This window comes from Labrenzia sp. PO1 (assembly GCF_012273635.1).
Taxonomy (GTDB): domain Bacteria; phylum Pseudomonadota; class Alphaproteobacteria; order Rhizobiales; family Stappiaceae; genus Roseibium; species Roseibium algicola.
The window spans coordinates 1022981-1080651 of record NZ_JAAXCR010000001.1; the positions used below are offsets into that span (position 1 = coordinate 1022981).

Consider the following 57671-nt stretch of genomic DNA (forward strand, 5'->3'; position numbering starts at 1 on the left):
GCCCAGATCGGCGCGCCATGGGACTCGCCAAGCGCGAGAAGCAGAACGGCTGCCCGTTCCGCTCCCTTCAGCTCGCGCTCTTCTTCGTCCGCGCTGACCTGCAGCTGTTTCTGGAGTTGATCGCTCACCGTCAGGCCGCCTGTTCATCCAGCCAACCGCGAACGATGGTCACCGCTTCGGTCGGATGGTCCTTGATCATGTCGCCTACCTTGGCAATCGAGCTTGCCTGCATGGCTCCTTCCTGCTTGGCCTGTTCCAGCCATTCGATCACGAATTCGTCTTCAGCCGATTCTTCCTGTGGCACTTCCGTCTCCACTACCAGCGTCCCATCCGGACCGATCATCAGCTCCTGAGGTTGCTTTTCTTCCGGTGTCACGATGCGGCGCAGCAGCGGGCGAACCACGAAGAGCAGCAGCATGACGGCAATCAGGAACAGCACACCCAGCTCGGCAAAACGAATGATGTCGTTGCGGGTGAAATCGAACAGGCTGTCACTTTCAGCCAGCAGGTCGTCCTGCGGCGGCAGGGCGAACTGCAGGTTCACGACTTCCACAACGTCGCCCCGCTCGGCATCGAAACCGACTGCGGAGCGCACCAGAACAGCGATCCGGTCCAGGGTTTCCTGGGCGCGCGGTGTATAGGTGCTGCCGCCATTGCCGTCCGGCTGGTAGGTGCCGTCAACCAGCACCGCAACGGACAGACGCTTGATCTTGCCAGCTTCGACAACTTCGGTTCGGGTCGAGTGGGAAATCTCGTAGTTGACGATTTCCTCGGTAATGGACGACGTGTCGCGCTCTGCCTGCCCCTGACCAGCATCGGCGTTCGGAAGCTGGTTGGCAACAGTAACCTGCCCGTTCCGGGACACGGCGGAAGAAGCTTCTTCCTTGGACTGGGTCGAACGCACCACCTGCCCGTCCGGATCGAAGGTCTCGGTGGTCTCCGTCAGGCGATTATAGTCGACTTCCGCGTTGACGCGAACCCGTGCCCGCCCAGGGCCGACGACGGAGTTCAGAATTTCCTCGATCTGGTTGCGCAGCCGGCCTTCGACCTCGACAGTCCGCTCCTGCAGCGAATTCGTCATCAGGCCGTCTTCGTCGTTGCCCGCGCCGGAAGCCAGCAGACGGCCGCTTTCGTCGACAATCGAGACGCGGTCGGGCTCAAGTCCGTCAACCGCGGTGGCAACGAGATGCTGGACAGCGCGGATTTCGCCCGGGCCGAGAGCACCACGAACGTTCAGCACGATGGACGCGGACGGCGGACGGCGGTCTCTCTGGAACAGCTGGCGCTCCGGGATAACCAGGTGAACGCGGGCGGCGCGGATGCGGTCGAGGGAGCCGATCGTGCGTGACAGTTCGCCTTCCATGGCGCGCAGGTGATTGATGTTCTGAACGAAGCTGGTGGCGCCAAGAGTGTCTGAACGGTCGAAGATCTCGTAGCCGATAGAGCCGCCGGTCGGCAGGCCTTCAGCAGCAAGCTGCATCCGCAGGCGGGCGACCTGCTCGTTCGGAACCAGAATGGAGGCACCCTGACGAGCGATCTCGAATTGCACGCCCTGGCTTTCCAGCTGGGAAACGATCGATGCGGAATCCTCAAGGGTCAACTCATTGTAGAGCGTCGTCATCTGGGGTGCCGTCACCCGAAAGATGATGAAGGCAAAGACGCCGACGAGGATGGCGGCAACTGCCCCCATTGCAGCAATGCGTGCCGCCCCCAAGGTTCTGATGAATTCTACAAGTCCGTTCACGAATGCCCGCCCGCATTTGAAACATGCCCCTGCCGTTATTATTGGAGTCGGCTGGGCACGCCACACCTTCGATGGGCAAAATTTGCCGCCCAGGTGGTTAACAAGTGGTTAACAAAACCTTTCCAATAGGGGCAGATCGGCGGGTTTCCGCCATTTCGATTAATGCAAACTGCAACTGAGGTGGGGAAAAACTGCCTACCTCATTAATTTTTGGATAAGTTCCGTACGGACAGCAAGACAAATAAAAAGGCCGGCAGTGCCGACCTTTTGATTGCGCCCCACCGGCGCATTGCAGAAACTGTGTTCCGGGTCAATTTCGATATTGCTGGACCCGGGTCGCTCGAAGCCCGGCAAGACCGTGCTTTTCAATCGAGCTTTGCCAGGAGAGGAACTCCTCAACTGTCAGAGTGTATCTCTGGCACGCTTCTTCAAGGGACAACAAGCCACCGCGAACTGCGGCGACCACCTCTGCCTTGCGGCGGATGACCCACCGCTTTGTCGAAGTCGGAGGCAGGTCCGCAATGGTAAGCGGGCTCCCGTCCGGTCCGATGACATATTTTACACGCGAACGAATGTGTTCGGTCATTGTACTCTCACACTAACCATGACCAAGGCTGATTTGAGACTACAAGATGACGCTTAACAAACGCCTAAAGCAAAATTGTGTTTTTATTAACTATAAAATCTAAATTTAGTGAATGATATTTAGGATTTCGCAAAGATAAAGGGTCCAATTCTAAATAGTATTATATGAATTCGTTAACCATATTTACCTGACCGTGCAATTTGCAAGGCAATTCGATTAACCTGAAAATTGCATCCCTCCTCCGGCCACACTTCATTCTTGTTTTTTGTGCCGGCAAATGTCCCGCGTATTACCGTCAGCCCCTTGAAACATCGAGAAAGCGCGAAAAACCGCCCCGGAGGCATCCGGAGCGGTTTTCAAAAAATGAGAATGTGTGGCTGATCAGGACGGTCGGGCGACCGATACCACGGAACTGACCGGAAACTCCTGGCTGCCAACCTTCAGCACCGCTTCGCCGCTCGACCAGTCCACGCTGTCGACGATGCCCGATACGGTCGTCTTGACGGTTTCCGGCCGGCTGGAGGCGTCCTTCACATTAAAGGAGATGGTGTAGAGCCCGTTCACGGCCTGCTGGCCGGAATCAGTCTGCCCGTTCCAGTAGAAGGTGCCGTCGCCTGCTGCCAGCTCGATGTCACCGCTATAGACGATGGACCCGCTGGTATTGCGGATCTCGAAGGTGCCAGTCGCATCTTCCGCCACATTATAGCTCCAGCTGGCCTGACTGCCTGACAGGGTCGTCGTGGAAGCATCAGCAGTCACTTCATTGCCGATATAGCTGACGTAACTCATGCTCTGGTTGCTCGTCAGCGAGGCAATGATTTCTTCAAGGTTCTGGTTCTGCTTGATGGCCTGCTCGACGCTCGAATACTGAACCAGCTGATTGGTGTATTCGGCCGAGTCCAGCGGATCCAGCGGATCCTGGTTCTGGATCTGCGTCGTCAGAATGCTCAGGAACAGTTCGTAATCGGCGATGAGGCCGGCCTGGCTGGTTGCCGAGCCGGTTTGCGACGATGCAGAGGAAGTTGGAGAAACGGTTGTCATTTTTTCACTCCTGAGGCAGCAACTCGCCCCGTTACACTTTCATGTCCAGGCCGCCGCGCTGTTCCGCGATGGTCATTCTGACAATGTCTTCAAGCATCGGATCGGCTTCCGCGGAAACCGTGCCTCCGCCACCATTCGAGGCCGGCTGATGTCCATCCCCTCCCTGTTCGGAGCCGAACTGCTGGCCGCCGTCCTGTCTCAGGGAGAATTGCAGGTTGTCTGAATCCGGGTTGAGCCCCGCCGCTTCCAGCGCGCGCTCCAGGCCGCGCTGATCACGCAGGAACATGTCCAGCGTCTCCGGCCGGTCGACACGCAGATGGGCCTGGACCTTGCCGTCGTGAGAAACCTTCATCTCAACCTCGACCCGGCCGAGCTCCGGCGGGTCGAAACGCATCTGGAACCGGGTCTGACCATCCTTCAGATTGCGCGCAATCTCTGCGGCCACCTGGGTAGCCACCTGGCCGGACTGGCTCTGGCTGGGCGCCTGCAGGCTCTCGGTCCGCATAGCCCCTGCCAGATCGCCGCCGCGTACCGTTGCCGCACCGAACTCGCCGGAAATGCTGGTGTGCTGCAATTCAGCGGGCATATCGGCTTCGTCAGCCGCAATATTCGACAGCGCCGCAGCAGCGACAGGACCAGCCAGGGCCGCGCCACGCGGCTCAGGTCCCGTTTGCTCCGCGCCCTTGGCAGCAGGTCCGGCAGCAGCATCTTGCGTATTGCCTGCCCCCTGCGAACCGGTAGCCTCACCCGTGACCGGCTTGACGAGACCCGTACCTTCCTCGGCAACAGGCTCACCAGCCAGCAACTGTTCAGACGACACTGGCTGCGGCGTTGCCTGAACCGGCTGCTGAACAGGAACGGCACCCGCATTCACGGCGGCAGCAACCTGCGTGGTGGCCGCACTCATCGCGGTTCCTGCCTGTGCGCTCGCGTCACCCGTTTGCGTGTTCGCCGCTACTGGCTGGGCTGACGTCTCGCCATCCACCACGGGTGCGGCAGGCACTGCAGGAACCTGCGTGCCTTCAGATGCCGCAGCAGCCTTGGCGACTGCCGAGACAGACGCTGCAACAGTTCCGGCAGGCGTTGCCGCGGCAACCTGGAGACCAGGCGCTTCACCAGCCCCCTGCCCCGGCGCCTGACCGCCAACCACCGCGCCGGCCTGCACGCTTGCCTGGACAGGCAACGTCACGGCCGGCTGCTGGCCGGCTGGCTGAGCAGCGGGCGTTACCGACGCCCGGAATTCTTTCGGCAGTTCGCTCTGCCAACGGCGCTCTGTCGTGGCAGGCGCTGGCCGCGCAACTGCCGCCTGCGCCTCCGCCGCTGTAGCAGGTGCTGTCTGTCCGGCTGCTTCAGGCTGCGCAGCACCTGCCTCAACACCGTTCAACGCGCCGGCAAAGTTCGGTGCCGTAGCCGGCGCAGAACCTCCGGAACCGGCACCGGTTCCGGCATCTGCCGCGGGAACAGGCGCAGCCCCGTTTGCGGCACCAGCTGAAGGCACCGCTGGAACGTTGCCTGCAAGACCTGCGCCTCCCGAAAGAGCTGCACCGGGCGCGCCCGCATCGGCAGTGGCAGGCGTGGTAGCCGCGCCTTCGCCAGCAGGAGCCGGAACAACAGGTGCAACAGGAGCGACCGGCGCAAATTCCGCAGCCAGGGCAACGTCGGCGGTTTGCGCTGCTTCATCACCTTGAGAGGGAAGCAGACCCTGATCCGCATCACCGGGTTGCCCCGCGTTGAGCGGCGGAGTGCCGGCCACGATATCGCCGGAAAGAAGAGGATCGGTAACCGGGACCGTCGGATCCACCGCAACGGCGGGTGCAAGTTCGCCTGTCACCACGGAGGTCTGGATCTGCGCGGCAACCACCCCCGGCTTCACCGGATCGGCCGCCCGGCCGGTCTTGGTGGAAACCACGGCACTGACCTGACCCTTGTCTGGCCCTGCGCCCTTCGCGGCGCCCTGCCCCGAGATCGAGCTCAGCTCCTCGGCAAATCCGTTTGCCTTACCCCCAACAGAGGAAGCAGCCGCACCTGCAGAAGCCTGCCCGCCAGCAAGTGCGCTGCCCGCACCTGCTGCCAGCGCCCCGGCAGAAACATCCGTTGTCAGTCCAAATGGCAGCACGCTTGCCCCCAGATCCCGGCCCGCACCGGCGGGCATATTTCGTCACCGGAATAGAAAGCAAACATCGGGCCAAACGTTAAACTCCGCCAGACCCTTTGATTTTGCTAATCTTTTTCAAAGGTGGAGCGAAACTCTCCCGGGCTTCGGGCGGCAAGCTTTGCCGGTCCGGCAAAGCGTGCCTGCCATGCGGGGGAAGCAATTGGCAGCCGCTCTCCTTATCTGTATAGTGCCGCCAACTTTGAATAGGGCCCTTGATCGCCGCCCGCCCGGCAGGGCGTGGAAGGCTCGGGACGGACAACCGCCCCACCTGCGCGATCGGCCAAAAACTTCTGGAAGTACACTGGATGCGAAACAGTCTGGATCTGCCCGGCCGCCCGGAAGACACTCGCGTTGTCGTCGCCATGTCCGGCGGGGTCGACAGCTCGGTCGTGGCTGCCCTGATGAAGGCCGAAGGCTACGACGTCATCGGCGTCACCCTGCAGCTTTATGATCATGGCGCCGCCGTCAGCAAGGCCAAGTCCTGCTGCGCGGGCGTCGACATTCATGATGCCCGCCGTGCGGCCGAAACCATCGGCATTCCCCATTACGTGCTGGATTATGAAAGCCGGTTCAAGGAACAGGTCATGGACCGTTTCGCCGACAGCTACATCGCCGGCGAAACCCCGATCCCCTGCGTCTCCTGCAACCAGACGGTCAAGTTCACCGATCTCCTGAAGACCGCGAAGGATCTTGGCGCCGATGCACTGGCAACCGGCCACTATGTCCGCTCCGCCCAGCAGGGCAACAAGCGCGCGCTTTTCCGCCCGGCCGATCTTGACCGCGACCAGAGCTACTTCCTGTTCGCCACCACGCAGGACCAGCTCGATTTCATCCGCTTTCCGCTTGGCGGCATGCCCAAGTCGAAGGTGCGTGACCTTGCAGCCGAATTCGGCCTGACCGTCGCCAACAAGCCGGACAGCCAGGACATCTGCTTCGTGCCCAATGGCGATTATGCCGAAGTCATCCGCAAGCTGCGCCCCAATGCGGCCGAACCGGGCCAGATCGTCCATATGGACGGCCGCGTTCTGGGTGAGCACGACGGCATCATCCACTACACCATCGGCCAGCGCCGCGGCCTTGGCGTTGCCACGGGGGACCCGCTCTATGTGGTGCGCCTCGACCCGGACGAGCGCCGTGTCGTCGTCGGCCCGCGTGAGGCACTGGCGACCCGCACCATCCTGCTGCGCGAAATGAACTGGATCGGCGATCAGCCGCTGGACGAAGGCGACGAGATCGAGCTCTTCGCCAAGGTCCGCTCCACCCGCCCGCCGGCACCGGCAACCTTGCGCATCCTGAACGGCAAGGCGTTCGTGGATCTTGCCAACGGCGAAACCGGCGTCGCCCCGGGCCAGGCCTGCGTCTTCTTTGATACGGATGACGAAACAGCCCGTGTTCTGGGCGGTGGCTGGATCCACAAGACCGAACGCACGGGCGACTGGGCGATCGATTTTCCACAGGTCAAAGCCCCGGTTTCCGCGGCCTGAGGCCAGACAAAAAACTTTGCGGCCGGACGCCAATTCAACGCTTGACGCCCGCCCGCCGCCTCACTATAAGCACCCCACGTCGCGCGGGCCACCCAGGCCCGGATCGCACGGGATGGCGGAGTAGCTCAGCCGGTTAGAGCAGCGGAATCATAATCCGCGTGTCGGGGGTTCGAGTCCCTCCTCCGCTACCAACATCTTGCAACGAAATCCCCGTACCTAGTCGCAACATGATCGCAGGCTAACTCTGCTTGCGGCCCGCAAGAGCGCGAAAGCAATTTCTCAGCTACTTGTGGTCAGGCATCGTAAACAACTGTTTGGTTTCAACGCCCGCCGGATTGATCACAACCCATTTTTTCACAAGGGACCACAAACGTCCTGGTTGGGGCCGACTGAAGACGGTTTGTTCGAGACGGTTGATCCGAGCGAAGCAGTCATTCACCTGTAGCGACCACGTGCGCGATTTCTGCCCTACGAGGTCATTTACTCGCTGCTACGCTATTGCAGTGCAGCCCGCCGAAGCGGTATTTCATTGCATTTGCGAAATCAGGTGGCCGCCAGATGCTGGCAGAGCGGACAAAGCCAACGTTCGCCTCACCACCTGCAATGTCTGCTTTCGGATTCTGACGCTGCCTCACACACGATTGTGCCGCTCGCTGGGCAATGCCGATCGTCAAGGTAACACTACGCCTAGGATAATTTGCCCCGCCGAGTTTATAATCTCTAGTCATGTAAGGATTCCGCGAGCCACTAACCAGATGACGCATCGCTACGTGTAACTTATTCGCCAATGGTGTTAAATGCGGTGTTGCTTGTTTTTGCAGCAGCAGCCTTTGAATGACGATTTAGTTTCGATCGGTTTTTACGAAGCGCCGAAGCTTGTGCACTGATCGGACTTGCGAAGTAGCATTCGATCAGCGTCCGTGTTGAATTGCCAAAACAGCATAGAATGCAGTCACAAGTTGATTAACCAGGTCCTTGTCAGCTCCCAGGCACAGCGCCGCATATGCGCCTGCCAAAGCCAAGTACACAATACGGTGTGTCCAGAGCATTGCCATGGACTTGATAAGCACTTTCTTCATTGCCGATCTCCACTCGTAGGTTGAGTGGGCGCCCACCGGAGGTATACTCCGGCCTCACGTGATTTTTTACACTGAACCAGAATCGCGGAAGCTTCATGTGGGGAAAACTTGGGAAACTCCGATAGCTTTGGCAGTCGTTTTGGTGCCCTTGTGAAGCGCAAACGCACACAGCAGGGACTGGGCCTCGCCGCGCTTTCCTCGCGCCTCTACCCCAGAGAAGATCCTACCGGCGAGCGTCGCGCGCCAGACGTGTTGAAATTTGAGAACGGGCAGACAAAGAAACCTCGTGCCCGCACAATCCGCCTTTACCAAGATGCGCTTGGCATTGCACAGGAAGAAATCGACGCGCTGGTAGATCATACTGACCGTCCACAATGGCTGCTGACCATGCAATTGATCGAGCAAAAAGCAGACCTCGCAAAGAAGCTTCAGCTTTCCACCAACCTTGCTGTCGAAATCGCCGAGCGCTACGCTGAGGGCAATCCCGGAGATCTGGACGGCGCATTGCGAGGACTAGAATGTGCCTTGCAGGTGGCGGCTGAGGAGAGTGCCAAAGACACTCTATCAGCTAACACTGACGATGCAGTGACTGCTGTACTTCAACGTGTCGACGTTCTCAATCATGAAGGTCGGATCGATGACGCTGCGGTTCTGATTTCGGAAGAGGAGGTGCGCGTCGAGGCCGGATTGATACGCCTATACGATAAGGGTATTGCTCAGGCGATTCTGACCCGCAATGTTGATGCGGCTGTCTGCTATGAACTTAAGAAAAGCTGCTTAGACACGCCGGAGCCAGCACGTCAGTACGACAGCCTGCGCGGCGCCTTCATCCAGTGGTACAAGCGTGGCAACGAAAAAGGCCTAAACTTCGACGCCGAGGTCGCCATCGCTATCATGCGCCGAATGAGCGAACGATTTGCTCAAGACCGGGACAAGAAGCACGCTTGCCTCAACAATCTCGGCACCGCACTTATGACTCTCGGAGAACGCGAGAACGACACTGTGCGGCTGGAGGAGGCCCGCGTTGCCTACCTTGCTGCGCTAAAAGAAGTCACCCGCGACCGCGCTCCGCTCCAATGGGCCAAAACCCAGATGAATTTCGGCAACGCGCTTACTGCCTTCGGAAAACGCGAGAACGACACCGCAAGGCTGCAAGAGGCCGTTGCAGCATTTCGTGCCGCACTTGAGGAACGCACACGTGAACGCGAACCACTTGGATGGGCAACGATCCAGATGAACCTCGGCACCGCACTTTCGACCCTCGGAGAACGCGAGAACGACACTGTGCGGCTGGAGGAGGCGGGGGCTGCCTACGTTAACGCTCTAATGGAAGTCACTCGCGAACGCGCTCCGCTCCAATGGGCTGCAATCGAAATGAACCTTGGCGTTGTGTTTGCGAGAATTGCAAGGCGAGAAAACAACTCAGCACGGTTTGAAGAGGCCGTTTCTGCCTTTCGCTCGGCGCTTGAGGTACGCACCCGCGACCGCGTACCTCTCGATTGGGCAGAAGCTCAAACGAGCCTCGGCACCGCGCTCTCATCCCTCGGAAAACGCGAGAAGGACACCAACAGGCTGCAGGAGGCCGTTGCAGCATTTCGTGCCGCACTTGAGGAACATACCCGTGACCGTGTGCCGCTTCAATGGGCCAGGACTCAAATGAGCCTTGGCAATGCGCTCAAGGCCCTTGGAGAAATCGAAACCGACACTGCGCATCTGGAGGAAGCAGTCACCGCCATTCGATTGGCGCTTAAGGAAAATAGGCGCGACAGTGTTCCGCGCGAATGGGCTAGGAACCAAATGAACCTCGGCAATGCGCTCAAAGCCCTTGGAGAAATCGAAACCGACACTGCGCGGCTAGAGGAGGCCATAACCGTTATTGGCTTGGCTTTGAAAGAAATGACCCGCAACCGCACACCGAACGAATGGGCTCATTTGCGCTGCAATCAAGCGGAGGCAATGTTATCCGTCGCCGAGCGATGCGCTGACCTTACGCTGGCTCAAAATGCTCTTGACCAATTGATCAAGACCGAGGCAGCGATGTGCGAAGACGGTCATGCAGTGGTCCACGAACTTGCCTCGAGCATCGATAGAGCCGAAGCAATTGTCGCCTGCCTTAGCCGTTCCAGAGAATCCACTTCGCATACTTAGGCAATCCTCGGCGTGTAGAAATTACAGTCCCTGCTTGTTTGTCATCTCGCAAAAAGTCGTTAGCACGCTGAATGCAATAGTCACAATATTTCCTGCGCATCAATAAATTCCGAAACAAACGCAGTAATAATGACAGATTTTTTTTCGTCTTAGGGCGTAAAAATATTGCCTATTCTGTTACATCGATTTGGAGTTACACACTAGTTCTACGCTCCACGCCAGCTAAAATCTCACGATGGTTAAGTGAAACGACGCACCATTTATAAGATACGCACCTTTGATCAGACATTCGTTTCCTGCGCAGCATTAGCCGCCGTGGGCTCGAAACGGATTTGCCGCAGGACAGTATCCCGATCCTGACCTTAGCTCGTGCCTAGTCGACAAAAACGGCCCAAAGCCAACATTCGGAAACTGACTGCATTGGTGCAGTCGTGGCACGCATTGCGGACATTCGTTAAACAAACCTCGTTTCCTGGTAGTTCACCTCTTGCGGCAAAAGTAACAGATCGGGCAACTGGAGGACAGATTTAGCAATTGCGCGAAACTCATCCCATTGACTACAGCATCACTAAAACAAGGCCTGAGCAGAAAGGTTCTTAGATATGTATTCGTAGATCATTTTGCAGTTTGTCGGCCCCTTGAAAAGTACTGCTAGCGCCTTGTTAGGAAAATCATCTTGAAGATGCTGCAACATTGAAGGGTATACTTCGTCACAAGCCGCAAAAACCTTGGACTCGTAGTCATCTGGGAACTCTGAGATAGGCTGGTCAAGAAGAGCATTTCCAAGCCGCTCAAATACAGAAGCAGCAATAGCCCGGTTGCCGTGAACCAGTAGGCCCCACGAGTATCCACTTTTACGATCGGCTTGAGACTTGCGGACAGCAATCCACTTGTCGACAGATCTCAACACTCTGACAGCATTGAAGGCTCGCGCACCGGTTGTTTGCGGATTAAAAATGGCTTTGTATGGCGCTCGCGACAAGTCGTTGTAGAAGCGGCCAATCCCGGTTTTTGCCGCAACAGAGTGCGACGGCTCAGATGACGCACACGCTAGCGCAGTGGTTACTTCAATTAAGTCACAAGAATTGAAGGTAGGAACAAAATCCTCGCTACGATGAATCTGGTAGTCAATTTGCTCCAATGACATTTCTCCACGAATTCGATCTTGCTCCGGATCTCGCGATACGAAATCTCGACCCTCGACTCGATTTTGCAGATTGTTGGTTCTCGTAACATTGGACCCGAAGTCTTCAGGTGCTTCGCTCAACAGGATGACTCGCATTGATACTTTTACACTACCAAGAGCCTCATCGTCTGTGACTCTTGCCAAAGTACTGACTGTTTGCGCACCATTTACAATTGAAGCGCCTCGGAACTCAAAATTTCCAGATGCATGAGATGCTGAAGCGCTTGGCGCTCGAGACGCTTCATCCGCGATAAGAGTTATTCCATTGTGAAAGTACCAGAAGTCTTCAGGGCTATTCTCCGCGGTGGCCTTGATTTGGCTGTTTACGTCAGTATCGCCCAGTGCATAGCGTATGTTCTTTGCCACGATCCGTTTACCATGGTTCTGCCACCATGATTTGAGCTGGCTTCCATCAATTATGCCAACATATGCTTTGTGCGGATGTGTAACCCTAGACCAATCCAAAAGGGTCGCTGCGAGCTTGATCTGACCGACGTTCGCGTCGGAAGCTAGTCCTTTGAATACCTCAGACATGCCGAGAATCGAAGAAGTCGCAATACCGTCGTCCTCTCCATCATTCAGCTCGTCAACAAGCCGATCTAGTTTCCTTGTCCCGTGCAGAGCAAGGTCGCTTGAGCCTGTCGACACGACGATAAGCTGGATTGTTGTCCCCGGCTGCATAAGGGCGTCAGAGATTTCACCAACTTTACTGTGCAGCCTTTCTGCGAAACTATCGATTGCATTTTCTACTAGATCGCGCACACCATCGGCAAAGTTTGATATAGCGCTTGCCTCAGGCTCTCCAGAGCCTGATTGGATCCACTTTGATTGCACAACAACAACCTGTCGCTCTTCTGGATCGAAGAATGCGGCGTCGATACCATTGTCGTCACTGCCGTCCCAAACTGCATTGGCCGCTTCGTCGTTTGAACATCCAGTAGCATTGTAGACCGCAAACGCTGCGAGACATCGAGTTAAGATCTTCACATCACGCTGAGGATCAGTCTCGGAAATGCCCGTCAAATCGAGGCCACTCTCAAACTTGCTACGAATTTTTGATTGAATCTGACGGACTTTCAGGCTCGACAATACTCTTCCTCCGATTGCAACAACTGCCTCAAGCAGCTCTAGCAAGAACATCAATTCATTGAAAGGCGCAAAAGTCCCTGAGCAAATCAAAAGCGACCATTCGCCAATGTCCACTTCCGATATCGCAGCCCAGATGCATGCGCCCTCAGCGAACACCAGCTCCCCACCCGCAATAGACCCACACTCATCCGTAACTAACGGCAGCTCAGCAATTCAGGCTGAAACACTGCCTCTATAGAGACCGCCCCCGCCATCCAATTGGACTCTGAAAATTGTCAAATTGGATATGTTGGCCAGACCAATTCCTTTCTAGCGTTCACGCAACAGCCGACTGTTCTCCTGATGCTCCTGGATCCTTCAGGCAGCGCCCCCTTTTCAATGGACCGAACATGCAAGTGCTTGACCGCGTTGAACTCTACCTTGTGAAAACACCCCTGCCCGCGCCGCATGCGCCCTCGTGGATCCCTGGAACGATCCGGACCCATGTCTCCATGTGCATCGTCCGGTTCATCACCGATGACGGTGTTGAAGGATGGAGCGGGTTTCCGGCTGCGGGGCGCGAGCGCGCCGGGCTGGGCGACCTCTTGGCAGGTCTGTTCCTCGGCCAGGATGCAGGCGATATCGAAAGGCTTTCCGAGCGCATCCAGATCATGGCGGCGGGTGGCAATTTCAACTGGTGGCTTGAGCCTGCCTTCTGGGACATCAAGGCCAAGAGCGCGGGCCTGCCGCTTTACAAGCTGCTTGGCGGAACGGATGACCGCATCAGGCTTTATGCCTCTTCCGGCGAGCTTCGGGACCCGGGCGCGCGGCGCGAGGAAGCCGAAGCCCGGCTTGCCGAAGGGTTCGACACGATGAAAATTCGTGTCCATGACTTCGATGAGGCCGTTGATATCGACCATATCTCGGATATCGCCCGTCACATGCAGGGACGGATGAGGATCTCGGTCGACTGCAATCAGGCCTTCCGCCTGACCCAGAACGGCGATGCGCCGCTCTGGTCGCTGGACCGGGCCAAACGCTTTGTCGATGCTGCTGCGGATGTCGGCCTTGCCTGGGTGGAAGAACCGCTGTTTGGCGAATGGCACGAGGAAATCGCCAGACTGACAACCTATTCGCGCGTTCCTGTCGCCGGCGGCGAACTTCATGTCATGGGCTACAGGGAACTCGCCCGGATGATGAAGATGGGCTGCTACAATATCTTCCAGCCCGATGCCATGTGGGCCGGCGGGATTACCCAGTGCCTCAAGGTTGCCGCGCTCTGCAGGGAAGAAGGCATCAGGTTCACGCCGCATTGCTGGTCGAACGGCTTCGGCTTCATCGCAAATGCGCATGTCTTTGCCGCCAGCGGGTTTGCCGGTGAGGAGCTGTTTGAATATCCGCTCTCACCACCGGGCTGGACACCGGAAGGCCGCGACCAGATCTTCTCGCAGCCGTTCCTGCACGAAAATGGCTGGTTTGCCATGCCGCAGACACCTGGCCTCGGCTTCGAGATCAATCAGGAAACCCTTAAGAAATACGGGCAGTGTTTCTTCAAGGCCAGCCGCAACTCCACGCACTGGATGCCTGAAGCGCTGCCTGCTCCTTAAAGGTCTCACCCACGTCTGGTGTGCGCCGTTCCCTCGATCTTCGCCCCAAAGGCAAAGGACAGGTTTCTGCCAGCACGGTGAGGGAAACCTCCTGCGCAGAAGCATCAATCCGAACCGTGCGTCTTTGCATGTCATGTCCCGAGGCGCACAGGAAAAATAAACACCGCACGGCAGGTGCCGGAGCGCGCCTGTCAATCTGCACAATGGACCGGCGTGCAGGCATGAAGTAACAATTCTGGGTAGAGACTGCCGATAGCCCCGGTCCTTGCCTCAGTAACCAACGTCGATCCTTGACGCCGGGCGGGAACAGGGCCCCTGGCAACCTGTGTCTGTCATGCGGGGAACGATGCGAAGCTGGGCCTGCCTTCTCTGTCTTGCAACGCTGCTTCTGGCAGCCTGTTCGACGTTGAACACGGATTACCCGCGCGTCGAGACGAGTGCCTTTACGGCCTATCGCAGCACCTCTCTGGGTCGCCTGTTCCGGGCTGCGGAAAAAAGCCATCCGGGCAGATCGGGTGTCTCGCTCGTCACGACAGGGCGCAACGCCTTTGCCATCCGCGTGGCCATGACGGAGCTCGCCGAGCACAGCCTCGATCTGCAATACTACATCTGGGATGCGGACCAGAGCGGGCGCATCCTCGCGCAAGCCCTTTTGCGCAGCGCGGATCGCGGTGTGCGCGTGCGTCTTCTCATCGACGATATCAACGTCAACGGACGCGATGAAATCCTCGCCAGTCTGGACGCCCATCCGAATATCGAGATCCGGTTGTTCAACCCCTTCGTGAGCCGGTCCTCGCGGGTCTTCAACCTGATCGGTGACTTCGACCGCCTGAACCACCGCATGCACAACAAGCTGATGATCGCCGACAATGCGGTTGCGCTTCTCGGCGGGCGCAATATCGGCGACCACTATTTCGACGTTTCCGAGGAATCCAACTACCGCGACCTGGACATTGCAGCGGTCGGCCCGGTGGTGCGGGATGCCTCGAGCGTCTTTGATTATTTCTGGAACAGGGACTGGTCGGTGCCTGTCGCGGCCAGCGTCAACCGGACCTTTGGCGAAACCGACCTGGAAATGGCCCGGATGAAACTGGAAGAGACGATCGATACCGAAGGATATCCCTATCCTTTCCGCCAGAGGGTCACTGCCGTCCGCCAGTCGATGTCCTCGCTCACAAGGCAACTGGTCTGGGCACCGGCCTTTGTCGTTTGGGATGATCCGGCCGATTTCATCGCGGGAAAAAGCGGTGGCAAGATCCTCAAGGCACTTGTCGGCAAGGTGGAAGGGCTCAAACGCGAACTCCTGATGGAAAACGCCTATTTCGTTCCGACGCAGGCAGGCGCGGACAAGCTGAAGCAGCTTACGGCGCGCGGCGTGAAGGTCCGCGTTCTCACCAACTCGCTCAGTTCAAACGATGTGGTTGCGGTTCACGCCGGCTATTCGAAATACCGCGCGGAACTTCTGGAAGCCGGCATAGAGCTGCATGAGGTCAGGGCCGATTCCGCCAGGGTCCAGCAAACGCTCTTTTCGACAGACTCCAAGGCCGGGCTGCACACCAAGGCCGCAGTCTTCGACGGAGCCTCGATTTTCGTCGGCAGTTTCAATCTGGATCCACGATCAGCCAACCTCAATACGGAGATCGGCCTCTACGTGGAAAGCCCCGAACTTGCCCGCAGGCTGACAGTGTTCCTGAATGAAGGCGTTTCGCTGAAAAACAGCTACCGGCTCGAACTGGACGACAACGGCAGGATCCTCTGGAAGAGCGAAGAAGATGGCGAGATCGTCACCTTCACCTCGGACCCGGGATCGACACTGGGCCAGCGCTTCACCTCCGGCATCATCGCAACGCTTCCCGTCGAAGGTCAGTTGTAGGTGGGAGGAAAGGGGTAGCAGGCCTCTCTCCGCCAACCGTCCCCACCCCACCGTTCCGATACACTCTGGAAACGGCGCAGGCGTTTGGCACTTCAAGCGATCTCAAACCCGGCGCACAGCGCGGTGTTGGCGACATGGCTGCGCATTGCGGTTCGGGCGGCTTCCGCATCGCCCTTGCGCAGTTCGGCAACGATGACCCGGTGCTCAGCCAGCGAGGCCCGCATGCGCAGCGGATCCGTGATCGGGATCGGCTGGCGCTGGGTCTCCGTCAGAAGTTTCCGGACCTGATCGTAAAGGCCCGCAATCATGCGGTTCCTGCACCGCCGGGCAATCAGGTCGTGAAACTCCAGATCGGCATCCACGTTGCTGAGAAAATCGCGATTGGACCAGGCCTGTTCCATCAGGTCGGTCAGTTGCGAGAGCCGGTCGAGATCTTCCTCCGACAGTCGCCCCGCTGCATGAGCCGCAATCTCGCCTTCAAGAACAAGCCGGGTCTCGAACACTTCCTGAAGGGAATGCTCCTCGGCGAACTTCCAGTCCGACATGGTCTTGCCCGAACCGGTGCCGACGACAAACGTCCCCCTGCCCGCTTCGGTCTTGATCAGGCCGATGGTTTCAAGCGTCAGCAGGGCTTCGCGCAATGAGGCCCTGCTGACACCGAACTCTTCCGACATTTCCCGCTGCGAAGGGATCTTCTCCCCGCTCTTGAGCGCTCCGCTGAGGATCATCTCCTGAAGCTTGCGGGCGATGCTTTGCGGAACCGGCGTACGTGTAATCATTGTGTCTTTCATGGTTCGTACGGCGCGTGTGCCGTTCTGCCTTTCTTTTAGCCCGCCGAAACGCGATCAGCATCATTTTAACGCTTGCATCCCGTTTGATCGATCTGTTTACTGGTCTAACTGGTCAGACCAGTCATACCAGTTAGACCAAGAATAGTCACCAGGGGAATAAAATGTCTCTTCACTCCTTCATCAAAACGGCTGCAACCGTAGGCTTGCTCACGTTTTCCTCCATGACCACCGCCATGGCCGCAGACCTGACAGTCGGCGCCAACATCGGCAACGTTCCGTGGGAATTCCAGGATGAGTCGGGCAAGACCGTCGGTTTTGAAATCGATCTTGCAACCGAGGTCGCAAACAGGCTCGGCAAATCGATCGAGTTTGAAAACATCCCGTTCAACGGGCTGTTTTCCGCGGTCCAGTCGGGCCGGATCGACATGGCGGTGTCCTCGATCACCATCACCAAGAAGCGTCTGGAATCGGTCACATTCGCCCAGCCTTACTATGACAGCGACCAGTCCCTCACCGTTACCGCCGACAGTGGCCTGAAATCGGTTGCCGACATGAAAGGCAAGGTCATCGGCGTCGACACGGGCTCTACCGGCGACATCTGGGCCACCGAAAATCAGGAGAAATACGGCTTTGGTGAAATCCGCCGCTACGAAGGCCTGGCCCCGGCCATGCTCGATCTGACGGCGGGCCGCATCGACGGCTACATAAGCGACATCCCGGCGCTGCTTTATTACACCAAGGACAAGCCGAACCTTGCGGTCGTCGAACGCATCACCACCGGCGAACAGTACTCCATGATGTTTGCCAAGGACGCGGAACTGGCAAGCCAGGTGAACGACGTCCTGTCCGAACTGAAGAAGGAAGGCGTCGTGGCTGACCTGCACGAGAAATGGTTCGGTTCTCGCGCCGAAGAAACCACCTCGACGGTTACCATCCTCGACATGCCCAAGCTGTAAGCAAAGCACGCGCGGGCCGCCTTCGGGAGGGCCCGCGCCTTCCCTGATTCCAGCCATTCTTCCGGACTTTTCATGGACCTCTTCGAAACGTTCTTCAACGTTCCGGTCTTCATCCGAACGTTTCCGCTCCTCATGAGCGGCCTTGTCGTAACCTTGCAAATCGGGGCAACCAGTATCGTTGCCGGCCTTGTTCTCGGGCTTTGCCTTTCCCTTGTGCGCATGTACGGCTCATCCTGGATACGTGTACCGGCCGCCATCTATATCGACATCTTCCGGTCAATCCCGCTGCTCGTACTCCTGATCGTCGTCTACTACGCCCTTCCATTCGTCGGCATCAGGCTGTCACCATTCCTGTCCGCCACGCTCGCGCTGACGCTCGTGTCCGGCGCCTATACCGCAGAAATCTTTCGGGCGGGCATTCAGGCGATTCCCGTCGGACAGTTTGAAGCCTCGCGCGCACTTGGCCTGTCCTACAAGGACATGATGGTCGACGTCGTGCTGCCGCAGGCCATCAAGATCGTTATCCCGCCACTGACGAACAACTGCATCAACGTGATGAAGGACACCGCCTTGGCCTCCGTCGTTGCCATGCCGGACCTTCTCAAGCAGGCGACCCAGGCCCAGGCCCTTGCCGCCAACCCCACACCCCTGATCGGCGCCGCCATCATCTATCTCGCGTTCCTGTGGCCCTTGGTTGCCCTGGTCTCGCGCTTTGAAAACCGGCTCGGGCGGAGGAGTGCGTGATGCGAAACATCATCGAAATCGAGAACGTTACCAAGCACTACGGCGCCTTTGCCGCGCTCAGCGACATAGACCTGGCGATCGGCGAAGGCGAGGTTGTCTGTGTCATCGGCCCGTCCGGGTCCGGCAAATCCACGCTGATCCGGTGCATCAACCTTCTGGAGAGCTATTCCGACAAGGGCAGCATTCGGGTCGACGGCATTCCGGTGCAGCCCGGACCGACACTGGGCCAGGTCCGCGCCGAAGTCGGCATGGTGTTCCAGTCGTTCAATCTTTTCCCGCACATGAGTGTCCTGAAGAACGTGATGCTGGCCCCCATGCGTGTGCGCAGGACACCGGCTGCGGAAGCTGCCACGAAGGCCCGCGAACTCTTGGCCCGCGTCGGCATTGCCGAACAGGCAGACAAGTTTCCCGGCCAACTGTCCGGCGGTCAGCAGCAACGCGTTGCCATTGCCCGCGCACTGGCAATGGAACCCAAGGTGCTCCTGTTCGATGAACCGACCTCGGCGCTCGATCCGGAAATGGTGGGCGAAGTTCTCGACGTCATGCGCCAGCTTGCCGGAACCGGCGTGACCATGGTCGTGGTCACCCACGAAATGGGCTTTGCCCGCCAGGTGGCCGACAGGGTGATCTTCATGGATGGCGGCAGGATCGTGGAAACCGGAACGCCGGCGCAGATTTTCGACACCCCGAAAGAACAAAGAACCCGCAATTTTCTAAGCGCGGTCCTCAACCACTGAATTTTACTGCCTTTGCTGGAGCCAACCATGCCAAACAATGCACAACTGGACATCGCCTGGGTCCGGGATCAATTTCCGGGACTGAAATCGGACTGGGTCTTTTTCGACAATGCCGGCGGATCGCAGATCCTCAACCAGGCAGTCGAGCGGATCAAACAATTCCTGCTCGAAAAAAACGTTCAGATCGGCGGTAGCTACGAAGTTTCGAAGGCCGCGGCGGCAGCTCTCCTGGAAGCGCGCAAGGCCGGCCAGCTTCTGGTCAACGCCTCCCGTCCCGAAGAGATCGTCTTCGGCCATTCCACCACCGTGCTGATGCAGAACCTTGTCGAATCCATGCGCCGCCAGTTGGCGCCGGGGGACGAGGTGATCGTGACCAACGCGGACCATGAATCCAATATCGGCCCCTGGCTGCGGCTAGAGGAATTCGGCATCAAGGTGATCTTCTGGCAGCTCGACAAGGACAGCCTGACCCTGCACCTGGATGATCTCGGCAAACTGATGAACGAACGCACCAGGCTCGTTGCGGTCCACCACGTTTCCAACATCCTGGGTGAAGTTAATCCCGTTCGCGAAATCGCCGATTATGTGCATCACAGAGGTGCCAGACTGTGCGTCGACGCGGTTGCCTATGCGCCGCACCGGGCGATCGACGTGCAGGAACTGAACGTCGATTACTACATCTTCAGCCTGTACAAGACCTTCGGTCCGCACATCGCGATGATGTATGGCAAATACGACCACCTTCTGGAGCTGGACACCCTCTACCACTATTTTTACGGCAAGGACAAAGTCCCGGGAAAACTGGAAGCAGGCAATCCGAATTATGAACTTGCCTATTCGCTGACAGCCATCACAGCCTATCTGCAGGAACTCGGGAAACGATGCGGAGCCCCTGCCTCGTCCGATCCGCGCGCCCTGATCGAGACCGCCTTTTCTGCCATCGCGGCGCAAGAGATTGCCTTGACCCAGCGCTTTCTCGACTGGGCGAAGCAACACCCGGACATCACGATTGTCGGGCGTGACACGGTTGGAAACGGCAACAGGATTGCAACCATCAGCTTCACGGCAAAAGGCTGGGCGCCGGAGGCACTGTGCCGGAAGATCGACGAATACCATGTTGCGATCCGCCATGGTGATTTCCATTCCCGGCGCCTGATCGAAGACCTCGGGCTGGCCGAAGCCGGAGGCGTCGTGCGCCTGTCCATGGTCCATTACAACACGCTTGAAGAAGTCGATCGACTGACCAACGCCCTGGACGAAACCCTCGGTCAAGAAGCGTCCGGAACAGCACCTGTGAAAGCATCGGCATGACGGCACCCTCCTTCGACACAGTGGTGCGCGGTGGCACCATCGTCACCGCTGCCGATGTCTATCAGGCAGACATCGGCATTACGGATGGCAAGATCGTGGCAATCGGGCGTGATCTGCAGGAAGCAGACACGACCATCGACGCGACCGGCTTGCTCGTGATGCCGGGCGGCATCGACAGTCACGTCCATATCGCGCAGCCATCCGGCGAAGGCATTGTCATGGCGGACGATTTCGAAAGCGGAACAAGGTCGGCGCTTCTTGGTGGGAACACGACGGTAATGCCTTTCTGCCTTCAGCAGAAAGGCGACACCCTGCGCGAGGCGTTGAAGGGATATCATGCCCTCGCAGAGGGCAACTGCTTCACCGACATCAGTTTTCACATGATCGTCTCCGACCCGACGCCGCATGTGCTTGGCCAGGAAATGCCGGCACTTGCGGAAGAAGGCTATACGTCGATCAAGGTGTTCATGACCTACGAAGGCCTGCGCCTGCGCGACGACGAAATCCTGGCCACGCTGGACGCGGCCAAACGCTCCAGACAGGTCGTGCTGGTTCATTGCGAAAACGAAGATGCCATTCGCTACCTGATCGGACGGCGTGAAGCAGATGGCGACACCGCCCCGTACCACCACGCCACGTCTCGCCCGATCGCGGCAGAGCGAGAGGCAACACACCGGGCCCTGTCGCTGGCCGAAATCGTCGATACCCCGATCGTCATCGTCCATGTTTCGAACCGCGAAGCGATGGAGGAAATCTCGCGTGCAAGGCTGAGAGGCCAGAAGATCGCCGGTGAAACCTGCCCGCAATACCTCGTTCTGACGGCAGACGATCTGGATCTTGAGGATTTCGAGGGTGCGAAGTTCGTCTGCTCGCCTCCTCCCAGAGACAAGGAAAGCCAGGACGCCTGCTGGTCCGGTCTGGAAAACGGCGTGTTCGACCTTTACTCTTCCGACCACTGCCCGTTCCGGTTTGACGACCCCGTCGGCAAGAAGACCGAGAAGGGAATGCAGTCCTTCAGATGGATCCCGAACGGCATTCCGGGTGTTGCGACCAGACTGCCGATATTGTTCTCCAAAGGCGTCAAGACCGGCCGGATCGACCTCAACCGCTTCGTTGCGCTGACGTCCACCAATCACGCCAAGCTGTATGGTCTCTATCCGCAGAAAGGCACCATCGCGGTCGGTTCGGATGCCGATCTGACCCTGTGGGATCCGGAACTCAGGAAAACCATCACCAACGATGACCTCGGCCATGGCGCCGACTACACGCCTTACGAAGGCATGGAGGTGACCGGATGGCCCGTGAAGGTTCTTCTGCGCGGCGACCTGGTGATGGAAAAAGGTGTGCCCGTTCTTGGCAAGGGCCGGGGCAGATATCTTCCCCGTAAACGAAGCAATCTGATCAACGGCGAAACCAACCTGTAAGTCCTGCCCGGCATCATCCGGCGTGTCGCTGTTGGCGGCTGATGATGCCGGGCCACGAACCGGAAAAAGAAACGCAGACCATTTCACCCGGGCAGGGATCTGGATTGACACCGGCGGTCAGGTCGGCGAGGATTTTCAGATGATCCGAATGTCTGCTTTAGCCTCCCGGCTAAAAAGGCGGCTCCTGCCTGTCGACAGGCCGCCTGATCAGTTAGTGGGTGATCCGGACGCCCCGTATATTTTCCGCTGGCGCTTGTGGCCGAAGAACCCGCTCATCAACGCGTATTTACACAATGTCGTACGGGCTGACGACGAGGCAGCCCTGCACGACCACCCCTGGCCGAGCGTGTCGATCATGCTGGCCGGCACGATCGATGAGACTTTCGCTGCCCGTAAAGGCGAGAAGGTGCGCAAACTGCGTGCCGGAGATGTCGTACTCCGTAAATCCCGCTTCGCGCACCGTCTGTCTCCCGTCCTCACCGAACCGGCCTGGACCCTCTTCATCACGGGGCCGCGCGTGAGGGAATGGGGCTTTCATTGTGCCCAGGGCTGGCGTGACTGGAAGACATTCGTCGAGGCCAGAAAAGGTGGCAAATACAACGGCTGCGACGATCCATAGGATTATTCGGAACGCGTCTCGTCCAGAATGACATCGGTTCCGACGCAACCGGTTGCCCGCTGCAGGATCAGCTCATGAATGCATTGGGCAACATGTGCGGGTGGAAGCCCGGTGCCCCCGGGCTGAAGCTGCAATTGGCCCGGTATGACAGTGTGCAGGGAAATACCCAGCCCCTCCATCTCTGACCGCAGGGCCTGGCCGAACGCGATCATTCCCGCCTTGGCTGCGCTGTAGACAACGGCTTCCCTAACGGGCCGAAGACCGGCGGTAGACGCGATCTGCACGACGACGGCGTTGTTTGAAAGCTTCAACGCCGGAATGGCGGCGTGGGTAAGAAGGATGGCGGACTGAAGACTGGTTTCCAGCACGCGCAGCAGCAGGTCCCGGGAAGATGGTGCGAAGGGCTGGAACCCATATGCCGCCGCACCATGGATCAGGACGTCGAGCCCGCCCATTGCAGTTGCCGCCTGCTGGACAACAGTTTCGGGTGTGGTTTTTGAAGAGAGATTTGCTTCGATGATGTGGGCGGTTCCGCCCCGGGCGTGTATCTCATCCGACAATTGCCGAAGAGACTCCGCACTGCGCCCAACCAGGGCAAACTCGAATTCCGGGCTGGCAAGGCGTTCGATCAACGCTCGCCCAACCCGACCACTTGCGCCTGTCAGCAAAATCCGTGACATGCGTTTATCGGTACTGATTCAACCGGGAAGCCAAAACGGCAGACCCGGTATCAGCGACCTGTGGTTTTATCCTCGTCGCAGCCAAATCCGACCACACGACCTGCTTCTTGCCCCGTCAACTGGCGCGGCGTGGAGCCGGCAAGTGCAACGGTTTCCGACGGATCGACAAACTCGATGTCGGCTTCAACTTCGGTATTGCGCTCGATATTTGCTTTCGCTTCAGACATATCTAGTGCTCCTTGTTTGCAATTTGCAGTTTCAATCCTGCACTCATACCTACTAGATTGTCCAGAGCGAACTCGCGATGTGGTGAATTTTCTAAAAGCGACTTCAGCTGTCAGACGGCGATAGACTGATAAATTGCAACCGGAAACGATCAACAGGAAGACTGCGTGTCGAAGGCAACTGACGGGCTCGAATTTCAACGAAAGCGGCACGTTTTGGCGTGGATGCCGATATCGCGGGTCTGTGCATGACATCGAGACCAGTGCAATTGGCCGTGATCAGCATAGCCGGCTACGGGTTGGCTCTCGTGACGAACCTGCTTCTGTCCAACATGCTCGGGACAGAGCTCTTCGGAGACTATCAGGTTGCATTCGCCCTCTTGTCGCTGCTGGCCTCCCTGTCACTGTCCGGAACGGATATGGTGGCTTCGCGCTACCTGCCCACCATGCGCAAAACGGTGAACCTCGAGGGTATTCGGGCTTACTGTGCCTGGAACCGCAGCCGGATACGCTTCGGCTTTTCAATCATCCTGGCAGTCTATGCAGTGTTTCTGGCAATCGCACTTGCAACACACCTGGCCGATTACAAGCGCTTCGAAGAGTACCATCTGGCTTTTCACAGTATCTGGATTGCCCCGATTGCCGCACTTTCGCTTCTGACCGACCGATATCTCGTCGCCAGCGGGTACCCGCGAACCGGGAGCATCCTGGGCTCGCTGGCCCTTCATCTTGTGCTGCTTTTCTGTGTCGCCGCGGCAGTGTACGGGCTGCGGCTGTCGGTCTCGAGCAGCAGCGTCATGATCGGTATCCTCGTGGTATCGTTTGTGTTTCTGGGGCTCCTGCATGCCGTCATCTTTCGGACCGTTGAGCCCGAGATATACGGTGCATGGTGGACACGGGCGCGGGGCGCCTCCGCCGAACACCACAGGGCCTGGTCACGGACCAGCAATCGAATGCTGATCATGCGGGTCAATTCACTGATGTTGTGGCACCTCGACCTCTTCATCGTCGAAATCGCCTCGCCGAACGAAGCCGCCACAAGTTTGTATGCGGCAGTCCTGCTGGTGGTTCGCATCATGCAGCTTATCCCGACCACCATATCCTTCATGATCCGCCCGTTGTGCGGCGCTGCCGCCGACGACCGGTCGCAATGTCCCAAATTGCAAAAGGCAATCAACGAGTCGAATGCCGTCGTCCTGGGGGTCTGCTCATTGCTCCTGGCCGGGATGCTAATCAGCGGACATTTCATTCTGAATGCCTTTGGCCCCGGGTTCTCCGACGCAACGACTGCACTCGCGATGGTTGCTGTTGGAGCCTTCATTGAAGCCTTGACGCGGCAGTCCCTCGTGATCCTGCAGACCATGGGTCACGAACAGGTCGCGACCCGCATCTCGACAGTCAGTCTCGTTATCGTGCTCGGGGGCGGGTTCATCGCCACCTACCTCTTTTCATACAACGGCATGGCCGCCGTGACCGGTTTGGTCTTGGCGGGCAAGGGTTTGATATCCTATGCTTTTGCTCGAAGGCGGCTTCCGGAGATCCGTCCTCTGAGCGTCATTTGAAACAACGCGGAGGTGTGATGATGAAGACAGACAATCCATATCAACACTTGATCGAGGCCCTTACCCCACCTTCTGGCGAAATAGATTCATTCATCGAATTGGGCAGCATTCTGCGGTCACTCGATCCGCAACGCATAAACGGCCTGTTGCTGGATCTGCTGCACGTTGTGCGCGAACGCGGCAGCTTACCGGCACAGCGGGAAGGCAACGTCTACCTGTGCCGGACCGATCAGTTCAGCCTGATGCTGCGCTTCAGTGGACAAGGTGGCCGGCAACCGGTCTACACCGCCAACGAGTTTGATGCCTTCGTGTTGAACCTGTCACCAAATGACGTACGGATACCGCGGCTGGAGTGCGGGCTGGATCGCAACAACCTTCATCAGCGCCCTCCCAGCCTCAAGCGCCGGGAAAGCGACCTCGTGCTGAAGGCACATGACGTCTATGACGCCCCGGCGTTCGGCGACATCATCGACATTGCCGCCGCCACGCCGATCGCGCCGTTGTTGATCGTGCATTCCCCGCCACGGGCCCACAGCACCTGGACCTTCGACCGCGAGACACTGGAGCCACTGCAGCAGGTCAGCACCGATCTGCATGCCTCGCGCATGCAGATGGTTCTCCAACTGCTTCAGGCCATGCAACAGATCGATGGACTTGAAGAACCGCTGGCCAAAATGGTGCATTCGAACATGGCAGGTTTTGCACGCTGGGATGCCTTGAAGCTGCTTCATCGCTGTGCGCCACAGCAGGCTCTCACCGCTTTGCACCAAATGGCGCACAGTGACCGCGATGCGTCGCTTCGCGAAGCGGCGCGAGCAACCCTTGCAAGAACGATGGACGGGGATGCGGCATGACCGAGACATATTTTCCCGAAGGGAACGAGACCCTGACGCTTGATCAGTTCGTTGAAAGGCTGGAGGCATCCGGCATCGTTCCGGATCTTCGCGCCTCCCGCTACACTCCGGAAGCAATGTCGCGCGTTGCCGAATGGATGGCTGCATTGGCACGCGATCCAGATGTGCTGCGCGGTCTGCTTGTCGATGGTCTGGCGGATTTTCTGAACTACCAGGTCGACAACGATTTCAAACCGTCAACCTTGATGCTGCACAAGGGCGACGGCTATTCCCTGCGTGCCGTCCTGTGGATGCCGCCAAGCCCTCAACATCCCCCCGAAATCTTTTCCTATTACGAAACCCATGATCACAGCTTCGATTTCTTCACGGTCGGCGCTTTCGGTCCCGGGTACCGCACCCAGTTGTACGACTACGAATACGAGAACGTGCGCGGTGTCCCGGGAGAACTTGTTCCCTTGAGGTTTCAGGAGGAAACCGGGCTGCCACCAGGCAAGGTGATGTACTATTACGGCAGCCGCGATATTCACACGCAGCTCCCGGCGCCCTCGATTTCCGCGTCCATCAACCTGCTCCTGCCCAAGACATATCCGGCGCACCGCCGGCAATACGAGATGACCCTGGAAGAAACGCCGGAAGGTGTCTTCGGCAAGCTTATCGCCGGGAATGTCGATCGACAGGCGCAGGAGCGCGCGTTGTTCGAAACAGCAGCGGCTATGGGCGATACCGATCTTCATGAGGCCTTGCGCGACATTGCAAGACATCATGACACGCCGCAGGTGCGGGCACTGGCCTGGCAATCCCTGTTGCCCAACAGCAAACATCTCGCCGAGGATGTCGGCCTGGTCCGCGACGATGGAGATCCCCATGTTCGCGCCGCCCTTTCGCAGTGGGTGTAGAGCGCTGAGATTTACCAGCCTGGCAATGTGGTGCCTGCGCCGCCTTGCCAGCGACCATCTGAAGGCGTGAAGATTGGGAAGGATCAACTCCCTTTGGATCAGGTCGGAAAGTGTGGTAATCGCCAGCTAAACAACATCGGGAATGCACCATTGAGCGAACTGACCGTAGCGGAAGCAACGAACCGCGTTTATGAATCCCTGCAGGCCGACAACGAAGATATCGACCTGCATATCGCAGCTCTCAAGGAAGCTTTGAAACGCGAGGGCCAGAAGGAAGCCGTTTTTGATCCGGCAAAGCTCGTCCAGAACAACCGGTCGGGACGCAAGCTCATGCAGGCCTACTTTCGCCAGCGCGGCGTGAAGGTCACCTTCGCGGCTGCCTGACACGAAGCTGCCATTGGGCTGCCTGCCTCACTGAACCCTGTATCGATGTTCCGGACGTCCGACCGGGTAATCTCCACTGGAGCCGCCGCCTTGGTTTTGACCTGAAGGCGGCGGCACTGTGCAAAGTCCCCAGACAGGTTTCCACCTCACTCGAAAACAGTACTGCTCTGTTCCTGCTTTCTCAGGTGGGCTTTTTCTGCATGTCGAGCGCCGCTCGTAAACATGTACCGTTTCGCAACCAGGGAAATTGCGAACACAAAGATCAACAGCGGCACCACAATGACCATGAGGGAGCCGAGCCCGTTCGCAAGTTCGCCTTGCGAAAGAAGAAACCATACGAACACCCCGGCGATAGCTACCGAAATGGCCAGTTCAACAAGCGTCATCTGAAAAGCGGCCCGCCAGGCGAAACCGCTGTCGGGGATGATTTCGTACTTTTTGTAATAGTGTCGCCCTGCGTCGCTTGAAGCGCCCAATACGGCACCGATCTGGTTCACCGAACCGCTCACGCTGAAGCCTGTTAGAGTTTCCAGAATGACACTGAAGATAGCCAGGGCGATCAACAGCCCTGTGAACACCAACGCAAATCTCACCAATCCAACACTTTTCTGCACAATGGCCCCCAGGACTTGAAAACACTTTTTTGATAGCGCCGGGACAGGCAAGGCATGCCCCATGCGGTCCCGCCCCGGCATTCCATAGTGGAGAATTCCGGCGACGGCCGTCCGGCTTATAGAAGCTAAATCTTAAGTTGCAATTTCCAGAACCACTTGCATTGACGACAAATGCGTATCCGGCGCTGCATCTTGGGGAGTGTCTCCAACAGGGCACACGTACCTGCCTGAAGTCTGGACCACGTCATCAACCCGACACTTAACTTGGAAAGACGCAGTTTCTTGCTTCTTCGGCTATCGCGTGACGAACCTTTTGCTCGATCTGCTTGCGCTCCGGACCCTTGATACCTTGCTCATCCAGAAACATTGAAAGGATGCCAGTGGCCCTGTTTGCCAGGAAGTCAGCTCTTTCCTGGCTGCCATCAATCGTTGTATCGAAAACAGAAAGCGCTGCGTCCATTGCCGCAGCTTCACGGTCCACGGGCCTGGACACAGTCGTTGCCGGGGTGACATCTGCCGTTGTTGTAGAACCGTTTCCAAGTTCGCCAAAGCGCCTTTCTATCTCTGCATCGAATGCCGCCCAGGTTGCTTCCCGTTCGGCCGGTGTCATTCGATTTTCCGCTTCGGCCCGCGCAAGCAGGTCAACCATGTCCCGCCGCACCTGAACCAGCCCGAATGTTGGCCGGACTGCTTCATCGAAATCCGCAAGGCCCTTTTCCAGCCAAGCCGCTGCATCGAACGGATCACCGGTTTCGGGATCCCTGGCTTTGGCGGAATGCATTTTTTTCCAGAAGCCCAGCAGCCCAGTCATCAAGCAGCCCCATCCATCAACGCCTCAGGAGGTTCAAGTCCGATCTTTTGGTCCCGGATATTCCTGACTTTTCGAAGATATTTCAAAGTCCGGGGAACCTCTCCCAAACATCGAGCAGACCCATGCGTTTTCCTTCGTCGACAAGAGTGCCTGCAGCGGCGAGCTGGCCGTCAGGCATCCGCAGAAGATCATGATAGACGAGGTTGGCGCCCCCAAAGTGGGCAATAGGTTCGAGCTTGTGATTCAGGAATATGACGTAACCCGCGTCGACCCCGTCGCTTGTGTCGCGAAAGGCCACGGAGACCGCGATCGTGCATTTTACCGGATCGAGAGAGTTCGTCCGTTCCTTGCAACTTCCCTCCATGTCCATCAGGTAGCTCGAGCCGCCTTTGGCGCTCACGAACGCCCGGCTGGTAGTTGGACTGGTTACAACAGCATCGTTTCCAGCTTCCTTTGCACGCCGGACATGCACACCGTAAAAGTTCTTCAGTGGCCAGAGACCGTACACGTTGCTGACGGCATCTATCAGACGGGCACGACTGACCGGCCCGCTATCTCCCTCTCGCCTCCAACGCCCGTTCGGGTCTTCCAACTTGGGCGAAAAGATGCTTGCTTGACCGCGCTTGAGAATGTCCTCTCCCTCGACCATTGAGAAATGGGTGGCGGTGTGATCGCCCAGAACAGCGAAGAAGACCTCCCTTCCGCTGACTTGACCGATGGAGACGCTGTCCAGACGTGCGCCTAGTGTTGTTTGCAGCGTGGAAACCCGGCCGTTCTTGACCACGTGCAAGAGCACACCACCGTCATTGGGGGCTTTGGCAACAGTGACCGAAAAACCGCCGGCACTGTCTCCGGCAACTGGCTCCGGACTTGCCTTGGTTCTTTCGCTCGTCAGTAGTTTGCGCTTTTTGTCCAGGTCGAAAAAGTCAATCGGTCCGAATGCTCCGGTAAAGACAGAGTTTCCTTGTTCTGCAGGCCCGGTAATGCCGCGATACTCCCTGTCCTGAGGACGGCCGACTTCTACGATGTTCGTGGTGCGGTTGGTGCTGGGATTAACGATCGTGACGTAGCGGCTCGTGTCACTGTTGCCCAGCATCGATAAGGAGCTAGAGCCTACTGAATTGAGGCCATAGAGCGTATGAATACCCTGGCGGAGATCACCATTTATCCGTTTCGAAGGCAGGAGCCTTTGCGACTTCGCCCATTCGAGAGCAGTGGAAGGTGCTTGTTGCGCAAAGGCATTGGAACCAAACAAAATAAATGCGGCCGCGAAGGCGCCGGATATTCCAATCTTCATGTACTCTCCCACACTTGGTGCAGGCAGAGTCAAGATCGAACCTGACGCTTCGTCAAGTAGCTTTTCCTCAGGAATGGGAGTGGGACGGCAGGAACCTGCTTGCAGTATCGTTCACTGCTAATGACCAGGCTTACAACATAGATTTTGGGTGTGATGCCAAACGTGTATTCCTGGTGGCAGCGGTTCACGCAGGTCAACTAGCAGGGCACGGACACGAACGTCCGGCGACCGTTTCCGTCAACGACCAGGGCGGTCAAGGCACCGCCATGAACTGCTCCCGTATCGATACCTGTAGCAAACGGAAACATAGCCGGCCCTTGCATGAAGGGATTGTGGCCAAAAATGACGTGGCCGAAACGGCCATCATAACTGTCTGCCCAGAATGGATCACCAGCCGTTTCATGCCCTTGAACCAGGAAAGCACCGGTGTCGGCGCTGACAAACCGCGTGCGCAGTATCTTGCGAAAGCTGCGACGGTCCTTGCCTTTCAGGTCAAGCGCTTCGTCCAGGCTGGTTGGAAACGCAAGCATGTCTCCGGGAATACCGCCATGAACGGCAAGAATGTCATGCGCGTCCAACCGAAAAAACGGTACAGCGCTCTCAAGAAAGGCGACATCTTCCGGGGCGAGCTGAGCATTCAGGGACGCCAGTTCGCCGTTTCCAGCTTCCTGCTCCGCCGCAACCGTGGGGCGGACAGCCAGATTGACACGATAGCGCGCATGCAGATCTTCATGATTGCCCTCGATGAGAACGATTTCGAAGGCTGCCTCATTCTTCATTTGGCGGACCATGCGCACAACGCCGGCAGCATCGGGACCCTTGTCCACCAGATCACCCAGAAAGACGACCCTGTCGCCGGCATCGGGAGCAAGCTTTTCAATAAGCGCAGCCAAAGCTTTACTCATGCCATGAATATCGCCAATGAAGATGTGCCTGTTTGCCATGGTCTGACAGGTATAAAACGGCGCGTTTCATTTCAATACCTTGCCTGAACCACGCTCTTGCCGGACCACCGCGTTGTACACAGCCGGCAGCTCCAGGTGCCTCGATTGTCCGATCATACGGTCGGACGCACGCCTGGAACGCCATCTGTCCGAGCACGTTCAGATCAATTGGACGGAAACACTTCAAAACGCCACGAAAATATGTTCATTTTGCCTCGATCTTGAAGCCTTATTTCAGCCCAACAAATACTGATGAATGCATGACATCGAACAACAATAATCGTTTGATATTCTGGGCTGAATTTCCTTTCCGTTTTCTCCGTCGAAGCCAAAAGAGGTTTGGATGACTGTACTCATTACCGGCGGTGCCGGTTATATCGGCTCGCATTGCTGCGTGGCTTTTCTTCAGGCCGGGCACGACATCGTTGTGGTGGACAACATGTCCAACGCGAGCCAGGTCAGTCTCGAGCGGGTAGCGGCCATCACCGGTGCGAAGGTATCTCTGGAAACAGCCGATATCCGGGATCAGTCGCGGATGGAGGAAATCCTCAAGCAGTACCGCTGTACGGCGGTGGTGCATTTTGCCGGCCTGAAAGCGGTTGGTGAATCCACCAAGATCCCCCTCGCCTATTACGACAACAACGTCGTGGGAACTCATCGCCTGCTGTCGGCGATGGCCAATTGCGGCGTGAAGCAAATGATCTTCTCGTCCTCGGCGACCGTTTACGGCGACCCGCAATTCCTGCCCCTGACCGAAGATCACCCGACGAGCGCCGTCAATCCCTACGGCCGCACCAAGCTGATGATCGAGGAAATGCTGCGCGATGTCGCCGCCAGCGACCCCTCCTGGCGCTTCGGCATCCTGCGCTATTTCAACCCGGTCGGCGCGCATGAAAGCGGGCTGGTGGGCGAAGATCCGCAAGGCATCCCGAACAATCTCATGCCGTTCATCACCCAGGTCGCGGACGGTCGCCGGGAGGAGCTTTCGGTATTCGGCAACGACTACGACACGCCGGACGGAACCGGCATCCGTGACTACATCCATGTCATCGATCTGGTCGAAGGCCATCTGAGGGCACATGAAGTGCTCGGATCAGGCTCCGCCCCGTCCAATTGTTTTGCGGTCAATCTTGGCACCGGCAACGGCTACAGCGTGCTGGAGATGGTCAAGGCATTCGAGCGGGCCTCCAACAGACAGATCCGCTACTCAATCGCTCCCCGCCGGGAAGGCGATGTGGCACAGTGTTTCGCAAACACCGAATTTGCGGAAAAACTGCTCAACTGGAAGGCCGAGCGCGGCCTTGAGGACATGTGCCGCGACACCTGGAACTGGGTCTGCAAGAACCCGCGCGGCTACGAAACCGTCGCCTGACCAGGTCTGACGCCTGACATGTTTGAGCCGGCAAGCGAACTTGCCGGCTCAATTCATTGGCAGATGCCACTCGTTTCTAGGCTGAAGTGTTTTGAAACACTCTCACGGTGCGGATGCTGGTTGCAGCTCCGGCAACGTCGCCATCGTTCTTGCCGGCAAAGGGCGCGACCGCATTGCTGAGAAGCAGCAGCGCTGGCGTGTGAGCAAAATCGTTGGGTGCGTCAAAGACTTCCATGTCGTCGACATAGAAACGAAAGCCCTGCCGGGTCCAGAGCATCCCATAGCGGTGAAAGGTGTCGTCCAGCCGAATATGCGCCCGGTAACTTGCGGCAAGCACCTTCTTTTCCGGGCGCCACCGGCGGGCTGAAACCTGAACGATGTTCGGATATTTGACTTCGGCCACATCCAGTTCGAAATGTGTGTCGCCCTCCGTCTCGCGATCGGATATCAGCCAGAAGGCATTGTTGACACCGGCCTCGCGCGCGATGCGCATCTCGCACTCGAAATAGCCGTAAGTCTGGCGGAAGGTCCGGGTCCGAACGTAGCCTCCCGTGAAAGGCCGTTTCGGATCGGCCTGATGGCCGAGTTTGAGGTCAAGTTCGCCTTCCCGCATCACCACGTTTTTCGGGTAGCGCATGGTCGGATGACCGTCCCCTCCGATGCGCATGCGGTCCCAGGTTTGCTGAAACCGGTGGAGGTCGTCGAAATCATCCTGGAAGGTCAGCTGCCAGTCGCCGTCCATCCGCTGCAGAGGGGCAGGCAGGTCGTTCGAGGTCAGAGCCAGCAAGCTGCGGGGCGACGCAAGAAGCGCCGCCCCCGCCATGCCACCGGCTGCCGCGCCGGTCAGAAACCGACGACGGCTCAACACAGGTCCGGGTCGTGTCATGATCCCGCGAACCGGTCAGCTCGCCAGTTTCGCGCCGGCGTCCGGCGATGTCTTCTCGCGAAGCTTCAGTTCCAGGTTCCACGCGCGGCTGCGCAAGGTCTCGATCTCACCGGTCATGAAATCGACCTCGCCCCGGAACCAGTCGGTTACTTCCTCGGTCGTCTGGTCGATCTTCACAAGGTTCGGCTTGACCAGCGGCTGCTCAGGCGGCGAGGCCACCGGTTTTGCGAGCACATGGTTGAGGCCGTTCTCGGTGAGGAAGCGATGGTACTCGGCATAATTCAGCCGGTAGACATGCTGAACCTTGGAGAAGTCGGCGCTCTCGAAGATCTTTTCCAGGTTGATCGGCATGTAGTCTTCGATCTCGACGGAAGGGATCGCGAACAGCGTCGACAATTCGCGAATGCGGGAATCGTAGGTGAAGAACACGGCGGGAATGCCCTGGTGCAGGCCGATGACGTTGCCGTGGAGGCGGAAGCCGACCAGAACATCGACATTGTCCCGCGCATCTGCCGCCCATTCATCAACGTCGAAGAATGCCTGCATCCGCTCGCTCATCAACGCCTCGACATCCTTGTCGCCCTCCAGATTGTACTTTCCGAGGATCGAACGGATATGCTTCTGCTTGGCTTCGCCGGTCTCGAAGATTGCCAGCGTTTCCTCGCGCTCGCCCTGGGAATAGAGGCGATTGGCCGGCCGCTTGGCCACAGCCTCGATGAGCGCCCGTTGCATGCGGTTGGTCTTGGTGGCGTTGGACGCATAGTCGGCGGAAAGATACTTGTTCAGCGTCAGGCCGACACGAGCGTTGGCCGGATCCAGCGGCTTGATCTCGATGGACGGCCTCAGATTGCGGTAGAAGCTCGGGCAGCCGATGATCCGGATGTTCTTGATGCCGATGTCGTTGAAGACCTCGGCGCTGTAGACACCGCGTACGCCGATCGTTTCGCATTTGTCGGCGATGATCTTCCAGGCCTCGATGCTGCCTTTCGGCATTTCCAGCTTCTTGTATTTCGCCGCCTGGGCGCCGACACCCACCGGGACGATCGGTCCCTTGAGCTTCTTCAGGAGCGGAATGACATTGCCGATATCGACCGTCTCTGTGAGGTAGTTGGATCCGCGAATGACGGTGGCGTCATAATCGTCGGTCGGCCAGAGTTTCTCGTCGGCCGCATGGGCGAACTGCACGTTGGTGATCTGGTCGTAGGCAAGCGCCTTCAACATCGCGTCATAGACGAGAACGTCGCCCGTGTTGATCCCGCCGCGTGCAAAGGTCGACAGGGGATCATCGATTTTCAGAAATGCCGACTTGTTGCCCGGCTTGACGGCAGCGCCGCCGTTGAGAACGAAGAGCTTCTTCATGTGAACTGCACCTTTCAAAAATGTGGGCTCGGGCCCTTCGATTACCGGACGGACGTCTGACGTCCGCGTTGCTGCCAGAGCGTTGCTCCGTCAGCGGCACTCCCCCGGACGGTCGTTTCGGATGAACTGGAAATCTGCGCCACCGGCGCCTTGGTTCGGCGGATGCTTTGCAGGCGATCCGGGAACCAGTTGTGCAATTGCCGCAGGAACGGCTGCAGGCTCTTTTCCCAACTGCGCTCTGCACTGCGCTGCGACGCGTTGGTCGATAGGGTTCGAAGCAGCCTCTCCGACTTTGCCAATGTTTCGAGCGCGGTGATCAGATCATGGGTCACCACCCCATCGTCAGAGGAGCGCAGCAACAGGCCATCAACCTTGTTCTCGATCAGCTCGCTTACGGCCCCCACATCGGTGGCGACAGGCACACAGCCAAGACGTTGTGCCTCGATAATCGTGAGCGGCGCACCTTCCCATCTGGACGGCAACACGAAGGCATCGGCCCAGGCCAGCAATCGGCTGAGCCTTCGACTGTCATAGATCGGCGGATCGACGCGGATACCGAGTTCGGCAAACCGCTCCTTCCATGAACCGCCTGCCCCTGCGTCCATGACGTCGGAACCGACAATGCGCCAGTCGATGTCGACACCCTTGCGCTTAAGGGCACGAGCCGCAGCAAAGATCCGCTCGATGCCTTTCTGCCTGTCCAGCCGGCCCAGGAACACAGCTCGCAGACGGCCATCGCGGTCTTGCTGACGGTTGTCCGACAGCCGTTTGGCCTCTTCCGGCGCCATTGGGTAACCGGCGGCATTCGGAATATGAAGCAGCTTGGCAACAGGCACACCCATGCCGTGCAGCCACTCGGCCATGTCCCGCGAGCAGGTCAGCACACTGTCGTAGATGTGCTCATAGGCAAGCGTCAGATAGGGATGGCCCGCCGGACGGCCGAGTTCGGAACTGTCCAGCACATGTACGTAGTTGACGACCTTGACCCCACGCCGGCGAAGTTCGCCGAAAATGGCATTGGCCGGGGCAAGCTGGTTGTTGATCACCACATCAAGGCCGGACAGGAACCCGAGAACCTGTTCGGCCCGCGCGTTTTCGTCATGCCCCATCAGCAACTCGTGGCCGGAGAACATGTTGGGACCACCCCACAGAGGATAGTCGTCGGCCAGAAAGTTGATGGTGTCGAACACCCCGTCGTTGTCGGAGATGTGGTTGTAGACCGGCTTTCCGAACACATAGAGATGGACCTCGCACCCGGCTTTTTTCAGAACCCGGGCAGCCGCGTAGGCAACCTTCTCGACACCGCCGAACGTGGCGATCGGCAACAACAGACCGACCCTGAGGGGCGCGCCCTCACGGCCAAGACGCGGCATGATCGGGGCTGCTCCCGCACTGTGTCGCAGCAGCTCGAAATACTTGCTGCGGTTCGGGAAGTAGGCAGAACGCCAGATCCAGCGTTCACCGGGCCCGTGGCGATAGCCGGACTCGCGCAGGGCCCCCAGCGTGGCCAGAAGGCTGTTGGTGGCAGACAGGGCGGTGCCCTGAATGTCTTCCGCCGAGAACGGCCCACGCACGACGACTTCGGCTATCTTCGGTGCCGGATTGGCCCCTCTCAATGTCCGGATCCAGTCGTCGGACTTGTCCTCGACACATTGCTTCATGATGTCGAGCGAGCACATCCAGCCAAGCGGCTTCTTGGCAAGTTCCTTGCCTTCGCCCAGCTCGTTCACCTCGATCGTCAGCCGGTCCTTGTCGCTTTCGAACCGAAGCGCGACAAAATGATGGGACGCCGACAGGCGCTCGGTCAGCCACAAGACGTTGTGCAGCAGACCGCAGCTTTTCAGCGCGTCCCTGTGTGCCGGCGACATCCACAGCCAGAACGGAGGTACGCCGTAGGTTTCCGGTTCGGCCTGCGCTGCCCAGAAGGTCTTCACGAATTCCTCGATGCTGCGCTTCTTGTGCGCAACGACAGGATCGGTGAAGAGATCGACCAGGTAGGTATCTGCTCCGAATGCGACGAACCGTGGTGCTTCCTCGTGCTCCCAGCCAAGCAGCGTCTCGGTGGAGAACAGCTTCTTGTGCTTGTCCTTGATGTATCCAAGGATGCTGTCACGGGTACGGTTGGAATCGCGCAACATGCTTTCGGCGCGCTGGCGGTACTCGAAGCCGAAGAAGGGATAGTTCGCTCCCTTGAAGCCATGAGAAATTGCCTGCAGCCAGAAATCCCAATCCTCGAAGCCGGACTTCATGCTCTCGTCGAAACGAACCCCGGCGTCGAGGAGGGATCTGGAGACCAGGCTGCCGGCCTCGCAGATATTGTCGAAGGTAACGTGCAGAAGGCGCGAATATTCCGCCGTGTAGTTGCCGTTCCACTCGATCCCGAACTTGTCGATATTGGGATAGACCCAATCCACACCATCACTGGATTTCATGAAGTCGAGAAGAACGCGGATCGCCGACGGTGTGATCCGGTTGTCGGCATCCAGGAAATAGACCGCTTCCAGATCGGAGAAGCTGCGCAAGGCAAAGTCGATGCCGTAGTTACGTGCAGAACTCAGACCGCCGTTGGCCTTCCGCAGGTAATAGACATTGTCGTAGGCGAGCGCATAGGCCCGCCCCGTTTGCCCCGTTTCGGGAAAGGGACAGCCATCGTCAACGATCACGACCGCGATGTTGAACGGCGCCTGCTGGGCCAATGCCGCGTCGATGGCCTCGGTCAGAAGGACCGAGTGCTTGTAGACCGGAATGACGATGGCGACCGTGGCCGAAGCCGTGCCGGAACCGCCGAACTGTGCGTAACGCACATTCGGCAAGCCCGGTCTTGAACCAGTGTGCTGGAGCATGCCGGCCTACCCGCTCACGACAGCGCGGAAGTTGGCGAATTTCGCCCAGGCAAAATCGTTACCGGTCGTTTCGTTCATCCGGGTGGCAAAATAGACATTCTGCCAGACCCCGATCCGCTCGCCTGCAAAGGCGCTCAGATGTGCCGTCTCGCCGTAACTGACGGTTTTCCAGCCGGAAAACGCCTCGCCGACGGACTGTTCACGCTCTCCCTTGAAGAGCGCCTTGGCCGCGCCAAGGTCCTTGGCAACCACAATGGCGAAATCGATATCGGCGGCGCGGCTGTTGTCGATGAACGCCTTGGCAGACATGCGGATCACCTGCGGCGGACAAGCTGCCGGAAGTTGCCCGATGGTCATGCCTTCCGCAGGCGGGTGACAGCCGATGGCGCGTTCCGTCGGCAACGGCATGATCGCTTCGAAATCGAAGGACACCTCATCGGAATTGGCAAGGCTTGCGTGTTCCAGGATGCCCGGGGCGATCGGCATGTCGCGGAAGCCTTCGTCCAGGTTCACCTGTTGCGACTGCGCCGGAATGTAGTTGGCGTGCGGCGGCATGGAAACGCCCGGAATGCCACCCCACACCTGAAGGGCGAGGCTGTTCTTGAGGACCGACAAGCCGTTGGCGGCATCGCGCACATGGAACATTTCCACCGGCTGCAGACCACCGACGGACAGAAGCGGTACCTCGTCCTCGGTCTCTTCAACCTGCATGCGGAATTCCAGCGTTCTGCGCAGGCCCGCAGTCGAGCGCGACAGGCCGAAGATGTTCCAGCCCGTGGACAGATCGCCACTGGAGAAATGCCAGGTATCAACGATCCTCTGGTCCTCCAGCGTCATCAACTGGGCACGCAGCTTGATGTCGGGACGGCTGCCGGTCTGTTCGACATGCACCGCCACTCCGCTGACACCGGAACTGGGCACCGGCAGAATCTGGCTGACACCATCGACGGAGGCACTTGCCAGCACATTCGGATTGAGCGGGTTTTCGGCCGGTTCGTTGCTGAACAGGAGATCCAGCGGCTGCAGACCATGCCGGTTGAGGAACGCTTCAAGCGCGGCAAACCGGTTCTGCAGGTCGTCGTTCAGGCTGCGAAGTGTCTTCAGCTCCTTGCTGGACAGAACCAGGCGCCGTGCACCCGATTTCACATGATCGGCAACCAGCCCGACCATCGAGGAAACAGCCTCCACTTCACCGCCACGACCCCAACCGATAACCGGTGGCAACTGAACCACACCGCGTTGCTGCATCCATTTGTGCAGTTCGTCCTTTGCATCCATTGCAGCCGGATCCACGATCACGGCCAGTGGCAGAAGCGGCGCTTCCGACACCTGGTACCGGCCTGCGCTCTCGTCGGAAAACAGGGCGTAGTCGTCCTCGACACCCTCGAACCAGACCGTCTTGACCGCCTCGAGCAACGGCCCGGGAATGTCCTGCCTTGATACGCCCACGACGATCAAGGTCAGCTCCTTCAGCAGCAGCATCTCACGCGTAGCGTTGTGAACGGGAAACGTGTCTTGTGTAGCCACGACTGTCATGCAAGCCCCCATCTGAACTGTGAAGCGTCCCCCTGCCGGAGATCCGCTTGCTCAACTAATATACATGCACAAGATTTATGTTTGTTTGTGACAATAATGCGGCGCAGCATAGAATTATGTAAATATATTTATCTACTTATTGCTTTACACAAAATATAGATGCATTTCTATCGCAATATTACTCAAATAATACGAATAAAATACTTCAAAATTCGAAATGATATTCTTATCAAGTCACATGAGAGCCACCACCTTCCGCTGTTGCGCCGGCGCACGCTCCCGCATGACATGCGGCACATTGTTTTCGCTCAGGAAGTCACCCATGGCGTAATAGGTGGCCTCATAGGCCCGGTTGAACCGGTCAAAGAGGCCCTGATCCCAATAGTCGCTCAGGCGGAACACCTTCTCGCTGAAGACGTCGAAGCTCGGGATCCGGAACGTCTCCGCAAATTCGCGCGTGCGGCTGTCGTAGGTGAAATAAAGCGCCGGGACGCCATTGGCCAAAGCCATCAGGTTGCCATGGAGGCGATATCCGAGCACCAGGTCGCAGGCTTTGACGCAGGCATCATAGTCCGCAACAACGTCGGAATAGAACATGGAGTTGCGGTAGAGGCACTCGATGTCGTCGTCCAGATACCACTCGCCAACCCAGGCATTCTCCCGAAGCGAGGAGATCGCCTGGTCCTTTTGCGCAGGCGTTCCAAGTACCAGCTTCTTTTCCTCCAGCTCGCCCTGAGCCATCAGAACGGTATCGAAGCGGGCCGCAACCGACTTGATCAGGTCGCGATGGAACGTGAGATACTGCCGGATATCCCTGGCGTATGCCGGCGACACTTCGCGCCGCACGGTCAGGCCGACTTTCCGGATACGGTCGATCTCGGGCAGCGTGATCCTCAGACCGGGGTCGTTGTGGCGAAATGCCGTCGGGCAACCGATGATCCGCGTGTTGGAAATTCCGATGTCTTCCAGCACCTCGGCGGTGTAGGCACCGCGAACACCGACAGATGTCGTCGAACCTGCAATCAGGCGCAGGACATTCTTCGTGGCATCCGACAGCACAAGCTTGCCGTCCACCGGCGCCTGGGCGCCAATTCCGAAAGCCAGTACCGGAAGCCCGAGCCGGCGCAGCACCTGCTCCGCCATTTCCCAGTCCATCTCGCCGTGAATGTAGTTGGACCCGCGCAACACGACATAGTCGAATTCATCCCGCAACCGGTCGACTTCCGCCGGGTTGAATTCGCGGATCGTCAGGGTTTCGAGCCTGTCGTACTTCAGCAGTTTCAGCGAGGAATCGAAAACGAAGGCATCGCCGATATTGTGATAGTGGTTCAGGTTGCGCTGAATGTCCTGATGGCTGTACCAGCGGACATTGTTGTGATCGTAGACTTCGCCGGACGGTATCATCACCAGAACGCGTGTCATTCCATATTCCTTTGTCTTCTCAGGCGCTTTGCTTGAGGGCACCGGGACGAGACGCGAGGCCGCCATCTAGAACCTCGCGATAAAGGGTCACGTGCTCGCCGGCACTTTCGAGATGCGTTTTGGGTGGCCTGATGCCCGTCCGCAGACGCTGCCACAGACCCGGATCGCGCAAGGCCTCGGCCATGCGGTCCGCCAGGTCTTCCGGGCTTGCCGGCCGGGCATGCAGACCGTCGACCTTGTCGCGAACCTTTTCGGCCATGCCACCGATGCCGCTGCAGATAACCGGTCGCCCATGGAAGAACGCTTCCTGGATGATCACAGGTGAGTTCTCCCACCATACGGACGGCATCATCACCCAGTCCGTTTGCCGGATCAGCGACGGCATATCCTTGTTCTGGTAGCTGCCGGCGAAACGCACGCGCGATCCGGCCGCTTCCAGAAGCTCTGAAATTCGACTGCGAAACGCTTCGGGCTGACGTTCCAGATTGCCGCCATGAATGGTCAGCGTGGCATCTTCCCCCCAGATGCTTTCGGGAACTCGCTGGACTGCATCCAGAAGTACATCCACCCCCTTGTAGGGCGTCATCTGGCCGAAGAACGCAAAACGGTTCCGCCGGCCACCGGCTGCCACGGAACGCTGCGCCGCCTGTTCGCTCACGTTCAGGCCGTTTTCGATAACGGTCATCTTGTCCGCCGGCAGCCCCCAGGCGACATAGCGATCCGCCAGGAAACGGCTGGGCGAGATGTAGCCATCGGCAAGCCCGAGCATGGACTTAATGAACTGCCGCCGGCGCAGGAAACTGGCCGGCGAAATCTCCGGAAAGCAACCGTTGCAGGCAATCGGCGTGGCTGCCTCGCAGAGTTTGTGACCACCTGCTTTGACCATTTGCCCATGATGATGGCAGATGGACAGGAACTCGTGGAAAGTCACCAGAATGGTGGCGTCCGGCAAGGCGTCGCGCACCGTGTAGAGTGTCTCTAGCCCGAAGCCGATGAAATGATGGAAATGCACCACGTCCGGACGCAGAGTGCGCACAAACCGCCGCAGGTCCCTGTGCAGGTCTCCGGTGTTGCGGTTGGACACCAGGAACGGGTCGTAGTCGTCAGCGTGAAAAAGCAGCTCGTCATCGGCGTCATCGACCCCCATCAGCGCGGACTGGCCGTGCCGCGGATAGCCGTCACCAACCCGCGCCAGGAAGAACGATTGTGTTCCCGGCAGGGCCTTCAGGCCCTGGTGCAGATTGTAGGAAGCCACTTCCGCTCCGCCGAGCGACAGTGTCGGATGGCCGTGAGAAATGACGAGCACGCGCAGAGCCGCGGCCTTGGAAGGTGTTCTTTCCTCGTGAGCAGCCGTCATCGGATATCCTCTGCCAGGTCAGCAAGAAACGGAGACCAGGTTCGCTCGAAACTGCGGCGATCGAGTTCGGAAACCAGTTTTTTCCAGGACCGCTCTCCCGGGCGACCGTCCTCGGCGTGGATCATCTCCACCTGAGGCACCCAGAGCGAACCGATGCCTGACAGTTTCAGCCGCAGGGCGGCATCGATCCCTTTCTCGTCCGTGCCAAGATATTTCCTTGAAAAGCCCCCCGCATCCGCCAGGGCCGATCTCGGCAGCACACAGCAATCGAACGGTGCCGCGGCAACAGGGCTGACATCCGCGCCATGAAGTGTCCGGCGCGGGTAACCGAGATAATGTTGCTTCAACAGATAGCGGCCATCTTCCGGCTCGATCCAGGCACCGCCCCATCTGATGGTTTCGTCTTCATAGAGCAGCGTGGGCGCTGCAATACAGGTAGCATCCTGTGCCTGAAACGCCGCAAGCAGCGGCTCCAGCCAGCCCGGACCGCGCGGCAACACGCCGGAAGACAGACAAACAACCGTCTCCGCCGGTGAGGCCTCGACGCCCGCCTGAAGCGCATCGAGCGCGTCCTCGACGTGGTCCGCCAGCACCAGGCGGACGGCGAGACCGTAGAAACCGGCAAGTTGCCTGAAGTCTTCAACCTGCTCCAGCGCATCATCCTGCGAGGCAACCAGGACCACCGGCGCGCGCCGCAGCAGCGGATCAAGCGCACACAGCGACAGCAGGACTCGTGATTTCTCGAAATTTCCGTCGAGACCGATCACAACGGCAAAAGCGGCGTTTTCATCCACTGCCCCGAAGTCGATCGTCTCCACGATGACTGGTTCGGGCGCATCATTGGCCTGCAACACCGGCAGAAGATGGCGCTCCAGAAAGTCAGGACGGAATGCCGTTGCCGGATCCAGCCCGGAAAGAAGTCGCCTTAGCGCGGAACGCGGCGAAGCCCTGCCAAGCGCCAGCGGAGCAAAGGCGGACCTGCCATCTTTCAGCACGATCTCCAGATACGTACCCTCGGTGCCGGACATTTCCTCGGCAGGCACATGAACAAGGAACCCGTGCCGTTGCAGTGCATCCGGCCCGTTCAGAAAGGGTGACAACGTTTCGAAAGCGCTTGTTACGTCGGGCCGCAGCTGCGTCGTCCAGCGCGTGTCGAGGCGACAACTCATGCAGCCCGAACGCAGGAAGACCGTCTCGACACGGTCTTCCGGATTGAGCAGCCAGCCCGACAACAGGACGCCGGCCCGATCCAGTGAAGCGCTGAAATCGATACCGACACGAACCGGGACGTCGAGCTCGCTAACCGTTTCCCGGCCATCGAACCGCCGGCCCGCCAGCTCCAGCCGGGCCCTGCCGTCACCCGCGGGGGAGAGCTTCGGCAGAAGGGCCCGTATGTGGGAGGGAAGAGCCCGGGCCGGCGGCATCGTCCTGTGTTCATGAACCTCGACCACGCTCCATCCGGCGCGGCCACGGAAAAAAACCTTGCGAAGTTGCGCGGTATCAAGACCGCCCTCGACCTCGAGCAAACCGGCAAAACCATGTGCCTTGCCACCAGTGTCCTTGCGCTCGAAAAGACTTCCGGCCAGCTGACCGAGTTTCAATGCGCCGTCGAAAACAAACACCCGGTTGGTTCCCACCGGCATGCCCTTGGCCCACCCCTGGAGGTAGATGTCTCCGGCGTCGAAGACACCCAGCACCTCGATGAAACCGTCGCGTCCCGCGACAGCATCGACAAGTCTGGCGGCCGTCTGCATTGCCTGAGGTGTGGTTCCCGCGCCAAGCAATGCCTGGACCAGGCCGTCAACGATATCCGGCACCGATTGAGGTGACAGCTCACCGACACTGTTGAGGAAGCTCTTGAGATCTTCTGCCTGATGCCTGACGCCATAGGGGTAGGCATGCCCCTGGCTGCGGATCGTCACCCGGTCAGGCCGGGTGGCAGAACCTGGCACCGGAGACAGGATTGCGATGAACGGACGCTTTTTTCCCGAAAGGCCGTTTCCGGCTGGCAGGACCGTCACCGTGCAGGGTACGACCATCTTCGGGTCTTCGTTGAGGATAGCCGGCACCCCGCCGGCAAAGGCTTCCCCTACCCCGGCGATCAACAGAGTTTCGCGGTCGAGGTTGACGTAAAGAACCGAATGACCGTCGAGTGGAACCTGCGCCCCTGCGCTCCCCTGCGCCTTCAGCGCGGGTGCCTGCCGCTCCGCTCTCGCGGGCAGCTTCTTCACGCCTTCCAGGGTGACGACAGGCTCCATCGTTGCTTACCTCCAGAGACCGCCTGCGGCGGCAAACAGCATGCCCCCGACAAACCCGAGAAGGATCGCCAGCAGCAGGATATGAACCTTGAGGTTGTTGCGGCTCTTTTCTCCAAGGACCTTCAACCGGTCATCGAACCCCTTCAGCGTCGTATCGAAACGCAGCAGGAAAACTTCCAGTTCCTTGACCTTCTGGGAGAGGTCGCCCTGGCCGTTTTTCAGAAGGGACATGGCTTCGCCAAGTTCGCCCTCGTTCGATGCCAGCGCATCGATCCGCTGTACCGTCTCGCGCAAGACCGCCGTTGCATCACGCTGGCCAACAGCGCTTTGGCGCTGCGCCACGATCAGCCGGTCGACTTTCTCCATCACCACTGCCAGAGGCATGGCGACGGCAGCTTCCGCGGCGCGTTCTTCTGCGCTCGGGCGCGGCAGCTTCAGTTGCGCTTCCCCCTTGGGGGTTTCCGCCACAACAGTCAGACCGCCAGGTGCTGCGGCAACGGCCTGGGGCAACTCGATGTCGAATGCATAATGGCCGTCGCCAATGCCGTTGCGCTTCAAGTCGATGCGCTGGGTTTCGGCAACCTTGCTGAGAACTCGCTCACCGTCGTGGAAGACGTGGATGGTCATGCGGTCGCTCGGGCTCGACGCATCCCAGGCCCAGCCAAGCAGCCGGCCGTTTTCGAATGCATCGACACGCCCCTGAAGCCGCGCGGAAACGGCTTGTTCCTTGGCCTCCGCAACAGCTTGCGGCGGCTTCGCGTCCGATCCGGGTTTTACCTGTTCAAGAGGGGTTACACTCATTCCGTTTTCCTCAGGCAGCAGGTTCACGCGCCGCGGTTTGCCGGTCGGCAAACAGGCGCAGATATTGTTCGGCAACAGCGCTGACGGACAGCGGCTTGCGGATGTTGGCTGCAAGTTTCCGGTACTGCGCGGCATCTCCGGCAGCTGTCGCCATCGCGATTGCCAGGCCGACCGGATCGTTCTTGCGCACATGCAGGCCATCGACGCCGTCCCTGACGGCCTCGGCCATGCCGCCGACACCGCTGGTGATCACCGGCCGTCCGTGCTGCTGTGCTTCGGCAATGACCAGCGGCGCGTTTTCCCACCACAGAGAAGGCACGACGACCCAGTCGACGGGTTCCATGAGACCGGCGACATCATCAGGTTTGTAAGCCCCCAGGCGCTGCACTCTGGGTGCGGTTTCCTCGAACAGCTTCTCGATGCGTTTGACGAATTCCTGGTTCTGGAAGGGAGCACCGCCATGGACCCGCAGCTCGAATTCCATGTCCTTTTCCACCAACAGCTTTGCCGCCTGCAGCAGAACCTCGACACCCTTCCAGGGGGTCAGGTTTCCGAAATAGCCGAACACGGTTTTGGGCGTGTCGTCAGCCGACCGGCTCTTGGCCGGTACCGCGTCCGGCCTGCCATTTCGAATGATCCTGATTTTCTCCGGCGGCAGGCCCCAGCGCACATAGACGTCACGCAGAAACGCGCTTGGAGATACGAACTCGTCGACGGCTTCCAGATGCGTCTTGATGAACCGCTCGCGCAGACGCATGTCGTTCGGCTTTGCTTCGGGCAGGCACTTGCACAGTCCTCCCGACCCAAGCGCGGCACAAGCTTCGTCCGGGCTTTTCATCAGGACGCCGTCGTTGGCGCAGATCGCGTAATAGTCGTGCAGCGTCATAACGATGCGCACGTCGGGCAGCACCCGGCGGATAAGAACCGGCAGTTCGACACCGAACAGCAGCAGATGGTGGATATGGACCACATCCGGCCGAAAGCTTTCCAGCAGTGTCCGCATGTCCGGTACAAAGGCTTGCAGATCGATCTGGCTCATGTTGAACCGGTCGAAATGACCAGCCCACATCAGCAACTCGTCACCACTGTCGCTGATCGCCTGAAAGCTGGTACCCGGATGCGGCTCGCGGTGCAGGTGGTTGGTCGCACCCACAAACAGCGACTGGTGCCCGGCCTTGCGATAGGCCCTTGCCAGGTCAAGCGCGACCGTCTCCGTCCCGCCGGGGTGAAGATCCGGATGATTATGCGCGAAGACAAGGATCCGCATCAGGACACCCCCCGCGACGTTTTCACGGCAACGAAAAAGTCCTGGTAATGCGGAGCCCCGTTGCCGCCGCGCCAGTGCCCGAACCGCTTCAGGGCGATTTCGAATCCGGCCGTCTCCAACGCCCTGTCGAGGAAACCATCATCGAAGGCGACCGCTGCGAGCGGCGCTTGCGGGTTGCCGTACCAGGCAGGCCCCTCGCCGTCGCGTCGGAACACGACACGCGGGATCAAGCCTTCGCCGCGGTCCGGCGCAATCACGAAAGCCGACAGAAACAACCTGCCTCCCAGCTCCATGAGGCGCGAGATTTCGCGAAAATAGGGCAGGATCTCTTCCGACGGCAGATGGGTGACCACCGATGTCATGATGGCAAAATCGAACGAACCGTTGGCGAACGGCAGGGCAATCTCCGTGCCGCGGATATAGCCGTCGGGATTGTAGAGAGCGTTGGCGATATCGAGATGCATGAACCGGAAATTGGGATAGACCGACCCGATGTTGCGCGTGCACCATTGAATGCCCGCCGATGCCGGATCGATACCCACATATCGGGCGGTGTCCGGATCCAGATACTGGGTCAGGGGCACTGCCATCCGGCCAATGCCGCAACCGACATCAAGCACCCGCTCATGCGCGCGCAAGCCCCCAAGGTCGATAAAGTGGCCCAGAAACTCCGTGCCGATGGCAAGATAGTCACCATCTCCGACGAAGTTGTCCTCGCTCGGGGGAACCGGCAGGAACCTGTTACGGCCGATGTAACCTTGCAGGTCTGCAATCCGCTCACTGCCGAGTGGGGATGTGACCAGACTGGTGGCATCCTTGATGAGAACCGGCGAATTCATGCACTCAGCCCTTTTTCACGCCGCTCCGCAGCTTCCATCAGGGCAACGATGTCGTCCTGCCAGCGGGACTGGTGGAGCCAGCGATTGTATTGAGAGGCGACACCGCGCGTGTAATCTTCGTTCTTGCGAATGGAAACACGCTCGAAGTGATAGAGTTCGACGTCGCCCAGATAGTAGATCTTGCGATTCAACTTGCGGAGTTTCAGGCACAGGTCGCTGTCTTCGTAGTCACCGACGATGAAGTCCGTCGTGAACCCTCCCACCGTCTCGAAATCGGCTTTCGACAGAACGAGGCAAGCACCGGTTACCCCCGGCACCTCGCGGGAGGTGCTGGCTTCCGGAAACTGACGCGGGAAACCCTTGTAGTAGTGATGGTTGAACCAGCGGCCCTTGTCGTCCTGGATAAACTTCAACCCGGCATGCTGAATGGCGTTGTCTGCATAGAGCAGCTTGCCGCCTACTGCCGCGACCTGCTCGTCCATCATCAGGCTGGCACACAGCTGTTCGAGCCAGCCGGCCTCGACCGGCACGACATCGGAATTGATCATCGCCAGATAGCGCCCGCGCGCCGCTTCCGCACCTGCATTGCAGGCAAGCGCATAGCCGCCGTTACGTTCCATCACGACGAGCCGAACGGGAAGGCCATAAAGAAGATGGAACCCGGCGAGCAGGTCCTCCACATGGGTTACCTGTTCGGGAGAGTCGAGCACGAAAATCACCTCGGCGTTCTCCGCCAGCCAGCTGTCGGCGGAAAACGCCGCAAGCTGCGCCTTGATGAACTCGAACACCTTGTAAAGCGGGATCACGATCGACACGGTCGGATCGGCAAGCGGTTTGCCGAACAGAACTTCGGACGGTTCACCGACTGATTGCCGGAAACGCGACTGGATATCGGACAAGACATTCGACAGGCAGGTCGCCAGAACCTCGTCGCTCGCATGGCGCGGTGTCACGACGGAAAGCGCCTTCGCTCTCGTGTCGGGGATGTCACCCGGCTGCGGTGGCGGCACCAGCAGTTCCCGCTCACCCGAAGCCAAACGGACTTCGAACCGGGGCTGCAGATTGTGTTGAAGCGCCCTGCCGACCGGCGCAAACGCGACAAAGCGCTTTATCGCATAACCGCCTTGGGTTTCCGGCAGAACGCCATCGAACGTGTGTAGCTCAAGCGCAACCGGACCGGCGTCACCGGCAAGAATATCGAGCCCCTGATAGACACGGGCGGGATCGCGCAGCCAGCCACCGACCAGGACACCGGCTTCGCAGGCGACAGCGGTTTCCACTGCACAGAAGGAGCCGGTTTCTGACAGCAAGCCATGCCGGCGCGCCGGCAAGGGATCGCTCACCTGCAGGTCCCGTATGGCCGCACGCGCCTCATCGGATTTGGCGCCGACGTCCGACACCAGGTAGTCCCGCACTTCCGGCAGCTTGCGCGCATTGGTGGCCCACCATGCACCGACAGTGCGCTTCACGTTGTCGGTAGCCAGTTTCCGGATCGCCAGACCCCAGCTTCCGGACAGCACCAGAAAGCCGTTGGCAGGCGGCTGCGGCATGTCGACGGCACCGAGGAACAATCTGCTCTTGCCGCCATTGTACGGCGTGTTGCACGTTCCGCTATCCAGCCGCAGAACACCCGTATCACCGATCACGACCGCTGTTTTGATGTCGGTGCTGTCGCTGTTGATGAGAGTTTCCAGCAACCGGACGGAACCGATGCTCGCGACAGCATCCACAACCGGCGGCGCATCGTTGACGGAGCGCAGCAGCTCTCTTGCAAAATTGACGAAACTGCGGGAACGCCCCAGCCGGAACATGCCGGACCAGGCGCTCAGGAAAGTCGTGACGAAAACGGCGCAGGCGGCCTGACTGAGCCCGTTGGTCATGGCAAAGGCATCGGCGGCAGGACCAGGCTTTGCGGCGTCGACAGAAAGCGTCGCCTCGGACCCGACCGCGCCGGCGCTCAACTTCAGACTGAGCCTGGTTTTTTCCTTCAGCGAAACAGCCCATACGACTCGCGACCGGCCATCAAGCCGGTTCAGCCGGACACTCGCAATGGAGCCGAAGGACTGACCGCCCTGCTCCACAAGCCGGGGCGCAGCATTTACCTGATGCGCTGGATCCCAGACAAGAAGAAGAACCTCCGGCGTAAGTTGGAAGTAATGCGGGGACTCAAAGTCCGCCTCGGCGTATTTGCCCAGGGTCTCGAGCATCTTTGTCCATCACTGTTCTAAGGCCTGAGTTGCGGACGGCCACAGGCCAAAGGCCGGTACCCGGGCACACGGACGACCGCGTGCCCGGGTGCGGGATCATCAGGAAACGACGATGTAGCCGTCAGGATTGTCCTGAAGATCGTCGGCATCGACGTTGTTGAGCGTGACGGTATCGCCGTTGCCGAGATCGATGACCGTGTTGTTGCCGACCTGGGTCGCCCGTGCGGCGACATCGGCAGCAGAGGAAACGCCGGTATCGTTGATGTTGCTCGAGATCTGCACCAGATCGCCGACCTGGAAATCCATGACGATGTCGTTGCCGCCACCGCCGGAGAACACGAAGACATCGTGGTCGCCACCACCGAACATCAGATCGTTGCCGGCACCGCCGTCAATGATGTCGGTTCCTTCGCCACCGAAAATGATGTCGCCGCCGGCACCGCCTTCGATGTAGTCGGAGCCCGCTCCGCCGAAGATGGTATCGCTGCCTTCACCACCAAGAATGACGTCTTCGCCACCTTGCCCGAAAATCTTGTCGGCACCCTCTCCGCCGACGATCAGATCTCCACCTCGGCCTCCGAAGAGGAAGTCGTCCCCTTCATTGCCGAGCAGAACATCCGATGAGCCCAATCCGAATATGAAATCCTGAGCATTTGTACCTTGCAGGAAATCCTGAAAAGCACTGCCTTCAATCGTGGCCATGTAGCTAACTCCTGAAGTTCGCCTCGTTACATTTGACGCCCCGCGAACCGCGGCACACCGCACTGCACAAACCCCGTATTTTTGCAGCGCGAGAAGTACAATACACAATTACTAATCTCTTCAAAGGGACGAATAGTGAAAAAAATAAGGCAATATTTTGAAGGAGATAAACTAATTCTACTTTTCATTTAATAGTAGTTCGAAAATACAATTCCTTTACGTTTATTTTATTTCGAAATTCAAAATAAAATCAATGAAACCACATGATCCCCCATAGATTGAAATCCAATTTCTGCGATTTTTCAGATGCTTGAAACCGCCCGCACTTCATGCCGAAACAGCACTCAACCGCCTCGCCGGGAAAATGAACGACATGGTAGTTTTGCAACGCACTAATCGCGTTAAAGGTGCAATTTTCGCACTGCACCAGGAAAATGCCCCCACGCTCGGAATGGACCGGGGCTTCGAAAAAGCAACGGGCGGTCAATGCCGCCCGTCGTTAAAAAAATTTGTTGGAGCACAAAAAAATGCGCGTCAGTCTTCCCGGAAAGCTCGATCAAGGCTTTGCGTGATCGGCTCGAGCAGGTAGTCCATTGCCTTGCGAGCACGCCGGATAATCAGGACTTCCGCCGGCATTCCCGGGTAAAGCGTCAAGGCGGGCTTGCCGTCCAGCTCTTCGGAAAGAACCTGTGCGCGCACGACATAAAAGGCCGCCTGCGTCTGGGGATCGACGGTCTGGTCGGCAGCGACATAGGTCACCTCCCCTCCCAGGGGGCTGGTGTTCTGCCGGTCATAGGCAGTCAGCCGGATGCGTGCCTCCGAGCCGACGCGAACGGTATCGATGTCGTTCAGGTTCATCCGAACCTCGACAAGCATCTTCTCGTCTCGCGGAACGATATCCATGATCGCCTTGCCAGGCTCGACCACCCCTCCCGGTGTCCGCATCTCGATGCTGGAGACAATACCGGCCTGAGGGGAATGGACCACCAGCCGGTCGAGGACATCCTGCGACGAGATGATCTGTTCGTTGGTGAGGTTCAGTTCAAGCTGAGCCTCGAGGATCTTTCCGGCAATGTCGCTTTGCCATTCCTGTTCGGCCTGCAACAGGGCAACTTCCGCACCCTGGCGCGCCTTTTCCGCACGCGCCTTCTGGGCCTCCAGCTCACCGCCGTCGCCAATCATCTCGCTCAGTTCCAGCTGAACTTCGCTAAGCATGGCTTTTGACGTGAACCCTTTCTTCTCCAGGCCACTGAGGGCGTCGACACGCTCCTCAAGCAGCTTTCGCCGGTGCCCGGTGGCTTCGATCTGGGCCTGATTGGCCTCGATCTGCGCCACATACTGCTCCATCTCCTTCTGCTGAAAGGCGATCTTGCCCTCGTAGACCTGACGGCGTTTTTCGAACACCCCCTGTTCGGCCGCCACCACTTCGGCGATCAGGGGCTCGCTGCTGTTCTTGAGCTCTTCCGGAAATACGATTTCTTCCGACAGATCCCGCTCGGCCCTGAGCCGGGCCAGCCTTGCCAGCAAACTGGTCCGTTTGCCATGGAGCTGCGCCAGCTCGGCACGTGCGCGCGTGTCGTCCAGCTCCACCAACGGCTGGCCGGCATCCACGAAATCCCCTTCCTGCACGAGCAACCGGCGCAGGATCCCGCCTTCCAGATGACTGATGGTCTTGCGCTTGCTGTCGACAATCACCTTGCCGGTGGCAACCGCCGCACTATCGAGATCGGCGGTAAATCCCCAAAGCAGAAATCCGCCAAAGCCGATCGAAACGGCCAGAGCTGCCGCCAGAAGCGGTTTGCGCAAGCTTGGCGGGCGCGCATCGTCCGCCTTGAGGGCGGCCATCCAATAGGCCTGGCCTGCTTCGGTCGCGGCCTCTGACGAGGGAGTGGCGACCGGTGGCCTTGCCTGCTCGGAACGCTCGCTCATGCCACTTCTCCACTCGTCGGCAGGGCACGGGGTGCGGCAGGTGCCGGCAGGCGCCTGGAAATACTGCTGACGACATCCGTCCGGTCACCGAACTGGCCGATCCGGCCATCTTCCAGCACCAGGATCTTGTCGGCCGCCTCCATGATCGCCGGTCTGTGCGCGATGACGATGACGATGGCGTTGTCTTCCTTTGCCTGCGAAATAGCACGCAGCAGGGCAACCTCCCCTTCCGTATCCAGGTTGGCATTGGGTTCGTCGAGCACGAGCAGGCGCGGCCGTCCGAACAGCGCACGCGCAAGGGCGACACGCTGCTTTTGTCCGCCTGACAAGGTGTAACGGTTGTCACCGACGGGCGTATCGTAGCCGAGTGGCATCCGGCCGATCATCTCGTGAACGCCGGCGGCACGTGCCGCATCGATCACCATCTGAGGATCGGCATCATACATGCGCGAGATGTTGTCCCGAACCGTTCCATCCAGAAGAGACACCGACTGCGGCAGATACCCGACCATCGCGCCAAAGGACGCCCGCTCCCACAGATAGGCGTTGTGTCCATCAAGAAAGACGCCGCCCGTCGTGGGCTGAAGAACACCTACAAGCAGACGGGCCAGGGTCGACTTTCCGGCTGCCGACGGGCCGACAATGCCAAGAACGTCACCGGGTTCGAGCGTGAACGAAATGCCCTTGATAACAGGCACCGGTGCGTTGGGCGGCGCGTAGACCAGCTTGTCGATCTTGAGCGATCCCTGGCTGGGCGGGGTCGGCACGGTCTGGCGAAGCGAGGAGTGGTTCTCCAGAACCTCGCGCACCCGGCCCCAGGCGGTTGAAGCGAACACCCACTGGCGCCAGTTTTCCGTGAGATTGTCGAAAGGGGTCAGCAGGCGCCCCATCAGGATGCTTGCGGCGATCATCGTGCCGGCAGTCACCTCTCCCTTGATGACGAGATCTGCGCCAAGCGCCAGAACCGCGATCTGCATGCCAAACCGGAGGCTTCGCGTCAGCGCGTGGATTGCCTTGCCGCGCCGGCTTCCCATTGCCATCAGTTCCGTGGCATGGAGCTGCCCCTTGCGCCAACGGCGCGTCAGGGCAGGCATCAACCCCATTGCCTCGATCGTCTCTGCGTGGCGAAGCGTGGAGGCGATCGTCGCGACATTCTGCAAGTTGGCGGTGTTCGCTTCCTTCAACAGCGAGCGTGTCGTCATGTCGGACAGGAGGTTGAGCCCGATCAGCGTAATCGCTGAAACAACAGCCAGTAGCCCGTAAAGCGGATGCAGGGCAAACAGCACAATCAGGAACAGCGGCACCCACATGGCTTCCAGCGGCGCGCTGATGGCGTTGCTGGTTATGAAGGTGCGGAGATCGTTCAGGTCCCGCAGCACTTCGGAGGCCATACCGCCCCCCTTCTCCAGCGAGGATTTCACGCCCGCCTCGATTGCCGTCAGGTTGAGACGCCGAACCAGTTCGCTCCCCATCACCTGGAAAATCTGGCTGCGGATAAATTCCAGAATCGCAAAAAGCATCAGCCCGCCACAGGCGATGATCAGCAACATTGTCAGGGTATCGAGGCTCTGACTGTTCAGAACCCGGTCATGAACCTGCAGCATGAACAGCGGAACGATCATCTGCAGCAGCGTGATGAACCCACTCAGAAGCGCCGCTGCGGCGAGACCGGTTGCAAAGGTGACTCGAGCCTCTCTTATGAGACGGAACGGATCGATTGCGTCCGGTGTTGTCTTTTCAACCATTCAAGATTCTCCGAAGCCTCAACCGATAGGTGTGTTCGCACGTGCGAAAAAAAGAGCGATTGCCCAGAAAACGACACATCTTTTCCATAGGAATGACGAAAGCATATAGACTAACTTGGGGTATCTAGTGCCTTTAATTATGGCAATCGATTGGCAAAGAGAAGAAATGCAAAAACAAAACTAATAAATGCATCAATGTGCATAGACAGGGAGCAGAATAGCGATGAAATTATTTCGAATTTAGTTCGAATGTAGGTGGGAGTTTGGGGCAAATGCACAAAGTCTTAGAAGACGCAACAAGGGACATGAATGGGCACGTTTCGCGGACTGAACCTATGGTTGAAGAATCCATCAATCATTCAGCATACGGGGAAAGGGAAAGGATCGCGGCTCCGGCGTCGCAAGCGAACCATTTCGAACTCGTAAGAGTCATCGAACGAATGTATCGGCGCTACCTTGACCGCCTCCGCGTCGATCTGATCCGAATAGGCGCGGACGACATCTCTCCCGCCCATGCCATGTTGCTTTTCACCATCGGTGACGACGACCTGTCCGTGCGGGATCTGATGGACCGCGGTCACTATCTCGGATCGAATGCGTCCTACAGCCTCAAGCAACTTGTCCAGTCCGGCTACGTCGACCGAACGGCTTCGGCACGGGACCGGCGCTCAGCCCGTATCCGTCTGACCGACAAGGGAAAGATGCTTTGCAGAGCCGTGAAGGCAGCCGACGAGGTCAATCAGGACCAGATCGTGCGATCCGAACAGGACCTGAAGGCTCTTGAGGAAACATTCGCACTGCTGCGCAAGCTTGAAGTCCTTTGGGCCACGGACCTTCAACAATCCCCCTTGCGTCTGGACGGCACCCGTTTCTGATCGAAGGTTTGGCACATGCATATCGTGTTCGTGCACCGGCATGGGCCCGGGCAGTTCGTTCATCTTGCCCGACGTCTGATCGCCGATGGCTGGACTGCCACGCTCATATGCGAATCCCTGGACCGGCCGGTGCCGGGCCTGCGTGTGCTGCGCTATGCCGGTGACACCCGGCAGGCGGCCAGCGCAGGTGGACGGCCATCCGTTCCCTACATCGAGGCGGGCCGCAAGGTTGCCGATATCCTGCACAAGCTGGACCTGAACGGCCACAAGCCCGACATTGTTATGGGACATATCGGTTGGGGCGGCATGATGTTCGTCAAGGATGCCCTGCCGGATGTACCTGCCATCGGTTTCTGCGAATATTACTTCCAGCCGCAGGGCGGAGACGTCGGGTTTGCACCTTCCGACGAGATGTCGCTGCAGCAGCGCCAGACCATGAGGCTCCGCAACGCCATCCAGCTGTCCACTCTGGACCAGCTCGATGCCGGCATCAGCCCGACGGCCTGGCAGAAGAGCCGCTATCCCGCAGAATACCGGTCAAAGATCCTCGTGCAGCATGAAGGTATCGACACGACCCGGGCTCGCCCCGACGCGATGGCCGGATTTCGCCTGCCGGACGGTAGGCACCTGACCGCGGGCGATCCGGTGGTCACCTTCGCGGCACGTGACCTGGAACCCTACCGCGGCTTTCCGCAATTCATGCAGGCGGCTGTACTGGTCGCCCGCGAAAATCCGGAAGCCAGGTTCGTTGTTGCCGGTGGCGACGGCGTCAGCTACGGACGCGCACCGTCTCGTGGCGACACATGGCGCAACCGGCTTCTTCAGGAAACCGGCCTTCCACCCGATCGGATCCACTTTCTGGGCCAGATCCCGCACAAGGATCTCCTGAGCCTGTTTCAGGTCTCTGCAGCCCATGTATACCTGACCTACCCGTTCGTGCTGTCCTGGTCATTTCTCGAAGCCATGGCCTGCGAGGCACCTGTCATCGCGTCCAAAACCGCTCCGGTTCAGGAAGTCGTTCGAGACGGGGTCAACGGCAGGCTCGTCGATTTCTGGGACACGAAGGCAATCGCTACCGAAGTTTGTTCGGCGTTGCAGTCTCCGGCAGACCGGCAAGCCATGCGCCGGGCGGCACGCCGGACCGTTGTAGCCAGATACGAGTTGTCAGCCTGCGTCCTGCGCCTGCAGGCGCTCTTGAGCAAGCTGCCGAACCGTTCGGCGCAACGGCAGCCCCGCCTTGGACCAGTCGCCGGAAGGCGCAACGTGGTGACGGAGTGGAACCGGGTATGAAGGGAATTGTTCTTGCCGGCGGCGCCGGGTCCCGCCTGTTTCCCATGACGCTGGCAAGCTCGAAGCAGCTTCTGCCCGTCTACGACAAACCGATGATCTACTACCCGCTGACCACGCTTATGCTCGCCGGCATTCGAGACATTCTGATCATCTGCACACCGCGGGACCTGAGCGCGTTCCAGCGCGTCCTCGGCAAGGGAAACCGCTGGGGTCTGAACCTGTCCTACGCTGTCCAGAAGCACCCTGCAGGCATCGCCCAGGCATTCCTGATCGCGGAAGACTTTCTGGGCGGGGAACCGTCGGCCCTCATTCTGGGTGACAACATCTTCCATGGCACCGGCCTGTCGGAAAAAATGCTGGCGGCCCGGCAAAACGAGACCGGCGCAACCATATTCGCCTATCAGGTTCATGATCCAGAACGATACGGCGTTGTCGGCTTCGACAGCGCTGGCAAGGCTGCCTCAATCGTTGAAAAACCGGTTGCCCCGCAATCGGACTGGGCAGTGACCGGCCTCTATTTCTACGATGCCAGGGTTGTCGAGATCGCCCGGACCCTCACCCCATCCGCCCGCGGCGAACTTGAAATCACCGACATCAACAGGGCCTATCTCGAAAGCGGTGACCTCAGCGTCCAGATGCTGGGCCGGGGCTATGCCTGGCTGGATGCGGGAACGCCGGAATCGCTCCTGGAAGCAGCCTGCTTCATCCAGACTCTGGAATCCCGCCAACGCCTGAAGATTGCCTGTCCTGAAGAGGTCGCATTCTACCAGGGCTGGATCTCAAGAGGTGATCTCGAAGCCCTGGCGAGCGAGATTTCAGGCACGACCTACGGCCGTTACCTGAATTGGATCGCCAGGGAAGCGGCAAAAGCGCAATATGAACCGGCAAGCGCCCTGGCCTCGTGAGAAGCGTCAGAAGCGCGCCGTGATCGAGGCCTGCAGATTGAGGTCCCCGGCTTCCGTTTCTCCTGCGTCCTGCAGGGCAACGCCCGCGATCAGGTTTGCCGTCAGATTGTCTCCAAGAGCATAGTCGAAGCCGGCGCCGACACCGGACAGTGTCGCATTGTCGTCTGTGGCGTGATCGATCCCGAAGCCGATATCGGCAAACAGATAGGCAGACAGACTGTCGTTTGTCAGTGATTGCGGCCAGCTTTCAGGCAGATTGCCGGCAAGCGGCGAGACGGAAGGCAGACGCAATTCGTTCCGCCAGATGACACCGCTGTCCACGCTGGCATCATCGTAGTTATAGCCACGCACAGCATACCGCCCACCAAGCGAGATCCGCTCCGTATCCGGCAGCACCTGCCCGGCGAGCGTACCCGAGAGGGCGCTTACCCAGAAGAACCTGTTCGGAAGAGACGTTGTCCGGCTGATGTCTGCCGCAAGATACGCATAGTCGACCGACTGGACACGCCCGTTGGTAAAGGTCTGCCAGGTGGTTGCCGCATTTCCCTGAAGAACACCTCCCGGATTGGCTTTCACCCTGACATCAAGCGCTGTGCGGCCAAGACGGTCATCGAACGAATTGCTCCAGCCAAGCACCATCTGGAACAGATCCGCGGCACCGTCGGCAACCGCGACGCCATTGAAGAAGGTTGTCCGCTCCAGACGTTTCAGCTCGACGCCCGTGTAGATATCCCCCCAATAGCGCCCCGGCAGGAGATTAGAGACGGCAGACCTGTAGATGATCGGCAATTCGTAGGTGGTGTTTTCAAAGTCGAAAAAACGGTTCGGCGTCTCGCGCGACGCAACCAATGCCGGTGCGATTTCAAGACTTTGCCGGGCCCACGTCGGAATGGTGAGCCTGCCTGCGTGGGACACATAGGAGGGGTAGTCGCCTTCACGCGGAATGACAATTCCCGGATCGCTCCAGATGTCGTCGCTGGCCGTCATCTGGTAGGAAAGCCAAGAGCCGCCCGAAAAGGGAAGACGCACATTGCCACCCAGAAAATACCGGTCGCGTCCTGTGTCCTGCGACCCGGAATTGGACCACCCCGCAAACACCTGCCAGGGCCTGCCTTCATCGATCGTGACTTCGAGGTCGCTGAGCGCAGCATCCTCGCCCGGGCGAAAGACCCCACCCGCCCGCCGGTAGGGGGAGCGGTTCAACCAGCCGAGATCCTCTTCCAGTGCGCGCGCATCAATGCGTCCACCGGGGTTGATCC

47 protein-coding genes and 1 tRNA gene (2 of these 48 running past the window's edge) are annotated in these 57671 nt (G+C 58.8%); 19 read left to right on the forward strand and 29 right to left on the reverse strand.

The annotated features are described in order from the left end of the window. The 5 genes from fliG to HCG46_RS04900 form a co-directional block, all read right to left on the reverse strand. Window positions 1-128 carry the start of a flagellar motor switch protein FliG gene (gene fliG / locus HCG46_RS04880; protein ID WP_022998155.1) on the reverse strand. 919 nt of this gene lie to the left of the window's left edge, so only the first 128 of its 1047 coding nucleotides appear in the window; its start codon is at window positions 126-128; its stop codon lies off the left edge, out of view. Window positions 129-130: 2 nt separating this feature from the next. Further along, window positions 131-1744: a flagellar basal-body MS-ring/collar protein FliF gene (gene fliF / locus HCG46_RS04885; protein WP_031268276.1), complete on the reverse strand. Its 1614-nt coding sequence runs from the start codon at window positions 1742-1744 to the stop codon at window positions 131-133. Between the two features lie 310 nt (window positions 1745-2054). Continuing rightward, complete coding sequence (locus HCG46_RS04890) at window positions 2055-2330, reverse strand: DUF1153 domain-containing protein (protein WP_022998157.1); 276 nt, start codon at window positions 2328-2330, stop codon at window positions 2055-2057. Window positions 2331-2711: 381 nt separating this feature from the next. Then, a complete protein-coding gene (locus HCG46_RS04895) occupies window positions 2712-3371 on the reverse strand; it encodes a flagellar hook capping FlgD N-terminal domain-containing protein (RefSeq protein ID WP_022998158.1) in 660 nt (219 codons plus the stop codon). Between the two features lie 31 nt (window positions 3372-3402). Beyond that, on the reverse strand, window positions 3403-5523 hold the full coding sequence (locus HCG46_RS04900) for a flagellar hook-length control protein FliK (protein WP_168684902.1): 2121 nt from the start codon (window positions 5521-5523) through the stop codon (window positions 3403-3405). Between the two features lie 308 nt (window positions 5524-5831). On the opposite strand from HCG46_RS04900, the gene mnmA reads away from it, so the two are divergent. Both mnmA and HCG46_RS04910 read left to right on the forward strand, forming a co-directional pair. Next, on the forward strand, window positions 5832-7010 hold the full coding sequence (gene mnmA / locus HCG46_RS04905; RefSeq protein ID WP_168684904.1) for a tRNA 2-thiouridine(34) synthase MnmA: 1179 nt from the start codon (window positions 5832-5834) through the stop codon (window positions 7008-7010). Window positions 7011-7124: 114 nt separating this feature from the next. Beyond that, window positions 7125-7201, forward strand: a tRNA-Met gene (locus HCG46_RS04910). Window positions 7202-7921: 720 nt separating this feature from the next. On the opposite strand, the gene HCG46_RS04915 is transcribed toward HCG46_RS04910, so the two are convergent. Next, window positions 7922-8089, reverse strand: a complete 168-nt coding sequence (locus HCG46_RS04915; protein WP_168684906.1) for a hypothetical protein — start codon at window positions 8087-8089, stop codon at window positions 7922-7924. A 108-nt stretch (window positions 8090-8197) separates the two neighbouring features. Between HCG46_RS04915 and HCG46_RS04920 the strand changes: the two genes are divergently transcribed. Then, window positions 8198-10237 carry a tetratricopeptide repeat protein gene (locus HCG46_RS04920; RefSeq protein WP_168684908.1) on the forward strand — a complete coding sequence of 680 codons (2040 nt, stop codon included), beginning with the start codon at window positions 8198-8200 and terminating at the stop codon, window positions 10235-10237. Between the two features lie 568 nt (window positions 10238-10805). On the opposite strand, the gene HCG46_RS04925 is transcribed toward HCG46_RS04920, so the two are convergent. Further along, window positions 10806-12626: an AIPR family protein gene (locus HCG46_RS04925; protein ID WP_205838368.1), complete on the reverse strand. Its 1821-nt coding sequence runs from the start codon at window positions 12624-12626 to the stop codon at window positions 10806-10808. A 275-nt stretch (window positions 12627-12901) separates the two neighbouring features. Here HCG46_RS04925 and HCG46_RS04930 point away from each other — a divergent pair, with 275 nt between their 5' ends. Both HCG46_RS04930 and HCG46_RS04935 read left to right on the forward strand, forming a co-directional pair. After that, window positions 12902-14098: a mandelate racemase/muconate lactonizing enzyme family protein gene (locus tag HCG46_RS04930; protein ID WP_168684910.1), complete on the forward strand. Its 1197-nt coding sequence runs from the start codon at window positions 12902-12904 to the stop codon at window positions 14096-14098. 346 nt (window positions 14099-14444) lie between these two features. After that, the gene (locus HCG46_RS04935; RefSeq protein WP_168684912.1) at window positions 14445-15971 is read left to right on the forward strand and encodes a phospholipase D family protein; all 1527 of its coding nucleotides are present in this window, start codon (window positions 14445-14447) and stop codon (window positions 15969-15971) included. Between the two features lie 92 nt (window positions 15972-16063). On the opposite strand, the gene HCG46_RS04940 is transcribed toward HCG46_RS04935, so the two are convergent. Next, a complete protein-coding gene (locus HCG46_RS04940) occupies window positions 16064-16750 on the reverse strand; it encodes a FadR/GntR family transcriptional regulator (RefSeq protein WP_023003353.1) in 687 nt (228 codons plus the stop codon). 173 nt (window positions 16751-16923) lie between these two features. Here HCG46_RS04940 and HCG46_RS04945 point away from each other — a divergent pair, with 173 nt between their 5' ends. The 6 genes from HCG46_RS04945 (at window position 16924) to HCG46_RS04970 (ending at window position 22553) form a co-directional block, all read left to right on the forward strand. Next, on the forward strand, window positions 16924-17718 hold the full coding sequence (locus HCG46_RS04945) for an ABC transporter substrate-binding protein (protein WP_023003352.1): 795 nt from the start codon (window positions 16924-16926) through the stop codon (window positions 17716-17718). A gap of 72 nt (window positions 17719-17790) precedes the next feature. Then, window positions 17791-18462, forward strand: coding sequence for an amino acid ABC transporter permease (locus HCG46_RS04950; RefSeq protein ID WP_168684914.1), 672 nt, complete (start codon window positions 17791-17793; stop codon window positions 18460-18462). Next, window positions 18462-19199 (forward strand): amino acid ABC transporter ATP-binding protein, encoded by a 738-nt coding sequence (locus HCG46_RS04955; RefSeq protein WP_023003350.1) that lies wholly within the window; start codon window positions 18462-18464, stop codon window positions 19197-19199. The genes HCG46_RS04950 and HCG46_RS04955 overlap by 1 nt, the downstream gene beginning before the upstream one ends. A 27-nt stretch (window positions 19200-19226) precedes the next feature. Beyond that, window positions 19227-20510, forward strand: coding sequence for a cysteine desulfurase-like protein (locus tag HCG46_RS04960; protein ID WP_168684916.1), 1284 nt, complete (start codon window positions 19227-19229; stop codon window positions 20508-20510). Continuing rightward, window positions 20507-21934 (forward strand): dihydropyrimidinase, encoded by a 1428-nt coding sequence (gene hydA, locus HCG46_RS04965; protein WP_168684918.1) that lies wholly within the window; start codon window positions 20507-20509, stop codon window positions 21932-21934. The genes HCG46_RS04960 and hydA overlap by 4 nt, the downstream gene beginning before the upstream one ends. 31 nt (window positions 21935-21965) lie before the next feature. Continuing rightward, entirely contained in the window at window positions 21966-22553 is a 588-nt protein-coding gene (locus tag HCG46_RS04970) for a hypothetical protein (RefSeq protein ID WP_168684921.1), read from the forward strand. Window positions 22554-22555: 2 nt separating this feature from the next. Here HCG46_RS04970 and HCG46_RS04975 read toward each other — a convergent pair whose 3' ends face one another. Together HCG46_RS04975 and HCG46_RS04980 are read right to left on the reverse strand one after the other, a co-directional pair. Next, entirely contained in the window at window positions 22556-23233 is a 678-nt protein-coding gene (locus HCG46_RS04975) for an SDR family oxidoreductase (protein WP_168684923.1), read from the reverse strand. A 50-nt stretch (window positions 23234-23283) separates the two neighbouring features. Next, window positions 23284-23460 carry a hypothetical protein gene (locus HCG46_RS04980; protein ID WP_023003345.1) on the reverse strand — a complete coding sequence of 59 codons (177 nt, stop codon included), beginning with the start codon at window positions 23458-23460 and terminating at the stop codon, window positions 23284-23286. Window positions 23461-23705: 245 nt separating this feature from the next. On the opposite strand from HCG46_RS04980, the gene HCG46_RS04985 reads away from it, so the two are divergent. From HCG46_RS04985 to HCG46_RS05000, 4 genes are all read left to right on the forward strand, one after another. After that, window positions 23706-25019, forward strand: coding sequence for an oligosaccharide flippase family protein (locus tag HCG46_RS04985; protein ID WP_168684925.1), 1314 nt, complete (start codon window positions 23706-23708; stop codon window positions 25017-25019). A gap of 17 nt (window positions 25020-25036) precedes the next feature. Continuing rightward, on the forward strand, window positions 25037-25873 hold the full coding sequence (locus HCG46_RS04990) for a hypothetical protein (RefSeq protein ID WP_168684927.1): 837 nt from the start codon (window positions 25037-25039) through the stop codon (window positions 25871-25873). Further along, window positions 25870-26769 (forward strand): hypothetical protein, encoded by a 900-nt coding sequence (locus HCG46_RS04995; protein ID WP_075282386.1) that lies wholly within the window; start codon window positions 25870-25872, stop codon window positions 26767-26769. The genes HCG46_RS04990 and HCG46_RS04995 overlap by 4 nt, the downstream gene beginning before the upstream one ends. 150 nt (window positions 26770-26919) lie before the next feature. Further along, window positions 26920-27153, forward strand: coding sequence for a hypothetical protein (locus HCG46_RS05000; protein WP_152509823.1), 234 nt, complete (start codon window positions 26920-26922; stop codon window positions 27151-27153). Between the two features lie 146 nt (window positions 27154-27299). Here the strand turns inward: HCG46_RS05000 and HCG46_RS05005 are convergent, their stop codons facing one another. The 4 genes from HCG46_RS05005 to HCG46_RS05020 form a co-directional block, all read right to left on the reverse strand. Further along, window positions 27300-27830 carry an ABZJ_00895 family protein gene (locus HCG46_RS05005; RefSeq protein WP_168684929.1) on the reverse strand — a complete coding sequence of 177 codons (531 nt, stop codon included), beginning with the start codon at window positions 27828-27830 and terminating at the stop codon, window positions 27300-27302. Window positions 27831-28026: 196 nt separating this feature from the next. Beyond that, window positions 28027-28548 carry a hypothetical protein gene (locus HCG46_RS05010; protein ID WP_205838369.1) on the reverse strand — a complete coding sequence of 174 codons (522 nt, stop codon included), beginning with the start codon at window positions 28546-28548 and terminating at the stop codon, window positions 28027-28029. Window positions 28549-28660: 112 nt separating this feature from the next. Continuing rightward, window positions 28661-29875 (reverse strand): hypothetical protein, encoded by a 1215-nt coding sequence (locus tag HCG46_RS05015; protein WP_168684931.1) that lies wholly within the window; start codon window positions 29873-29875, stop codon window positions 28661-28663. Between the two features lie 197 nt (window positions 29876-30072). Beyond that, a complete protein-coding gene (locus tag HCG46_RS05020) occupies window positions 30073-30819 on the reverse strand; it encodes a metallophosphoesterase (protein WP_168684933.1) in 747 nt (248 codons plus the stop codon). A 343-nt stretch (window positions 30820-31162) separates the two neighbouring features. Between HCG46_RS05020 and galE the strand changes: the two genes are divergently transcribed. Then, a complete protein-coding gene (galE, locus tag HCG46_RS05025; protein WP_023003336.1) occupies window positions 31163-32191 on the forward strand; it encodes a UDP-glucose 4-epimerase GalE in 1029 nt (342 codons plus the stop codon). Window positions 32192-32267: 76 nt separating this feature from the next. Here galE and HCG46_RS05030 read toward each other — a convergent pair whose 3' ends face one another. From HCG46_RS05030 to HCG46_RS05095, 14 genes are all read right to left on the reverse strand, one after another. Next, entirely contained in the window at window positions 32268-33059 is a 792-nt protein-coding gene (locus tag HCG46_RS05030) for a glycoside hydrolase family 16 protein (RefSeq protein WP_353621815.1), read from the reverse strand. Between the two features lie 33 nt (window positions 33060-33092). Next, a complete protein-coding gene (locus HCG46_RS05035; protein WP_062487535.1) occupies window positions 33093-34436 on the reverse strand; it encodes a polysaccharide pyruvyl transferase family protein in 1344 nt (447 codons plus the stop codon). 41 nt (window positions 34437-34477) lie between these two features. Next, entirely contained in the window at window positions 34478-37279 is a 2802-nt protein-coding gene (locus HCG46_RS05040; protein WP_168684937.1) for a glycosyltransferase, read from the reverse strand. Between the two features lie 6 nt (window positions 37280-37285). After that, a complete protein-coding gene (locus HCG46_RS05045) occupies window positions 37286-38815 on the reverse strand; it encodes a DUF6212 domain-containing protein (protein WP_062487533.1) in 1530 nt (509 codons plus the stop codon). A 234-nt stretch (window positions 38816-39049) separates the two neighbouring features. Then, complete coding sequence (locus HCG46_RS05050; protein WP_031270444.1) at window positions 39050-40237, reverse strand: polysaccharide pyruvyl transferase family protein; 1188 nt, start codon at window positions 40235-40237, stop codon at window positions 39050-39052. A 19-nt stretch (window positions 40238-40256) separates the two neighbouring features. After that, window positions 40257-41594 carry a glycosyltransferase family 4 protein gene (locus tag HCG46_RS05055; protein ID WP_168684939.1) on the reverse strand — a complete coding sequence of 446 codons (1338 nt, stop codon included), beginning with the start codon at window positions 41592-41594 and terminating at the stop codon, window positions 40257-40259. Continuing rightward, on the reverse strand, window positions 41591-43852 hold the full coding sequence (locus HCG46_RS05060) for a hypothetical protein (RefSeq protein WP_168684941.1): 2262 nt from the start codon (window positions 43850-43852) through the stop codon (window positions 41591-41593). Before HCG46_RS05060 ends, HCG46_RS05055 begins: the two co-directional genes overlap by 4 nt. Window positions 43853-43858: 6 nt before the next feature. Next, on the reverse strand, window positions 43859-44653 hold the full coding sequence (locus tag HCG46_RS05065; protein WP_077291991.1) for a hypothetical protein: 795 nt from the start codon (window positions 44651-44653) through the stop codon (window positions 43859-43861). Window positions 44654-44663: 10 nt separating this feature from the next. Further along, entirely contained in the window at window positions 44664-45920 is a 1257-nt protein-coding gene (locus HCG46_RS05070) for a glycosyltransferase family 4 protein (protein ID WP_168684943.1), read from the reverse strand. Further along, window positions 45920-46759, reverse strand: coding sequence for a class I SAM-dependent methyltransferase (locus HCG46_RS05075; RefSeq protein WP_023003326.1), 840 nt, complete (start codon window positions 46757-46759; stop codon window positions 45920-45922). Before HCG46_RS05075 ends, HCG46_RS05070 begins: the two co-directional genes overlap by 1 nt. Further along, window positions 46756-48966 (reverse strand): glycosyltransferase family 2 protein, encoded by a 2211-nt coding sequence (locus HCG46_RS05080; RefSeq protein WP_168684945.1) that lies wholly within the window; start codon window positions 48964-48966, stop codon window positions 46756-46758. Before HCG46_RS05080 ends, HCG46_RS05075 begins: the two co-directional genes overlap by 4 nt. A 99-nt stretch (window positions 48967-49065) precedes the next feature. After that, window positions 49066-49668 carry a calcium-binding protein gene (locus tag HCG46_RS05085; RefSeq protein ID WP_023003324.1) on the reverse strand — a complete coding sequence of 201 codons (603 nt, stop codon included), beginning with the start codon at window positions 49666-49668 and terminating at the stop codon, window positions 49066-49068. 534 nt (window positions 49669-50202) lie between these two features. Further along, on the reverse strand, window positions 50203-51597 hold the full coding sequence (locus HCG46_RS05090) for an HlyD family type I secretion periplasmic adaptor subunit (RefSeq protein ID WP_209009306.1): 1395 nt from the start codon (window positions 51595-51597) through the stop codon (window positions 50203-50205). Further along, the gene (locus HCG46_RS05095) at window positions 51594-53342 is read right to left on the reverse strand and encodes a type I secretion system permease/ATPase (protein WP_023003322.1); all 1749 of its coding nucleotides are present in this window, start codon (window positions 53340-53342) and stop codon (window positions 51594-51596) included. The genes HCG46_RS05090 and HCG46_RS05095 overlap by 4 nt, the downstream gene beginning before the upstream one ends. 440 nt (window positions 53343-53782) lie before the next feature. Between HCG46_RS05095 and HCG46_RS05100 the strand changes: the two genes are divergently transcribed. Genes HCG46_RS05100 through rfbA form a run of 3 tightly spaced genes read left to right on the forward strand, consistent with a single transcriptional unit; the run spans window position 53783 to window position 56412 of the window. Further along, window positions 53783-54217, forward strand: a complete 435-nt coding sequence (locus tag HCG46_RS05100; RefSeq protein ID WP_228148025.1) for a MarR family transcriptional regulator — start codon at window positions 53783-53785, stop codon at window positions 54215-54217. A gap of 15 nt (window positions 54218-54232) precedes the next feature. Further along, window positions 54233-55507, forward strand: a complete 1275-nt coding sequence (locus HCG46_RS05105; RefSeq protein WP_168684947.1) for a glycosyltransferase — start codon at window positions 54233-54235, stop codon at window positions 55505-55507. Further along, complete coding sequence (gene rfbA / locus HCG46_RS05110) at window positions 55504-56412, forward strand: glucose-1-phosphate thymidylyltransferase RfbA (protein WP_168684949.1); 909 nt, start codon at window positions 55504-55506, stop codon at window positions 56410-56412. Before HCG46_RS05105 ends, rfbA begins: the two co-directional genes overlap by 4 nt. A gap of 6 nt (window positions 56413-56418) precedes the next feature. On the opposite strand, the gene HCG46_RS05115 is transcribed toward rfbA, so the two are convergent. Then, window positions 56419-57671 carry the 3' portion of a ShlB/FhaC/HecB family hemolysin secretion/activation protein gene (locus HCG46_RS05115; RefSeq protein WP_168684951.1) on the reverse strand. The gene runs 517 nt beyond the window's last position, so the window shows 1253 of its 1770 coding nt (coding positions 518-1770); its start codon lies off the right edge, out of view; it ends in the stop codon at window positions 56419-56421.

Bases quoted from the DNA above. Each gene is read 5' to 3' on its own strand.
- HCG46_RS05055 (WP_168684939.1), bottom strand. From the start codon at position 41,594: ATGACGGCTGCTCACGAGGAAAGAACACCTTCCAAGGCCGCGGCTCTG.
- HCG46_RS04985 (WP_168684925.1), top strand. From the start codon at position 23,706: ATGACATCGAGACCAGTGCAATTGGCCGTGATCAGCATAGCCGGCTAC.
- HCG46_RS04975 (WP_168684923.1), bottom strand. From the start codon at position 23,233: ATGTCACGGATTTTGCTGACAGGCGCAAGTGGTCGGGTTGGGCGAGCG.
- HCG46_RS04935 (WP_168684912.1), top strand. From the start codon at position 14,445: ATGCGAAGCTGGGCCTGCCTTCTCTGTCTTGCAACGCTGCTTCTGGCA.
- HCG46_RS05060 (WP_168684941.1), bottom strand. From the start codon at position 43,852: ATGGAGCCTGTCGTCACCCTGGAAGGCGTGAAGAAGCTGCCCGCGAGA.
- HCG46_RS05100 (WP_228148025.1), top strand. From the start codon at position 53,783: ATGTATCGGCGCTACCTTGACCGCCTCCGCGTCGATCTGATCCGAATA.
- HCG46_RS05105 (WP_168684947.1), top strand. From the start codon at position 54,233: ATGCATATCGTGTTCGTGCACCGGCATGGGCCCGGGCAGTTCGTTCAT.
- HCG46_RS04930 (WP_168684910.1), top strand. From the start codon at position 12,902: ATGCAAGTGCTTGACCGCGTTGAACTCTACCTTGTGAAAACACCCCTG.
- HCG46_RS04890 (WP_022998157.1), bottom strand. From the start codon at position 2,330: ATGACCGAACACATTCGTTCGCGTGTAAAATATGTCATCGGACCGGAC.
- HCG46_RS04980 (WP_023003345.1), bottom strand. From the start codon at position 23,460: ATGTCTGAAGCGAAAGCAAATATCGAGCGCAATACCGAAGTTGAAGCC.
- HCG46_RS04995 (WP_075282386.1), top strand. From the start codon at position 25,870: ATGACCGAGACATATTTTCCCGAAGGGAACGAGACCCTGACGCTTGAT.
- HCG46_RS05070 (WP_168684943.1), bottom strand. From the start codon at position 45,920: ATGCGGATCCTTGTCTTCGCGCATAATCATCCGGATCTTCACCCCGGC.
- mnmA (WP_168684904.1), top strand. From the start codon at position 5,832: ATGCGAAACAGTCTGGATCTGCCCGGCCGCCCGGAAGACACTCGCGTT.
- HCG46_RS04950 (WP_168684914.1), top strand. From the start codon at position 17,791: ATGGACCTCTTCGAAACGTTCTTCAACGTTCCGGTCTTCATCCGAACG.
- HCG46_RS05020 (WP_168684933.1), bottom strand. From the start codon at position 30,819: ATGGCAAACAGGCACATCTTCATTGGCGATATTCATGGCATGAGTAAA.
- HCG46_RS05050 (WP_031270444.1), bottom strand. From the start codon at position 40,237: ATGACACGCGTTCTGGTGATGATACCGTCCGGCGAAGTCTACGATCAC.
- HCG46_RS05045 (WP_062487533.1), bottom strand. From the start codon at position 38,815: ATGACAGTCGTGGCTACACAAGACACGTTTCCCGTTCACAACGCTACG.
- HCG46_RS05095 (WP_023003322.1), bottom strand. From the start codon at position 53,342: ATGGTTGAAAAGACAACACCGGACGCAATCGATCCGTTCCGTCTCATA.
- galE (WP_023003336.1), top strand. From the start codon at position 31,163: ATGACTGTACTCATTACCGGCGGTGCCGGTTATATCGGCTCGCATTGC.
- HCG46_RS05015 (WP_168684931.1), bottom strand. From the start codon at position 29,875: ATGAAGATTGGAATATCCGGCGCCTTCGCGGCCGCATTTATTTTGTTT.
- HCG46_RS05090 (WP_209009306.1), bottom strand. From the start codon at position 51,597: ATGAGCGAGCGTTCCGAGCAGGCAAGGCCACCGGTCGCCACTCCCTCG.
- HCG46_RS05035 (WP_062487535.1), bottom strand. From the start codon at position 34,436: ATGAAGAAGCTCTTCGTTCTCAACGGCGGCGCTGCCGTCAAGCCGGGC.
- HCG46_RS05005 (WP_168684929.1), bottom strand. From the start codon at position 27,830: ATGGGGCATGCCTTGCCTGTCCCGGCGCTATCAAAAAAGTGTTTTCAA.
- HCG46_RS04895 (WP_022998158.1), bottom strand. From the start codon at position 3,371: ATGACAACCGTTTCTCCAACTTCCTCTGCATCGTCGCAAACCGGCTCG.
- hydA (WP_168684918.1), top strand. From the start codon at position 20,507: ATGACGGCACCCTCCTTCGACACAGTGGTGCGCGGTGGCACCATCGTC.
- HCG46_RS04955 (WP_023003350.1), top strand. From the start codon at position 18,462: ATGCGAAACATCATCGAAATCGAGAACGTTACCAAGCACTACGGCGCC.
- HCG46_RS04940 (WP_023003353.1), bottom strand. From the start codon at position 16,750: ATGATTACACGTACGCCGGTTCCGCAAAGCATCGCCCGCAAGCTTCAG.
- HCG46_RS04915 (WP_168684906.1), bottom strand. From the start codon at position 8,089: ATGAAGAAAGTGCTTATCAAGTCCATGGCAATGCTCTGGACACACCGT.
- HCG46_RS05010 (WP_205838369.1), bottom strand. From the start codon at position 28,548: ATGCATTCCGCCAAAGCCAGGGATCCCGAAACCGGTGATCCGTTCGAT.
- HCG46_RS05075 (WP_023003326.1), bottom strand. From the start codon at position 46,759: ATGAATTCGCCGGTTCTCATCAAGGATGCCACCAGTCTGGTCACATCC.
- HCG46_RS04900 (WP_168684902.1), bottom strand. From the start codon at position 5,523: ATGCCCGCCGGTGCGGGCCGGGATCTGGGGGCAAGCGTGCTGCCATTT.
- HCG46_RS04945 (WP_023003352.1), top strand. From the start codon at position 16,924: ATGTCTCTTCACTCCTTCATCAAAACGGCTGCAACCGTAGGCTTGCTC.
- HCG46_RS05065 (WP_077291991.1), bottom strand. From the start codon at position 44,653: ATGAGTGTAACCCCTCTTGAACAGGTAAAACCCGGATCGGACGCGAAG.
- HCG46_RS04960 (WP_168684916.1), top strand. From the start codon at position 19,227: ATGCCAAACAATGCACAACTGGACATCGCCTGGGTCCGGGATCAATTT.
- rfbA (WP_168684949.1), top strand. From the start codon at position 55,504: ATGAAGGGAATTGTTCTTGCCGGCGGCGCCGGGTCCCGCCTGTTTCCC.
- HCG46_RS05085 (WP_023003324.1), bottom strand. From the start codon at position 49,668: ATGGCCACGATTGAAGGCAGTGCTTTTCAGGATTTCCTGCAAGGTACA.
- HCG46_RS05040 (WP_168684937.1), bottom strand. From the start codon at position 37,279: ATGCTCCAGCACACTGGTTCAAGACCGGGCTTGCCGAATGTGCGTTAC.
- HCG46_RS04990 (WP_168684927.1), top strand. From the start codon at position 25,037: ATGATGAAGACAGACAATCCATATCAACACTTGATCGAGGCCCTTACC.
- HCG46_RS05080 (WP_168684945.1), bottom strand. From the start codon at position 48,966: ATGCTCGAGACCCTGGGCAAATACGCCGAGGCGGACTTTGAGTCCCCG.